Annotated in this window: 47 protein-coding genes and 3 pseudogenes (1 of these 50 cut by a window edge); 17 read left to right on the forward strand and 33 right to left on the reverse strand. The window is 32.3% G+C overall.

What is annotated here, in order from left to right:
- Both dnaN and ACUL40_RS05450 read left to right on the forward strand, forming a co-directional pair.
- Positions 1 to 290, forward strand: partial view of a DNA polymerase III subunit beta gene (dnaN, locus tag ACUL40_RS05445; protein WP_229175313.1) — the 3' end only. It extends 841 nt beyond the left edge of the window; only the last 290 of its 1,131 coding nucleotides appear in the window; its start codon lies beyond the left edge, outside the window; its stop codon occupies positions 288 to 290.
- A gap of 212 nt (positions 291 to 502) precedes the next feature.
- Positions 503 to 1,426 carry a hypothetical protein gene (locus ACUL40_RS05450; protein WP_130055546.1) on the forward strand — a complete coding sequence of 308 codons (924 nt, stop codon included), beginning with the start codon at positions 503 to 505 and terminating at the stop codon, positions 1,424 to 1,426.
- Between the two features lie 63 nt (positions 1,427 to 1,489).
- Here ACUL40_RS05450 and ACUL40_RS05455 read toward each other — a convergent pair whose 3' ends face one another.
- On the reverse strand, positions 1,490 to 2,452 hold the full coding sequence (locus ACUL40_RS05455; RefSeq protein WP_001037060.1) for an MBL fold metallo-hydrolase: 963 nt from the start codon (positions 2,450 to 2,452) through the stop codon (positions 1,490 to 1,492).
- 296 nt (positions 2,453 to 2,748) lie between these two features.
- Between ACUL40_RS05455 and ACUL40_RS05460 the strand changes: the two genes are divergently transcribed.
- Together ACUL40_RS05460 and ACUL40_RS05465 are read left to right on the forward strand one after the other, a co-directional pair.
- Complete coding sequence (locus ACUL40_RS05460; RefSeq protein WP_033696205.1) at positions 2,749 to 3,744, forward strand: LAGLIDADG family homing endonuclease; 996 nt, start codon at positions 2,749 to 2,751, stop codon at positions 3,742 to 3,744.
- Positions 3,745 to 3,866: 122 nt separating this feature from the next.
- Positions 3,867 to 4,232, forward strand: a complete 366-nt coding sequence (locus ACUL40_RS05465) for a RidA family protein (RefSeq protein WP_445422867.1) — start codon at positions 3,867 to 3,869, stop codon at positions 4,230 to 4,232.
- 723 nt (positions 4,233 to 4,955) lie between these two features.
- Here the strand turns inward: ACUL40_RS05465 and ACUL40_RS05470 are convergent.
- The 5 genes from ACUL40_RS05470 to ACUL40_RS05490 all read right to left on the reverse strand — a co-directional run bounded on the left by ACUL40_RS05470 (position 4,956) and on the right by ACUL40_RS05490 (position 9,447).
- On the reverse strand, positions 4,956 to 5,771 hold the full coding sequence (locus ACUL40_RS05470) for a YwqG family protein (protein ID WP_000799803.1): 816 nt from the start codon (positions 5,769 to 5,771) through the stop codon (positions 4,956 to 4,958).
- Positions 5,772 to 5,849: 78 nt separating this feature from the next.
- Positions 5,850 to 7,475: a DnaJ family domain-containing protein gene (locus ACUL40_RS05475; protein WP_427260139.1), complete on the reverse strand. Its 1,626-nt coding sequence runs from the start codon at positions 7,473 to 7,475 to the stop codon at positions 5,850 to 5,852.
- 89 nt (positions 7,476 to 7,564) lie between these two features.
- Complete coding sequence (locus ACUL40_RS05480; protein ID WP_000800305.1) at positions 7,565 to 7,930, reverse strand: hypothetical protein; 366 nt, start codon at positions 7,928 to 7,930, stop codon at positions 7,565 to 7,567.
- 281 nt (positions 7,931 to 8,211) lie between these two features.
- Positions 8,212 to 8,583 (reverse strand): YxiJ-like family protein, encoded by a 372-nt coding sequence (locus ACUL40_RS05485; protein WP_065212661.1) that lies wholly within the window; start codon positions 8,581 to 8,583, stop codon positions 8,212 to 8,214.
- A 12-nt stretch (positions 8,584 to 8,595) separates the two neighbouring features.
- A complete protein-coding gene (locus tag ACUL40_RS05490) occupies positions 8,596 to 9,447 on the reverse strand; it encodes a patatin-like phospholipase family protein (RefSeq protein WP_000789277.1) in 852 nt (283 codons plus the stop codon).
- 179 nt (positions 9,448 to 9,626) lie between these two features.
- Here ACUL40_RS05490 and ACUL40_RS05495 point away from each other — a divergent pair, with 179 nt between their 5' ends.
- The gene (locus ACUL40_RS05495) at positions 9,627 to 10,004 is read left to right on the forward strand and encodes a PH domain-containing protein (RefSeq protein WP_000522472.1); all 378 of its coding nucleotides are present in this window, start codon (positions 9,627 to 9,629) and stop codon (positions 10,002 to 10,004) included.
- 120 nt (positions 10,005 to 10,124) lie between these two features.
- Here the strand turns inward: ACUL40_RS05495 and ACUL40_RS05500 are convergent, their stop codons facing one another.
- From ACUL40_RS05500 to ACUL40_RS05520, 5 genes are all read right to left on the reverse strand, one after another.
- On the reverse strand, positions 10,125 to 10,598 hold the full coding sequence (locus ACUL40_RS05500) for a GNAT family N-acetyltransferase (RefSeq protein WP_000406647.1): 474 nt from the start codon (positions 10,596 to 10,598) through the stop codon (positions 10,125 to 10,127).
- A 1-nt stretch (position 10,599) separates the two neighbouring features.
- A complete protein-coding gene (locus ACUL40_RS05505; protein WP_000999070.1) occupies positions 10,600 to 11,121 on the reverse strand; it encodes a YfiT family bacillithiol transferase in 522 nt (173 codons plus the stop codon).
- A 16-nt stretch (positions 11,122 to 11,137) separates the two neighbouring features.
- Complete coding sequence (locus tag ACUL40_RS05510) at positions 11,138 to 11,665, reverse strand: GNAT family N-acetyltransferase (RefSeq protein WP_000409241.1); 528 nt, start codon at positions 11,663 to 11,665, stop codon at positions 11,138 to 11,140.
- Between the two features lie 66 nt (positions 11,666 to 11,731).
- Positions 11,732 to 13,051 (reverse strand): FAD-dependent monooxygenase, encoded by a 1,320-nt coding sequence (locus ACUL40_RS05515; RefSeq protein WP_320480590.1) that lies wholly within the window; start codon positions 13,049 to 13,051, stop codon positions 11,732 to 11,734.
- Between the two features lie 82 nt (positions 13,052 to 13,133).
- Positions 13,134 to 13,913, reverse strand: a complete 780-nt coding sequence (locus tag ACUL40_RS05520; protein ID WP_427260138.1) for an undecaprenyl-diphosphate phosphatase — start codon at positions 13,911 to 13,913, stop codon at positions 13,134 to 13,136.
- 132 nt (positions 13,914 to 14,045) lie between these two features.
- Here ACUL40_RS05520 and ACUL40_RS05525 point away from each other — a divergent pair.
- Positions 14,046 to 14,253: pseudogene (locus ACUL40_RS05525) on the forward strand (hypothetical protein).
- A 57-nt stretch (positions 14,254 to 14,310) separates the two neighbouring features.
- Here ACUL40_RS05525 and ACUL40_RS05530 read toward each other — a convergent pair.
- From ACUL40_RS05530 to ACUL40_RS05540, 3 genes and pseudogenes are all read right to left on the reverse strand, one after another.
- A complete protein-coding gene (locus ACUL40_RS05530; protein WP_001048941.1) occupies positions 14,311 to 14,691 on the reverse strand; it encodes a nucleotide excision repair endonuclease in 381 nt (126 codons plus the stop codon).
- 77 nt (positions 14,692 to 14,768) lie between these two features.
- A complete protein-coding gene (locus ACUL40_RS05535; protein WP_427260137.1) occupies positions 14,769 to 15,332 on the reverse strand; it encodes a GNAT family N-acetyltransferase in 564 nt (187 codons plus the stop codon).
- Positions 15,333 to 15,531: 199 nt separating this feature from the next.
- A pseudogene (locus tag ACUL40_RS05540) lies at positions 15,532 to 16,962 on the reverse strand (PQQ-dependent sugar dehydrogenase).
- Positions 16,963 to 17,097: 135 nt separating this feature from the next.
- On the opposite strand from ACUL40_RS05540, the gene ACUL40_RS05545 reads away from it, so the two are divergent.
- Together ACUL40_RS05545 and ACUL40_RS05550 are read left to right on the forward strand one after the other, a co-directional pair.
- Positions 17,098 to 17,355 (forward strand): hypothetical protein, encoded by a 258-nt coding sequence (locus tag ACUL40_RS05545; protein WP_000587698.1) that lies wholly within the window; start codon positions 17,098 to 17,100, stop codon positions 17,353 to 17,355.
- A gap of 91 nt (positions 17,356 to 17,446) precedes the next feature.
- On the forward strand, positions 17,447 to 17,629 hold the full coding sequence (locus ACUL40_RS05550; protein WP_427260136.1) for a hypothetical protein: 183 nt from the start codon (positions 17,447 to 17,449) through the stop codon (positions 17,627 to 17,629).
- Positions 17,630 to 17,815: 186 nt separating this feature from the next.
- Here the strand turns inward: ACUL40_RS05550 and ACUL40_RS05555 are convergent, their stop codons facing one another.
- The 4 genes from ACUL40_RS05555 to ACUL40_RS05570 all read right to left on the reverse strand — a co-directional run bounded on the left by ACUL40_RS05555 (position 17,816) and on the right by ACUL40_RS05570 (position 21,386).
- The gene (locus ACUL40_RS05555; RefSeq protein WP_002041240.1) at positions 17,816 to 18,484 is read right to left on the reverse strand and encodes a serine/threonine protein kinase; all 669 of its coding nucleotides are present in this window, start codon (positions 18,482 to 18,484) and stop codon (positions 17,816 to 17,818) included.
- A 349-nt stretch (positions 18,485 to 18,833) separates the two neighbouring features.
- Positions 18,834 to 19,274, reverse strand: a complete 441-nt coding sequence (locus ACUL40_RS05560; RefSeq protein WP_025709433.1) for an NUDIX hydrolase — start codon at positions 19,272 to 19,274, stop codon at positions 18,834 to 18,836.
- 216 nt (positions 19,275 to 19,490) lie between these two features.
- Positions 19,491 to 20,606 (reverse strand): NAD(P)/FAD-dependent oxidoreductase, encoded by a 1,116-nt coding sequence (locus ACUL40_RS05565; protein ID WP_000844380.1) that lies wholly within the window; start codon positions 20,604 to 20,606, stop codon positions 19,491 to 19,493.
- 126 nt (positions 20,607 to 20,732) lie between these two features.
- Positions 20,733 to 21,386 (reverse strand): YdeI/OmpD-associated family protein, encoded by a 654-nt coding sequence (locus ACUL40_RS05570; protein WP_000110844.1) that lies wholly within the window; start codon positions 21,384 to 21,386, stop codon positions 20,733 to 20,735.
- 143 nt (positions 21,387 to 21,529) lie between these two features.
- Between ACUL40_RS05570 and ACUL40_RS05575 the strand changes: the two genes are divergently transcribed.
- Positions 21,530 to 21,712, forward strand: coding sequence for a hypothetical protein (locus ACUL40_RS05575; RefSeq protein WP_001147158.1), 183 nt, complete (start codon positions 21,530 to 21,532; stop codon positions 21,710 to 21,712).
- A gap of 20 nt (positions 21,713 to 21,732) precedes the next feature.
- Here ACUL40_RS05575 and ACUL40_RS05580 read toward each other — a convergent pair whose 3' ends face one another.
- The 4 genes from ACUL40_RS05580 to ACUL40_RS05595 all read right to left on the reverse strand — a co-directional run bounded on the left by ACUL40_RS05580 (position 21,733) and on the right by ACUL40_RS05595 (position 24,536).
- Positions 21,733 to 22,500: an arylamine N-acetyltransferase family protein gene (locus ACUL40_RS05580; RefSeq protein WP_427260135.1), complete on the reverse strand. Its 768-nt coding sequence runs from the start codon at positions 22,498 to 22,500 to the stop codon at positions 21,733 to 21,735.
- Between the two features lie 177 nt (positions 22,501 to 22,677).
- A complete protein-coding gene (locus ACUL40_RS05585) occupies positions 22,678 to 23,181 on the reverse strand; it encodes a MepB family protein (RefSeq protein WP_001058863.1) in 504 nt (167 codons plus the stop codon).
- Between the two features lie 108 nt (positions 23,182 to 23,289).
- A complete protein-coding gene (locus ACUL40_RS05590; RefSeq protein WP_000403464.1) occupies positions 23,290 to 23,658 on the reverse strand; it encodes a DUF4180 domain-containing protein in 369 nt (122 codons plus the stop codon).
- A 185-nt stretch (positions 23,659 to 23,843) separates the two neighbouring features.
- Positions 23,844 to 24,536, reverse strand: coding sequence for an HAD family hydrolase (locus ACUL40_RS05595; RefSeq protein WP_000540709.1), 693 nt, complete (start codon positions 24,534 to 24,536; stop codon positions 23,844 to 23,846).
- A gap of 447 nt (positions 24,537 to 24,983) precedes the next feature.
- On the opposite strand from ACUL40_RS05595, the gene ACUL40_RS05600 reads away from it, so the two are divergent.
- From ACUL40_RS05600 to ACUL40_RS05615, 4 genes and pseudogenes are all read left to right on the forward strand, one after another.
- Positions 24,984 to 25,649, forward strand: a complete 666-nt coding sequence (locus tag ACUL40_RS05600) for a response regulator transcription factor (protein WP_000800727.1) — start codon at positions 24,984 to 24,986, stop codon at positions 25,647 to 25,649.
- Between the two features lie 13 nt (positions 25,650 to 25,662).
- Positions 25,663 to 27,114 (forward strand): sensor histidine kinase, encoded by a 1,452-nt coding sequence (locus ACUL40_RS05605; protein ID WP_053080921.1) that lies wholly within the window; start codon positions 25,663 to 25,665, stop codon positions 27,112 to 27,114.
- Between the two features lie 326 nt (positions 27,115 to 27,440).
- Positions 27,441 to 27,977 (forward strand): annotated as a pseudogene (locus ACUL40_RS05610) (DinB family protein).
- Between the two features lie 201 nt (positions 27,978 to 28,178).
- Positions 28,179 to 28,361, forward strand: a complete 183-nt coding sequence (locus ACUL40_RS05615; protein WP_000273232.1) for a hypothetical protein — start codon at positions 28,179 to 28,181, stop codon at positions 28,359 to 28,361.
- Positions 28,362 to 28,653: 292 nt separating this feature from the next.
- On the opposite strand, the gene ACUL40_RS05620 is transcribed toward ACUL40_RS05615, so the two are convergent.
- Both ACUL40_RS05620 and ACUL40_RS05625 read right to left on the reverse strand, forming a co-directional pair.
- Positions 28,654 to 29,331: an ABC transporter ATP-binding protein gene (locus tag ACUL40_RS05620; RefSeq protein ID WP_000447852.1), complete on the reverse strand. Its 678-nt coding sequence runs from the start codon at positions 29,329 to 29,331 to the stop codon at positions 28,654 to 28,656.
- A gap of 11 nt (positions 29,332 to 29,342) precedes the next feature.
- Positions 29,343 to 30,770 carry an ABC transporter permease gene (locus tag ACUL40_RS05625; RefSeq protein WP_427260134.1) on the reverse strand — a complete coding sequence of 476 codons (1,428 nt, stop codon included), beginning with the start codon at positions 30,768 to 30,770 and terminating at the stop codon, positions 29,343 to 29,345.
- 584 nt (positions 30,771 to 31,354) lie between these two features.
- Here ACUL40_RS05625 and ACUL40_RS05630 point away from each other — a divergent pair.
- Both ACUL40_RS05630 and ACUL40_RS05635 read left to right on the forward strand, forming a co-directional pair.
- Positions 31,355 to 32,356, forward strand: coding sequence for an alpha/beta hydrolase (locus tag ACUL40_RS05630; protein WP_427260133.1), 1,002 nt, complete (start codon positions 31,355 to 31,357; stop codon positions 32,354 to 32,356).
- Positions 32,357 to 32,987: 631 nt separating this feature from the next.
- Positions 32,988 to 33,944 carry an alpha/beta hydrolase gene (locus ACUL40_RS05635; protein WP_000857937.1) on the forward strand — a complete coding sequence of 319 codons (957 nt, stop codon included), beginning with the start codon at positions 32,988 to 32,990 and terminating at the stop codon, positions 33,942 to 33,944.
- 111 nt (positions 33,945 to 34,055) lie between these two features.
- On the opposite strand, the gene ACUL40_RS05640 is transcribed toward ACUL40_RS05635, so the two are convergent.
- The 8 genes from ACUL40_RS05640 to ACUL40_RS05675 form a co-directional block, all read right to left on the reverse strand.
- Positions 34,056 to 35,510, reverse strand: a complete 1,455-nt coding sequence (locus ACUL40_RS05640) for a pyridoxal phosphate-dependent decarboxylase family protein (RefSeq protein ID WP_000162820.1) — start codon at positions 35,508 to 35,510, stop codon at positions 34,056 to 34,058.
- Positions 35,511 to 35,565: 55 nt separating this feature from the next.
- Complete coding sequence (locus tag ACUL40_RS05645; protein ID WP_322369294.1) at positions 35,566 to 42,582, reverse strand: non-ribosomal peptide synthetase; 7,017 nt, start codon at positions 42,580 to 42,582, stop codon at positions 35,566 to 35,568.
- A gap of 32 nt (positions 42,583 to 42,614) precedes the next feature.
- Positions 42,615 to 43,592: a SagB/ThcOx family dehydrogenase gene (locus ACUL40_RS05650; protein ID WP_001290968.1), complete on the reverse strand. Its 978-nt coding sequence runs from the start codon at positions 43,590 to 43,592 to the stop codon at positions 42,615 to 42,617.
- 871 nt (positions 43,593 to 44,463) lie between these two features.
- Positions 44,464 to 47,022 carry a type I pullulanase gene (gene pulA, locus ACUL40_RS05655; protein ID WP_445422868.1) on the reverse strand — a complete coding sequence of 853 codons (2,559 nt, stop codon included), beginning with the start codon at positions 47,020 to 47,022 and terminating at the stop codon, positions 44,464 to 44,466.
- Positions 47,023 to 47,505: 483 nt separating this feature from the next.
- Complete coding sequence (locus ACUL40_RS05660; RefSeq protein WP_000791460.1) at positions 47,506 to 49,209, reverse strand: M4 family metallopeptidase; 1,704 nt, start codon at positions 49,207 to 49,209, stop codon at positions 47,506 to 47,508.
- A 340-nt stretch (positions 49,210 to 49,549) separates the two neighbouring features.
- The gene (locus ACUL40_RS05665) at positions 49,550 to 51,502 is read right to left on the reverse strand and encodes a bifunctional metallophosphatase/5'-nucleotidase (protein ID WP_001171089.1); all 1,953 of its coding nucleotides are present in this window, start codon (positions 51,500 to 51,502) and stop codon (positions 49,550 to 49,552) included.
- 538 nt (positions 51,503 to 52,040) lie between these two features.
- Entirely contained in the window at positions 52,041 to 52,556 is a 516-nt protein-coding gene (locus ACUL40_RS05670) for a DinB family protein (RefSeq protein WP_445422869.1), read from the reverse strand.
- 129 nt (positions 52,557 to 52,685) lie between these two features.
- Positions 52,686 to 53,162, reverse strand: a complete 477-nt coding sequence (locus ACUL40_RS05675) for an AraC family transcriptional regulator (RefSeq protein WP_000869612.1) — start codon at positions 53,160 to 53,162, stop codon at positions 52,686 to 52,688.
- 504 nt (positions 53,163 to 53,666) lie between these two features.
- Here ACUL40_RS05675 and secY point away from each other — a divergent pair.
- Positions 53,667 to 54,971, forward strand: a complete 1,305-nt coding sequence (gene secY / locus ACUL40_RS05680) for a preprotein translocase subunit SecY (RefSeq protein ID WP_000490135.1) — start codon at positions 53,667 to 53,669, stop codon at positions 54,969 to 54,971.
- 85 nt (positions 54,972 to 55,056) lie between these two features.
- On the opposite strand, the gene ACUL40_RS05685 is transcribed toward secY, so the two are convergent.
- On the reverse strand, positions 55,057 to 55,974 hold the full coding sequence (locus ACUL40_RS05685) for a DMT family transporter (RefSeq protein ID WP_000234340.1): 918 nt from the start codon (positions 55,972 to 55,974) through the stop codon (positions 55,057 to 55,059).
- A gap of 148 nt (positions 55,975 to 56,122) precedes the next feature.
- On the opposite strand from ACUL40_RS05685, the gene pdxR reads away from it, so the two are divergent.
- The gene (gene pdxR, locus ACUL40_RS05690) at positions 56,123 to 57,556 is read left to right on the forward strand and encodes a MocR-like pyridoxine biosynthesis transcription factor PdxR (protein WP_000706780.1); all 1,434 of its coding nucleotides are present in this window, start codon (positions 56,123 to 56,125) and stop codon (positions 57,554 to 57,556) included.
- The last annotated feature ends 115 nt before the right edge of the window (positions 57,557 to 57,671 follow it).

Below are 57,671 nucleotides of genomic sequence, written 5' to 3' on the forward strand. Positions count from 1 at the left end.
AATGGGCCAATAACAATGTTAACTTAGAAATCATAAACGAATCCACAATTAAAATTTCTTCAAACGCTTCTCAAATTGGGAAAATATCCGAAACGCAACAAATAGATGCGATTCAAGGTGAAAAACAATTAAATATATCTTTCGATGGGCATTTTATGGTTGATGCTTTACGAGCAATAAAAGAAGAAACGATTACTTTAAGCTTTGGCGGTTCTATGAGACCGATATTGATTGAAGCAGGAGAACAATCTGCAGCAGTACATCTTATATCACCAGTAAGAGCGTATTAGGGATAGAGGAAGGAATTACATTATGTACAAGCAGACTATTGATTTATGAAATCATAAATCAATACATTATAAGAATGATGTATTAGTAAAGCAAACAGTTTACTAAATCCTACATAATATAATTCAATCATAGACAAAGCAGCAATGGTAATCTGAAAATAATAATAACCTCAATATAAAAGCCATAGATTAATCGATATGGGGTGAGTATGATGAAGAAAATAATTGTTTTACTCATTGGTATAGTTTTAATTACTTTTGCTTTTTATCAATACAACAAAAAAGACTATGCAGCTAAAAGTACTAACTTGTATGTAGAAAACTTTAAAGGGGAAAATGATTCAATAAAAATACAATCTGCTATTAATAAAGCAGAATCTAGTAAAATTAAAACGGTATTACTTGATGATAAGAAGTATAAAATTACGTCACCAATCATTGTTAAAAAAGGTGTGAAATTATTATTTGGTTATGGATCCCAATTTGTAGTTGAGGGAAACTTTAGAGTTCTAGAACTGGAGAACAACGCATCCATTGAAGGAGCGTATATAGCTATTGACGATCCTAAATTTAGCTCTGAAGTTATTTATTTAGACGGTAAAAATAAATATTATAACACTTGGAACAAAACACAAATAAAAGATATAAATATTATCAATTGGACGGAAACGAATAAAGGTACCGGAATTTCTTTATACTCCGCTGGAAAAGAAAATGAAATTTCGTTTGTTAACTTCGAAAACATTAAAATTGTAGGAATGGAAACCGGACTAAAATTAGTAGCAAAAAAACCGAGCACCGGACAAGCTTGGATAAATGCCAATCGTTTTATGAACTTTTCTTTAGAAGACTGTGTGAATATGATTTATATGGATAGTCAAGTAACTACGCCAAATGAAATTAGTGGGAATCAATTTACAAATCTTCAAATACAGCCTTCAAATAAAACAAAAAGCATTATAAAAGTAAGTGGTCAGTATAATGAATTTCATGGGATGGTGTGGGATTTAAATAAAATAAAACATGAAAACGAACTCATTGAACTAACTGATAAAAGTATGAATACAGTGATTGAAATGTCCAGTGTACCAGCAAATAGAGTTTTAGATAGTGGGAAATCCAATATTGTGAAATAAGTTTAAATACAGAAAAAAGAGCGAATTCTTTATAAGAGGATTCGCTCTTTTTATATTTTAAAATTAAATTTCCTTCCACCAAGCGGATGAAGGATAATTTGTAGATTTTAACGTAATAGATTCACCAATTTGAGGCGTTGTAATTTTAACTCCTAAACGGTTAGCTTCTTTCGTAATACGTTCTATCGGGTCACTCCATTCGTGTAATGCTAACGTAAAGGCACCCCAATGAATCGGAAGAAGTAATTCTCCTTTAACATCAATATGAGCTTGTACCGTTTCTTCAGGCAACATATGAATAGCAGACCACCTCGGATCATATTGCCCGCATTCCATTAATGTAAGATCGAATGGACCGTATTTATCACCAATTTCCTTAAAGTGAGGGGCATAACCGCTATCACCACTAAAGAAAATTTTAGTCTCTTGACCAAGAATAAGCCATGAACACCATAATGAACGATCTCTATCTGTCATACCACGTCCCGAGAAATGCCTTGCAGGCGCACATACTAACTTAATATTATCAAACGTAATTTCGTCCCACCAATTATGTTCACTAATTTTACTAGGCGAAACACCCCATTTAATAAGATATTGTGCAACTCCAGTTGGAACATAAAAGTGCTTTGCGCGATCTTTTAACTGCATAATACTTTTGTAATTCAAATGATCATAGTGATTATGAGAAATGATAATCGCATCAATTTCTTGAAGGTCATCACGTTCTAAAGAAAAAGTACCACTATAGCGTTTACTATTAAACAAAGGAAATGGGGAAGAGGCATCTCCAAACATAGGGTCTAATAATAGTTTTTTACCTTCTATTTTCAAAAGAGAAGCAGAATGGCCAAACCATGTAACACTCTCTAACGATTCATTATCTTTATTTGATAAAACGATAGGCAAATCCTTTATAGGACGCAGCTTTGATTTTATTTTAAAGTAATCCGTCATTAAACTTATAATATCTTTCGGTTTAAAACTCATATCAGTATGAATTTGATTTGTATATTTCTTATTCATTCGTTCTCCTTTTTACGATTAACAATTTACGTATGTTGTTATTGTAGCTATTTGTAGTTTAAACTATATTATTTTACCTTTCATCTAAATTGCCTTGTATTTCATAAATTCGTCAAATTCATTATTTGTATCTATAAAGTACAAATTGCACAGTGGCAGCTAAAACAAATATTAAGTACATGTAAATTGTTTTTATTTAGTAAATTCCTTCTTATACGCAACAAAGAACATACGTTTCGTTGTATGTTATAGAAGAAAATATGTCTCTAATAAAAGAAAGGAAGGAGAGGACGTAAGTGCAAATAGAGAGAAAAAAGAACTCAAAATGTAAACTATCAAAATCGGAAATCATTCATTTGTATACTGAAGGGAAGAGCACCTCAGAAATCGCCATGCTTGCTAATGTGTCTGCAAGGTATATTCGTATGGTTTTATCAGACAATAACGTACCAAGACGCGCTATAGGGAGTTGGAAGAGAAAGTATGACATAACAGAAGATTATTTTAAAACGTGGTCAAACAATATGGCTTATATTTTAGGGTTTATAGCAGCAGATGGTGTTATACAGAAAGAAAATCAATGTGTCAGTATATCTCAAAAAGAAAGTTATATTTTAGAAGATATAAAAAAAGAACTAAAAACAAACCAGCCACTTTATCAAAACAAAAAAACAGGCGTATATATGCTAAACATTAATAGTAAAGTAATAAAAGACGATCTAATGAATATTCACGGAATCATGCCATGTAAATCTTTTAACATTGAATTTCCTTTAGTACCAGAAGAATATTTACATCATTTTGTTCGTGGATATTTTGATGGGGATGGTTACGTCAAGTATGAAACTTATACAGTTAATTTCGTAGGTGGATCATATAACTTTATGAATTCTTTACATCAAATTCTTCAAAATCGCAATTTACGAGCCGATTTACTAAATCAAAACAAACATTATCGTGTTATTTTATCTGGAAGAAAATCAATACAACTATTTTCAAATTGGATTTATAAAGACAAAGATATTTATTTGCATAGAAAATATGAAGTGTTTCAGAAAGAAAGTCTGAGTTTAGATCAATTACAAGATCGAAAATTAAAACAAACTCAAACTGCTGTTAAGCAAAGAAAACAAAGTTTCCTTGAAGAATATATGAAAAATAAATGTAATGCTATAACTTGTTCAAATTTAGAAATAAGCGAATCGGCTTTCAAACGTTGGCTAAAAAATGATAATCAATTTAAAAGAGATTATGAAAAGATTAATTTAACAATGTCCACTAGCGATAACTAAATATAAAATCCTAAAAAACCTTAGAATAGGTATGAAGATAGCTATTCTAAGGTTTTTTATTTTTAAATCATAAAGGATTCTTAATTTTATTGATTGAATATAGTAAATACATAGATTTTACAATGCCACCAACTTCTGGATATTCACATGTAGTGGAAGTTAGTAACGCTAAACGAACAATTTACATATCTGGACAAGTAGCGATTAACACTGATGGTCAAATAGTTGGCATTGGTGATTTAGCTACACAAACGCGACAAGTTTTCGAAAATATTAAAAGTGCATTAGAAACTTCGGAATTAAGATTTAATGATGTAGTAAAATTAACATTTTTCCTAACAGATATTTATCAAATGGCCACTGTTAGAGATATACGAGATCAATACATTGATATTAAAAATCCACCAGCAAGTTCAGCTGTAAAAGTTAGAAAGTTAATTAACGATAACTTTTTAATTGAAATCGAAGCAATTGCTGTAGCAAACTAATTTTAAAAACTTATTATGAATCATATCAATGCAATTCGTTTAATGTGTTCAGTTAAAACGAATTGCATTTTTTATTGTCTTAAATATAATTTATATCTGGAGACATTTTCATCAACAACTCATAAAACAAATAACTAAACAATCCATCACACAGAATGATTAAAAAGAACGAGGGGAGGCTAATCACAAAAACTAACTTACTTATAATAAGTTTATTATTTAAAGTTAGTTAACATAATATATATTATAGGCAGTTATAGAAACAAAGCAATACCAGGTATCAAAACCCAAGTAAACTATACTTAATGAGACAAAACGGAGATTTTTGGTGAGATTTACATTAAATCTTATCTAAACAAATTTCTTCAGTTTTTATCGTTTTTATTTGTTATAAATTCATCACAGCAAATCTTAATCAATAATCGCTTAAGATTTAACGAATTAAAAACATTTTTGATTGGCAAGAAATTTTTATACAGAAAAATTATTTCTATACAAAATATAAATTAGTAATTTTATTTTATGTTTTACTTAATGAATTAATTGCTATTTGCACATGTTTTACAACTTTACATTATTTGTTGTTATTTCTGTCATTTAGACTTGACTTTCATTACACTCATTGTTTTTTATTCTAGTTAACATAACGCTTATTTTTAACATAAAAAAATCCTCCTCACCTTCAGGAAGATTTTTTGTTTGCTATTATTTTATTTATATCTTCTAGTAACAATCCCAATTGTAAATGACATTGGAAAAATCTAGATTTAACAAATCTTCCTTACGTATAAAGAAATTAGCAACCCCAGAATCGCCCCACATAATATTTAATGAATCGTCTGTATCGATTTGCATCAATAATATGTCATGTTGCTGGTATTTTTCTTCCCATTCCCTTGGATCTGTCTGTGTGAAAAATGGATAACCACCAATTTTATGTCCTTGATCCTTACATAAATCATCATACAGTTCGCCTAATTCTGTATTATTTTCTTCATCAACAATTTCTTCCCAATCAATGTTATCATTAAAAATCATTTCAAATCGATAATCTCTTGGTGTTACTGGTTGATATGCCAACTCAAACTTTAGTTTTGCTGCTTTGGGTATGATAAAATTCTCTAAATCTAAAGTGTTTAAATAACTAAAATCAGTAATCACCTTAGTTAAATCCGCTGTGATTGTAGAATGATAAACAATTCGAAAGTCTTTTTGGCTTGTGGGATGATCAAAATCTGCTCCAAAAAGATCTTCTTCAGCACTTATGAAAAACTGTAACATTCCATGTTGAGGCATATGTTCAATGTTTGGTATTTCTTCAAGGTTTAACTGCGCAAGTAGCATCATAGGTTGTCCGTTTGAGTCTTTAGGATGCTCTTGATCTATAGGTAAATACGGATATCCACCAAACTTACTTTCAAAAAGCGTTGTCTCTGCTAATGTTCCAGACACTTTAACATACGGTTTCACACTTTCTTCTAAAATACTACGATACTGTTCTAGTTCTTTCGGAATTTGAAGTTGATACGTATTCTTCACTATATTTGCCTCCTTTTAGTAATGAATTGAAAATGCCTAACTTAATTATATAGTAAGCGATAGCTTAATTGAAAATCGTTAAAAATCCATTTTCACCCTCATTTTTTGCGCGCTTGGTGGACAAAGTAGATTATGTTCTAATACCTTTTTATTAATAGTTCGAATTAAATCCGCTGCTTCTGCAGTATTTGTATTTTCTTTTAGCTTTTCTTTTAAATCATCAATTTCTTTTGAAAGCTCAATCCACCTAGGTAAAACGTGATTATTTGCTAAAGTTCTATAAAGTTGCTTTTCAGGATTGTACGAAAGATCTTTATCAAGATTAAGAGGTTTCCCTTTACCAGGTAAATGATCAAAAGCTCCTTTCTGTTCTGCTTGTTTAACGATAGAACTAATATGATCCTCATACGTATAAGACCAAACTTTCTCATCTTTTACTAAAATCTCTTGTTTTTTTAGTTTTTTATCTAGTTCTTCTTGATTCATAGATTCTCTCTCCTTTTTATTTTCTAATGTCGTTTTTGTAAATTCTAATGCCCTTAATCCATCGAATAGCTTTTCTCGCCACCATACGCTATCATGTCCACCTTGAAACTCTTCGTAAGTGGTTTGGTATTTCTTTGCTTCTAAAGCTTTATATAGCCGTCTATTAGCCGTTAAAAGAGGTTCGTTTTCGAGTTCGCCTACTGCTATGTAAGAATGTAGATGAGTCGCATTAGAATTTATTGATGAAATTTGATTTTCAATCCAAGGAATTGTATTTTCATAATTATCCTTTTTCCAATGTACGGATCCAGACATTGACAACACATTTCCGAAAATATGTGGATTTTGAAGTGCTGCATAAAAAGCTGCTAAGCCACCAAGACTGAAACCAGCAATTGTTGTATGATTCTTTTCTTGATAAACGTGATACTTAGCTTGAATCCACGGAAGTAATTCCTTCGTTAAAAATGCATTCATTTTATCGTTATAAGTTAGCTCTTCTAATCGATCGACAGGATCTATAGCAACAGCAATGCAAGATGGGATTTCTTTTTCGTAAATTAAATAATTAAGTGTTTTTTCAATTGAAAGGCTCTGAATGAATGAATTCCCATCAAATACAATGAGAAGTTCTTGAAGATGTGGAGTGTGAGAATAATCATGAGGCGTATAAATATGAATTTTACGTGTGTTATTTAAAATCGAACTATGAAAAGAATATGTTTCAATTCTCCCAGATGGATAATGATTTGAAGGGAAACGACTGCTATACTGCATGTCCATACTTATTTTTAACACAGACGCTTTATTGGTACCTTCTCCAAATGTATTTTTATTAAATGGGTCTAATCGATACTGTTCACTACGCTTTATCCAATTATTTTCGAAAAAATCATTTACTGTAAAATAATAAGTTGAAATAAAACTCTTATTTGTTCTAAACGTAACATACCAAATATCTGTCTGTAACAATCGTTGTAATTGATTTACAGACAAATCCCAACCAGGAAAACTACCGAATACATAAACGTTTTCAGTGTTTTGATCCCCTAACCATATATACGTTATAAGCTTATACTGATTATCTGCAGGGCATTGTTCTATTAGTGGCGTGTGATTTGACTTTATTTCATGCAAAAAAGTATAAAGAGCTTTTTCGTTTCCATTCTTTAATTGATTTTTAAGCTTCTCTAACTTAGGACTGATTATTGTAGTCACCTCTCTTCTTCCTTTGTAGTATTCTATATGTAGTTTTTTTCATTAGAATCCCTATATAAAAGTAGTCGTAAGTTATTTGTTTAGCGAAGTTATTTATTAGAAAAATAATCAATTGCCTGAATAGAAAGTTCTAATGATTTTATTCTTCTTTCTAAAAGCGTTCTTTGAGGACTCCCAAGCTTTGACTTAACGTAAATCTTTTCAATTGATGGAAGCAAACCAATTAGAACATTACGAGCTTCTGCTAAATCTTCCTGAGTATAATGATGAGTTTCTTGCTTCCAAACACTTTCTAACATAGCTAAGCCGATACTAGCTGCTTTGAGTCTTTTTTTCACTAAAGTAGTATTTGATCCTTTTTGAGTCATCTGTGATAAGGCATTTTCAAGTTTACTAATTGTTGACTGTAAAGATTTTATTGATTCTACTTTATCTATATTTGATACGTTTTTCATGTTAATGTTATCCCTTCTACGTTGCTAACTTGTTTTGTTTAATGTTTAATGAAATCCTTAAAAGCTTGATTTCACTCGAAATATTTTAACATAAATAACTAACTGTATTCGAGTTGGACAATAACTTAAAGTAAAACAGCTATTCCTCTCTCCTCCCCTGTAGCATTCTATTATATGTACTTCTTTCTTCTCATTAGAATTCCTATATAAACTAGTTGTTAATATTGAATGTTTTATGAACAAAAAAACGTACAAGTAATGTAACCTGTACGTTTTCGCTTTTATTCAGTAAGGTAATAAAGTAATAGCTTCCTGGTCTTCTCATAACTTATGAAATCTCTATACAAAATAGGATAATTCACAATTTCTGTTTCTAGAAAACGATATTGCGGAAACCACTCGAAAAACGATTTTCTTAACCACTTTATTTGTTGAAACGTAATGTTCTGTTCGTTTCCATTTAGTACAGAATTTAAAGTAGCTGCTGTATGCATCCAATAATGATTAAAATCAGCGTTTATACAGTCATCTTCGGTAAACTCACTTTTTAAGTTTAGCTGCATTTTTGCTGTAGCACGATAAGGAAACGATTTGTGCAGTGGACTATGCATTCTCTGCAATTCATTAAAAATCACCTTTTTACCTAATAGCAACTTTCCACCCCTTTATTTCTCTATCCAATTTAATAAGTTTTCATAATGATATTGAGCATCGATATACCCAAGATTATATAGATTAACGAGCTTTTCCTTATTTCTTTCTATTCCGCTTATAGGAAGCTGTACACTTGGTTGAATTACATAAAAATTATCTTTTTGTTCTTCTCGATTCATATAAGATATCGTCTCATTATAAAAACGATAATGGTCTACTAAATTCTCTGCGATTTTCGGATATTTTCTATATAAAATTTTAGCCAGGCCTGAAAATTTATTTCGCTGCTTCTCATATCCTTCTGGCTTTGTCATAATGACAACGTTCTTTTCATAACCATCCTTTTGGGCTTTTAAAACTGGTATAGGGTCTATAATCCCTCCATCTAATAATTTTCGATTATTATATTCTACAGCAGGTGCTATAAACGGTACAGAGCTTGAGGCGCGAATGATTTTTAAAATATCATTTCCGTGTTCTGCTTTATTATAATAAATGGCTTGTCCTGATTCGCAATCAGTCGTCCCTATGACAAACTGTTCATTACATTTTAAGAAAGTTTGAAAATCAAATGGTACAATTTTATTAGGTACTTCATCAAATAAAAAATCCATTCCGAATAATTCACGTTTTCGAATTAAGTTTCGATAAGATATATACCTGTAATCTGATACTAGCTCTGTATTTACTTTCTTATTTCTACCTTTTTGACGTGACAAATAGGTTGCTCCCATACAGGCTCCAGCTGATACGCCGACTACATACGGAAAGAATAAGTTCTTTTCCATGAAATATTCGAGTACACCTGCAGTATATAAACCTTTCATTCCTCCACCCTCTAATACTAAACCAATATTCTTCATGCTATATCCCTCTGCTTCTTTTTTCTTAATTTCATATTAGCATAAGATTTTAAGATGAAGTTTTATAAACTAATTACAACAATAACCAGAAACTACTAAAGTAATGTCATAATATCTTTGTGAGTAACATGTTACAATATAAGTAATTCATTCCACATATATTAAAGGAGGAATTTAATATGGGTTTATTTAGCGGTATTTTAGGAAATGCATCAAATACGAGTTCTGAAAGTGTAGAACGTGATTTAGAGAAGATTATGCTAGACGATGAAAAAGTAGAGCATGCTTATAAATTAATTCGTGATCTAATCGTATTTACAAATCGTCGTCTTATTTTAGTAGATAAACAAGGAGTAACTGGCAAAAAAACAGAATACCATTCTATTCCTTATAAAAGTATTACACAATATAGCATCGAAACGGCTGGGCATTTTGATTTAGATGCAGAACTTAAAATTTGGGTGTCTAGTATGGAGGATCCAATTACGAAAGAATTTAAAGGTGACGATAGTATTTTAAGCATTCAAAAAGCGTTAGTAACCTTTACGACCAAGTAGTGATTTTTGTATTTTTATTCATTTTTAAAATTACTAACCCGAGTATTTCGGAAGAACATACATTATTTTTGTATATTTAATCTAAAATAACATAAAAAGGTAAAGCGTATTTTATATGCTTTACCTTTCTTTTTTGTAATAAATAAGTGTAGTTTTATCATTTAATTTCTTTATTACTTCTGTTCTTTTATACCCCATTTTCTCGTATAGAAAACAATTTCTTTCTTCTTCTAAAATCGTAGCAAGTTCAAAGCTTCGTGCTTCTGGAAACATCTCTTCAATTAAAATAAGTACCTTCTGAGCAATTCCTTTCCCTTGATAGACTGGATGAATAAACATTGGACTGATCCAAAATTTATAAGGTAGTTCTTTTTGGGATATACATATCGCCCCAACAAGTTTCGAATCTATTATCATCTTATAAAAATTACTGCTGGGATTATTTATTCTAAATATAGTTTTTTCAATAGGTTCATTTGCTGGGTTTGTTTCGTAATCTTTATATTTATGTAATAAAGGGTTAAATGAGTCTATTTGCATTTGAAATAAATCTGTTGCATCACTTTCTGTCGCCTTCTCTAATGTAATCTCCATGTTACCAATTTAGTCGCTTTCTTAATGAAGTTATATGAGCTGTATGATGCCGTCCGTGCCATGCGTATAGTCCTATTGCAACAGCAAGTTTTGTTTCACCAGTTTCAGGATGGTTAAATGTCTTTTCTAAATCTTCAATTTCTAGAGAATATAAAAGGTTAACCCATCTTTTATGTAATGAATCTAGCATTACTAGTGAAACATCTACCGGTAATTTTGAATCAGGTAACTCTGCCCACTTCTCTTCTTTATACGGCTTAATAGTTGGATTCTTTTCTGTCAGTGCTAATTTAAAGCGTATGTAGCTATTCATATGGCTATCAACAACGTGATGAACAACTTGACGGACAGTCCACCCTCCAACGCGATATGGTGTATCTAACTGCTTCTGATCTAAATCTTTAATTGCCTTCGTTAGTTCATTAGGTAAATCTTCAATTTCTTGAATCCATGTATCAATCATTTCTTCAGTTATAGGACGTTTGTATGTAAATTGGCCAATTGGATAACGTAAATCATTCATGAATAAGTCCTCCTTATTATAAGCGCGAAGTATTTCTCCAAATATAGTGTACAAACTTCACATGTTCTCCATGTAATTCTACAGATGTTATATCTGATTCGTTTTGGTAAGAAGAAAATCCGCTTTTTTCTAGTACAATTTGTGATGCGAGATTATTAGTCGTTGTTTTAGCATGAACTTCAGTAATTTCATTATTTTTCGCTACATCTAAAATTAATTTTACGGCTGCTGTTGCAACTCCTTTTTTAGTAAATTTTTCTCCGACCCGATACCCGAGCGAACTAATTCGAGTTTCCGTATCTATATCTACTAAATTAATTCGCCCTACAATTTCTTTTTCTTCATTACGAATTAAATAAAAATAAGAATCTCCATCTGCTTGTTCTATTAATAAATCGTCTAGTAGTTTTTGGAAATATTCAAATTCAAAATATTTTGAGCCACGATTTGGTACCATTGTTTCAAAAAAAGATTTATTCGTAAGTTCAAACGTAAATAAATCCTTAGCATCTTGTTTCTTTAGTTGCTCTATGTATATTTCCATCCCGTATTCTCCTTCTAGATTTACTAACTGTTATACATTCTTTTTTAATCAATTATATTCCTGCTATTACTTTCGATTAAGTAATACAGATAGTAGCACTTTCGGATGAAAAAGATGAAATGGACTACGAATTAAATTCATAACTCGTACTAACCGAATATAAACATCAGAATTACTTGCGGATAGTCGATATATTTGTTTCGTATACCATAGCTGAAATTTTTGTTTTGTAGTTAATTCTCTCTTTAGTTGCGGATGACGTGATATTTCCGTTGTTGTCATATCCCATGGGGTTTCTATTATAGTAGCTGCCTTTTTATAAAATTGTTGTGTAAATGTTTTATCAAGTTGTTTTCTACCTTGCAGAAGTAATTGCAACTGGTGAGCCTCCATAGCAGCAACTGATACGCCTTGGCCGAAAACGGGATCAAACCGACATTGCGCATCTCCAACAACTAATAAGCCTTCTGGTACATTATTCACTAAATCAAATCGCCGGCGTACTTGATAGGGAATTTTGTATGTCTTTATATCAGTAATTCCCTCAGCCTTGTTTAGGAAGTCTGTAACATTAGAAATTGATAGGTTTTCAGCAAAATCATAAAACTCATCATCTGTTTGTGGTGCTTTCTCGTTTGCGTATCCACTGAAAGTAACAAAATAACGATTATCTTCTATCGTTTGAATAAGGACGCCATAAGGGTTATCAGGGAAACTCGGAGACATTAACATATTACAACAGTCTAATTTCTCATTTTCTTTAAGTTTGAACATTTTCGTTGCGTAAAATAAATCAATACGAACTTTCTCTTCTTGTACTTCAATTTCGTATTCTCGTAACCACTCTATACTTTTTGAGCCAAATCCACTCGCATCAACTACAAGGTCTGCATGAACTTCTTCTTGTATGTCTGTCTCTAAATATTTAACTTTTACTCCACACACTTTGTTAAGCTTTTCATCTACCAATAACCCTTTAACCAATGTTTCATATTTAATAGTAATATTTGAAATTTGATGTATTCGTTTTTGAATATGCCATTCTAGTAAAGGACGACTTTGTTGAATCATATGTACTTCCCCTATGAACGGTTGTTTCCATAGACCGAATTGATGCCATTTCAAATCACGTGTAAAGTTGTTTATAATACTACCCGCTTCTATTAATTCATTCGTAATAGTAGGAAACAATTCTTCAATTGCTTTTTCTCCACCTTTTAATAACACGTGAGGATGATTACTTTGTGGAACTCTTTTTCTTGAAGCTTTTCCATCCCATTTTTCACCGACTTCTAAAATGATTACTTCTTTAAAAAAAGTTGATAATGCTTTTGCTGCAAACTTTCCTGCCATACTTCCACCAATAACGATAGCCTTATTAAACATATTTTCCCCCTTAATAAAAAGAGATCCTGCCTTGTATGAATGAAACAGGATCTTAAACTAATTAACTTCTTTATCATTATACTTAAAATACATCAGTAAATTGCAAAGTTAAAATTAAAATACCTAATCCCCATACGTAATACGCGAATACTTTTAAGGAGTGACGTTTTAAATATTGAATCATCCATGAAACGGCTATGTATCCAAAAAACGCTGCTGATAACGTTCCGACAATTAAAGATGTACTAGAAATAGATTCTGCTTTCCCTTGAAAAACGTCTACAAATTGCAAAATGATAGCTCCAACAATGGCTGGTGTCGAAAGTAAAAAAGAAAAGTAAGCAGCTGTTTCACGATCTAATTTTCTCCATAATGCAGCGACAATTGTCATTCCAGAACGAGAAATGGCTGGAAAAATAGCAGCAGCTTGAAATGAACCGATAATTAATGCGTCTTTATATGTTATGTCATCCATTTTTTTATGACCATTCTTTTGTTTATCTGCCATGTAGAGAAAGAATCCGGTCACTAAAAACTCCCAACCGATCGTGATTCCTGTTTTTGAAATATCTTCAAAGAAGTCTTTAAACAATAAACCAATAACAACTGCGGGTATTGTCCCAACGATAAGTAATAACATGAGCTTTGAAAATGGGTTTTTAATTAAATATATAAATTCTTTTTTGTAATAAATAAAAACCGCAAGTAAAGTCCCAATATGCAGCATCGTATCTAAAAATAAGCCAGCCTCATCTAATCGGAACAAATGCCTTCCTAAATAAAGATGTCCGGTACTACTGATTGGTAAAAATTCTGTTAAACCTTGAATTATACCTAGTATGAAAGCTTCTAACCAATTCATGATGGTCTCCTTTCTCTTTTGCTTGTACCAATATATGAGGGTTAAATTTTCGATATGAAAAAAACTATATTTCTCTATGAATTTACTTTTCATTTATGGATATATATGTAAAGAGGGTTAAGGAGGGTTATTATGTGGAAGCACACAAAATTCGGTAATGTATTACTTTGGGTGGGCCCTATCCTTGTATTTTTAGGACTATGTATGACAAATGTTATTTCAGATATTCCTTTCTTTGAGGGAAAACATAAAACGGTTGGTATTGTACTTATATTTATAGGTGTAATCTGTTTTGTTGCTGCTAATCATTTGAAAAAAAGGAGAAAGATATGAAGAATAAATCTAAATAAAAAACAATCCTGGCATATTAGCTAGGATTGCTTTTTATTAATGTTGATTATTTGTAAAATACTTTATCAACGTTATATTTCGCTTTGTATTCATTAATGATATATGTTTCGTAAATTTCTCTTTCTGTTGGATCTTCTACGATACATGCATCAATGCGGTATACTTCATCACGGTGATTTTTAATTGGTGAAACATTATCTTCAAAATGCTTCTTAATACGTTGTCTAATTTTACGAGCTTTACCTACGAAAAGAAGTTCGTCATTAATATTGTAAAACATAAAAATGCCGCCTTTATCTCTAGGGAACAAGTGGAAATCGATAAATCCATTAATTGGAGTAATGATTGGCTCGTCTCCTTTAATAACTTGTTTACGTTCAGTAATTGAAACATCAGCTTCAGGAATATTAATTTTAATCAAGTTCATTCACGTCCTCTTTTATTATAAAGATAAATAATAGCATACATAAGTAAGAAAAGCTATGTTCAGAGGCATATTTCATTTTATAATTCAAATATTATAGGTGTATCATGTAAACTTTTCTTCCAAATCATATGATCGCTGGATTCTCCCCAGTAATCTTTCAATACATAGCTAGGTTTTCCAAACTTTTTCGTCCATATACTTTGCGCATTTTTATATCCACTATCTAAACAATATTCTGTTATCCCTCTGCTAAGTAATGTAAGAAACATTGTATGTAGTAATAAACTCCCTATTCCCTTTCTCTGATACTCCGGAAGTATGAATACAGTTCCTATTTCATACAAATTTTTAAGTACACCACCTGTACAACTATTAATCAATGTACTTGCTGGACCGATTTCGATTGTTCCAATGATTTTATCGTTACTTGTAGCAATTGCTAATAAAAAGTAACGACCTTCTCCGTTACTATCAAAATCACTTTTCAAATACTGCTTTTTTGAGTTAATTTCATTTTCTATGTCATCCAATGATTGTGACAATCCTTCATTTTTGTATGTATTCGTAATAACGATACGGAAAAATAAATATAGTTCATCTACATCATTCAAATTCGGTCTTCTAACTGCAACGTTAGTCATGAATTCAATCTCCAATCCTCATTATGCCATTGTCAATACAACACTTTATATAATCTATTCATACACTAGTGGTTTATGAGCTGCTTTCTACTTGTTATGAATTACTATATAATAAAAGAAAAGGCTTTTAGGGGGATAAATTGTGCGTTTTGAAACAAAATAAATTCCTTGGATTATTAAACTACGAGTGTGTATCGTATCAGGGAATAATTTCAAAAATGGTACCTTTATTAAAATCAGTTACTTTCATAGAACCGTAAACTCCTAAATATAATTTAGTTTGATTCAAATTTGTTCCTAAACTCATATAATAAGCTGCTTGCGTACCAAAATCATAATTGGTTTCAATAGCATGAAAGTCAGCATGTTTACCGTCTGTACCTGCTCTAGTATAGGCTAAAACACCCTTAATTGGAGACTGAGATTCTCCTTTCTTGGCAAGGTCAGTAAAAACAACACTACCTGTTAAATTTGGAATTGCATTTCCCATATATGGCTGAACTCCTGTAAGTGAAGTTCCTCCAAACTTATCTGTTCTAGAATCTTTATGAAAATAACTAAGTAGAGGCAGAATACGCTTCACTGAAGTTTGTATTGTTTCATCATAATAAACTATTGTTCTCTCATCCAAAGTCTGATTCTCAGAACAATGTCGTATAAAAGAAGTAGGTAAATCCCCTTCCCATCCTCGCCACCCAAAATTGATAACCCCATCTTGATTGGGAGTTAACCTCATAAAATGCATTTGAACAAGTTCTGTAACCAATATAGGTTTATATTGAATAAATGAAAAAATAGACTCTACAATATCTTGTCCGACATTTCCGGCGTATTTGATATATTGATTATAAAACCTTTGAAATGAAATGCCGGTTATATTACGTACTCCTTTTGCAATTACTGTAAGTGTTTCTTGTATAGATAAAGGGAGTTCATTAAAGCGTGTAACTACAGGAGGGTTATTTATAAATGTATTTTTACTTACATCGATTTCAATTATTTTACCTGCTATTTCTAAATCATCTTGGCTTAAATTAAATGGATCATAACCTGATCCGCCATCTCCATTTGTAAAAACAAGTTTTCCAGTCTCAGGTGAAAAGTTTAAACTATTGACTCCGTTATGATTAAAAAATGGTCTTCTTACATTCAGTAATGTTCGTCGCTTTTGAGCTTGACCATTAGATTGTAAAGTCCATTCTTATACTGTATCAATGTGATCATATTGCGTATTTCTATTAACCCACTTTAAATTTAACGTTTTAGGGTCACAAGGATTCGGTTTAAATTGCTCAGAAAATGCACCTGGTCCTTGAGTTCCAGCTACTGAATAATGAAGATAAAATAACCCATTTTGATAAAATTGTGGATGGAACGCAAGTCCAAGCAATCCGCGTTCATCATAACCGCTACTAGAAACACCTTCTTCAAATGTACCTAATTTAATAATTAGGTGACGAATATCTAAAAATATCTTTATAACTCCATTCCCTATGTAAAAAATCTCTCCTAATTGGGTTGCGATAAATAGTCTTTCGGTCGATTCGCCTGGAAGTATTGTTGTTTTCAATACGGTTGGTAAATTTATATTATGAACAATGGGTCGTAAACTAACTTTAACTTTTGTCAATTAACTGTACACCCCTTTTTCTTCTTTTTATAGAAGAATATGATTAGAGTAGTTCTGTTAGTATCAAATAAGTCGCATTCCTTTTTATTACAATTTTGTATATAATATAATTATAAATAATATGGGGGACGAACTATGATAATCGTACTACAAATCATCTTACCACTAATTTTCGCAGTCTATTTATTTACCCTCTATCATAACGGGACGTATGGATCAGCTTCATTCATTTTAGCAGTCATGATAGGAATTTTCGGTTTAGAGAATATCTTTCAATATGCTAGTCTAACAAATCATGCTATTTATCCATATTGGGGCAGTTTGAAGGCTGTTGTTATCGTTTTATCAGTCGTATTTCTATTTAAAAAAGGTGGTTTAACAAGGAAATATTGATTTTTAATGCGTTACATATTTTCTTGTTAAATTGCTTTTATTTTATAAAAGCAGAAATATTTATGTAAAAACACGAAGGGATGTGTTACATATGTCTATAAATATTATTTCAATAGTATCTATCATAATATGGATTTTGTTAATTACAGAACTTATAAAACCTTCAAAAGAACAGAATGGACGAAAAATAGTAACTTTAGTAACTGCTGGTTCCGCATCAACACTTATTTTGACGGTTTCATTTATTCAAAATATCCCGTTTTGGAATCGATAGTGATATAACTAACAAAAATATGTATAAATAAAAAGATTAGGATTCACTCCTAATCTTTTTATTTTTTGAGGTAAAACCACATGCCCAGCAAGCTAAGGTCTTGGAGTAGCCCCTAAACAAAATTTGAAATTTTTCTAAAGTTATTTATGTGAATTTAACTCGTTTTCAGGAACATATGTGGTCCTTTTACAATTTGAATTTCTTTTTAAGCTTCTTATATTTTCTATACGAACGTCTAACAATGTTTAACATAAAATACGGTACTTTAATAGGGAAAGGCAATTTATATATGAAAGGAAAATAAAAGGTGAAATATGCCTTTTCTAGGTCTCTCCACTTACTATCTTCTTTTGTTTTTAAGAAATCAGATACATCGACTACATATCCCCTTCCTTTTTCCATCATCACATTTTTCCCGTGAACATCACAAGGAGTTAACCCTTGTTCCCTCGCATACTCTAAAGCCTCATTAATATCAAGTATTACTTGCTTAGGAATTTTAATCCCCTTATGAATAGCATCGTATAAGGTAATTTCTTTTAAACGTTTCAATACTATGAAATTTTCTCCTTTATATATAAGCTTTGAATAAGAAGGATGATTTCCAATTCTTCGGTATACTTCTGACTCTTTTTCAATTCCTTCTCCTTCTCGCACGTAAACTTTCACTACCCAATCTTTGTATTCTTTGTGCATGAATACTGCGGCATAATTACCTGTTCCTAAACACTTCCAAAGTCTAGGAATATCTTTAACTACTACAGGCTCGAATTCATCCTCACTTCTGATACTTACCTCTTTTAATAATTCGTCATTTATCAATCCCACAAAACTATTTATACTCATCATTCCCACTCCGGTTTTGCTAAAAGGGGGCCCACCCACATTTTAACGAAAATATACACTAAGCGAATTTTAGCATAAAACGAGTCATCTTTCTTCCTAAAATAAAAAGCTAACTCATTTTATTTAAACTGTTGAATACTTAATATTTATTCCGTTATTCATAGCCAAAAACCGTACGATATAAAAATATTTCTAACTATTTTCATTTTTTCAGAGGCAAGTGTATAGGGCTTTTCTTAGTGCAAGTTCTGTTCGTTCATTACCCATGCCAAATCTATAAAACATTGTTTAGAAGTGTAGCAAGGGTTTGTTAATGGTTCAATTCTTCTTCCACAACTATTTTTGTTAGCAAAAACTTTTATTGTTTTAATAGTCTTTTGTTTAATTCCCACAATGCTGTTTTGTTGCTATCCCATTTCAAAAACGTTACTGTTTCCTCAAAGCATAACCATTTATAATTGAAGTGTTCTTTAGATAATGATATGTTTTTTGTAGGGACTTTAACTCCAAAAGAAAATTCTTTTATTACATAAACCTCTTCTCCCCAAAGGAATCCTCCAACTACATCTTCTACTGATAGTGAAGACACAGAATCTAATTGTATATATGGACATTCTCTTGTAATACGAGCCTCTTCAAACGCTTCCCGTTTTGCTGATTCAATAGGAATCTCACCGTCTTCTCCGCCACCAGCTATTCCTTGCCAATAACCATAATCACTTCGGTTAAAAATGGCATATTGAATAGAATCGGCAGTTTTTATATAAGGAAATATCAATACTTGATATGGCGCTCTCATTACTTAACCTCCTCTCGAAAATAAGTTTTAAATCAATATGAATAAAGAGCCGCCATCACAATTCTACATTATTAATGCAGGTTTATAATGTCGGCCCTCTATTTTTAAATAATTTTATTTTTCATAAACAGGCTTACTCTTAACAGAGGAAAAACTACTTATTCTCTGTCGAATTTGTTTAGCATGGTTTTTCATAAATGTTAGCAGTACTCCATATTATTCAATTGCGCCAGCAACGTCATAATCATTTAAATCTAATTCAATCGGTTGTCCGAGCGCTAGTTTAGCAAGTTCCGCTCCTAAGTATGGACCAGCTGTTAAACCCGAAGCCCCTAATCCATTCGCAACGAGAATTCCTTCAAATTTAGGTAGTGGTCCGATAACAGGTAAGAATCCTGGTGTGAATGGTCTGAATCCAACTCTCGTTTCAAGCATTGTAGCATTTTCTAAGCCAGGTGCAACTGCTAATGCCTTATGGAATACTTCATGTAAACCACCTGCTGTTACACGATGATCGAAACCAGTATCATTCTCATGTGTTGCACCAATTACGACATGACCATTGTCAAACGTTAAAATATATTGATCGTTTGGTGGCATAACAACTGGCATATTTTCTGTTGCTGTATTTTCAATTTGCAGATGAACAATTTGTCCTTTTTGGAATGTAACTAAGAAATTAATTCCTAACGGTTTCAAGATTTCATTCGCCCATGCGCCTGCAGTTACAATAACCTTTTCCGCTAAAATTGTTTCATCGTTTACTGTAACTCCCGTAATATGATTTCCTTCACGGACTAATATAGCATCGCCTTTTATGAAAGTTGCACCATGTTTTTTCGCAGCACTTATTAATGCATTGCGTAATAATCTTCCATTTACTCGTGCAGCACCACTAATATGAACAGAACTATATTCGTCTGATAATGCTGGGAATAATTTTTTTGTTTCTTCAGCTGATAAGCGAGTTATTTCACCAATCTCCGGGGCATCTTCACGTCGTTTATAAGCTCGCTCTTCCATTTGATCTAACTTTTTCTCGTCAGTATGTAAACTAATTGCACCTACACGATTATATCCTGTGTCAGTTTCACCGTCTTCTTCTAATTGCTGAATTAACGAAGAATAGTAACGTGCACCGCCTTTAACGATTTTATACCATGCTTTATTACGGCGCTGTGATAGCCATGGACATACAATACCTGCTCCTGCATCGGTTGCTTGCCCTAATTGTTGGCGATCCACGATAGTAACATTCGCACCTGCCTTAGCAAGATGATAAGCAGTAGACGCTCCTAAAATTCCTGATCCAACTACAATATACGATTTCATTTCAAACACCTTTTCTCTTTTGCTAATTATATAAATATAAGAACATTCCTTAGTATAATGGAAGGAATGCTTTTTTCAATGTACTCATCACAATTAATTGTTGCAGCATTGTGACTTCTTTAATCATCATTTTTTCTTCTTACGGAATAATTCAATTGTTTTGTAGCCTTGTGAAAGGATTTCTATCATTTTCTCTAGACGTTTTTCACGTGTTTTTTCTTGTTTCACAGAAAAAAGATTACGTGCCCAATCTTTTTGGTATCCAGGCGTTAAACTTTGATAAAACTTAAGTTCATTCGGATGATTAGCTAATAATGCTTCAACATCTTTAATTCGATCTGCATAATCGGCAACACATTGACTCATAGCAGATGTTTTTGTTGTTTTTTTCTTTTCACGTTTTAAACCAACAACAGTAAAGACTTCATCCATACTTACCATTCGTGCAAATTTAATATCGCTTTCTCCCACATAACCATCTTCTCCAACGTTTAATGCCGGAAACATCTCATCACGGTGAATAAACGTACTATAACGAGCATTACCTTTTTTCGGATATGCGAAGAATACGTAACCTTTTTCAATTAGTAATTCTTCATTACTAATAATAAAATTCGTTTGTTTCACCATTTCATCAAGCGTTTCTACAAATATAAAGATAGCATCGTGTTCTTTTGAGAATGCAGTTTCTTTACCTGTAAAAATGTCATAATCACTTGGTTCGTTAATAACGACCATATTTGTATACTTATTAAGTTTCAATTTATCAATAACTGACATAATAATCTTCCTTTACATTCAAAATTCATTGTACATACTTGTTCGTACTGTTCTAGTGTATTATATGTATTAAGAAAATCAAACTTTAAATCGTATTATTCTGCTGCAAAAGAACATAATTCTTTACTAGATGGGGTGGTTTTATGCCATATGTAATCCGAGATGAAGGGCTAGTTTTACAAGGGGATGATGGAAAAGAACCAATTTTTCATACATATGAAGAAGCTGAGGAAACATTAAAAACATTAACTATACCGCAGTTTCCGAAACATATTAGAAGAAAACCATTTACACCAAAAATAATAAAGATAGCCGCTTCTGAATAAGAACCGGCTATCTTTATTATTCATAACTTAATAGCAAATAAAGTATATAAAAACTCTTTATATTGATCTTCTGTAATTTCACGCTTAGTTTTTTCCCCATGAATAATTTCGGTTAAACTTGTATTCGTTAATGAAATATGGCCAGAGTTCGTCAACTTTACTGCAATTGGTCCTTTATTAAAAATAGACTTCTCATCTTCTATCACTCTTCTTTGAACATCATTTACTACTATCTCATCAATAATATGTTTATAAAAAGCATGACAAACTTTCCATTCTCCAGTAGCATCTATTCTTTCTAAAACATAATTTCCTTTATTCGTATCTTTCCGTCTCACCCGGTACGAACCATTTTTTGAAGAAACCGACTCGCCAGTAAAAGGTACAGGAACAAGAGGTACTAACGAAGCTATACCTACATCAATTAAATACTGTACATTATCATAAGTTAAAATAATTGTTATATGGCCATCCTCAAGTGCCCATGCATTTATATCGTTTTTATAAACCGTACCTAATGCCAGTTGTACATCATAGCCACAGTCTCTTAAGAAATAGTAAAAAAGAGTATTTAATTCGTAGCAAAGTCCACCACGGGAACTAGTTAAAATTTTCTCTCGTAAGTTTTCCAGAGAGATTTGATTCGTATTTCGTGCTATAACATCTAAATTCTCAAATGGTATAGTATGCGCAAACGAAAAGAGTATGGTAGGTAATTCTTCAAACGTTACATCATTACGTTTTTTAAGATTTAATCTTGTGAAAAGCTGATCTTGTAAACTTGTCATATTTAGCACCCCTTAAAAATTTATAGGTTTAAATAATATATGCTGATTGTAAATTTTAAGGGGCACTGTAACAATGTACATTTCATTTAACTGTACCGGTACAAAAATTACGATTCACATAGGAGGTGTCATTACACATGTTTTTTGTAATCACTTCTTTTTGGGGCAAATCAAAAGCTACGAATATAAATTTAATAGTTTATCTATAGGCAAATTATTACTATCACTTAAATCAACAAAATATTGAAGTTGCCACGTTTGGCTCTTTTTAGCTTGATTACTAACAGTGGTATCCCAAACAGGATAAATTCTCATTGCCATTTTCCCTGTTTGACTTTGTGTTCTCAATATTTTTTCTTTAAGAAGAATCTCTTTAGGAAAAATAAATTGCCCTAGTTTATTATCAGCAATACAAGTGATTACTAATAAATCAGGAGCAGCTTCATAAGAGAAAGCTCTATTTCGCATATTTTCATCTTTCTCCCAAAAAGAAACAAATTGACCAATTTTATTAGGTGTAACTTTTGATTTTCTAAAACGAATGGTTTTGTTATTTAAGTGGAATAAACATCCGGCATATTCTGCGTTTTGCTTTTCTTCTTTTAGATTCGTAATCATTAAGTTGTTAGGTTTGTAAACTATATTATTTAAATTTTGGATTATATTATTAAAATTGTTCAAAAAAACTCCCCCTTTATTCATCTCTTAGTTTACCACAAACATCAGTTCTTCTATATCGTATATAATTATGAACTAAGTGAAATGGGGGAATTTAGCAGGATATAATTATTACTTTAATGTACTTAGTTTTTCAATTGCTTGTTGTTCAGTTGCTAAGTAAAAAATGTCATTTCCTTTATTACATTCATAAATAAAATCTTTTAAGCTTTTACTAGTATACATAGAGAAATCTCCAACAATAGCAATCTTTACCTTGTAGTTTATAAACTTTTGAAGGATATCGCCCGCAAGCCGTGTTTTTAGGTCAAAGAAATCTTCACTTATTAAAGATTTATGGATAATAATATGTTTCGCATCTACCTCATATTGAACTGTTGCCATAGTATCTAATGCAGACTGAACATCCGATATTAATACCTTATCGTTCCTAATGACCGCAATATTGATTCCATCGATTACTACTTTCTTTATTTCCATAGTCCTCCCCCTTTATAATTTACACAGTATGAGTAAAATTGTTTTACAAAACTTCGTATTAATCATAGTTTAAATTAGCCACAGCTATTAAAATGGCCTCTATTTTTTATTACTAATACGGTCAATGAAATTAATGATAGTTTCTCTTTTTTTGTATTTTTGAATATATATATATGGAATTACTTTTACTTGTTATAAAAATATTGTGGAGTAACATAACTTAACAAACTATCCAAAGTGTTAATCTCGGCATACGGTTGTATTTTGGTAGTATTCTTGATCTTCTGAGGGTTAAACCACACACCTTTTATATTTACATTTTGAGGACCAGCAATATCCTTTTCTAAGTCATCCCCAACAAATAAAGTATTTTCCGGTTGTAAATTTAACTTATTTAATGCTAGTTCGAATATACGTTTATCAGGTTTACTAAATCCCACTTCTTCAGAAATAATGATTGTTTCAAAATACCTATTTAAATTCGTGTTAAATATTTTAGCTTTTTGCCTCTGAGTTGAGCCATTTGTTATAATTCCAACTTTAAAGTGCTTCTTTATTTGATTTAAGAAATGAATAGTATTTTGGTCTATTGAAAAACATCTAGGGAAATTATTATTCCAAAAATCTTGGATGTAATTGCGTGGCAATCTATACTTCGGCGTGAATTCATCAAACAATGATTCTAAAACTGTCGTTTTATTACTTATGCCATATTCTCTTTTATCGTATTCTTTGAATTTCTGTAACATGTTGCTTTTAGCCGCACCATCTACATTTTCATAACACTTTTCTAAAACAATTAAAAATAATGCCTCTACTGCTTTATCCCTATCAAGTAATGTATCATCTAAATCAAACAGCATCGCTTTATAACCCATCAAATCATTTCACAACCTTTCTAGCATTATATAAATCTCTCCAAGTTTGTACCTTTAAACTTTTGGTTTAGCAAGAACATTGTTATGTAGTGATTAACGATTAAATAGAAACTAGATGAAAGAAATCCAAAGTTCTTGGCACACACTCTAGTATTACGGTAGCTTCTTCTATATTGAAATTCCTTTTCCTCTTTTGGTAAAGAAGCAAAAGTATATTTTCGCGAATTTTAAGAAACTACATACAATTCACGTTATTATACATTAGTTTTTCGTAAATATTAATCGTACATCAATTCATACGATAAGTTTTTTAAAACAATTATTTCTCCATAAAAAAGTAATATAGCTAATAATATTTTTTAGTAGTAAACGTCCTATGAAGTTTACTACTGTATCTCCACATAAACTCCAGATAGTACGGCTATAATGACTACCAGAGGTGATATTATGAAAAACTATCATATTCTCGTGGTAGAGGACGATCAAGAAATTCAGGAATTAATTAAACAATTTTTAATGACACAGCATTATACAGTGGTAGTCGCTTCAGATGGACTAGAGGGTATGACACAATTTAATAAGCAATCATTTGATTTAATTCTTCTAGATGTCATGATGCCCAATCTTAATGGGTTTGAAGTTTCTAAAATGATTCGAAGTCAGTCAAACGTACCAATTATTATGCTAACTGCGTTGGAAGAAGAGGAAGATCAAATGAAAGGATTCGACCTTGGGATCGATGATTATATAACAAAGCCCTTTTCATTTCATGTTTTGATTAGACGAGTCGAAGCTGTACTTAGAAGAAGTTATGATAAAAATGTAAATAATCATTTGATATTTAAAGAAGTGCGTATCGATGTGGATGCATATAGAGTATATGTAAATGACGTTGAAATTATATTAACGACAAAAGAGTTTGAAATTCTACAACTACTATTTCAAAATGAGAGAAAAGTACTTACAAGAGAAAATATCGTAGAGAAGGTTTGGGGGTACGATTATTTTGGAGAAACACGAATAATTGATACACATATTAAAAATCTACGTAAAAAATTAGCTATCCCTTATATTAAAACAATAAAGGGTATTGGTTATAAAATTGATGAATAGTATTGTGAAACTCATGAAGATGAAGCAAATTACTTACAAACTCTTTATGACTACATCTCTCATTTTGTTATCCTTTGCAGTATTGATTTATTTAACTTTATACTTCTTTCTCCCTACGTTTTATGAGCAATATAAAACAGATCAACTTCAAACAGGGATAAACGAAATCATTGATAAATCTAAAAATCTTACGTTTCAAGATGCGATACCACTTTTTGATGAATACGCAAAAAAAAATAATGCGATGCTTTATCTTCAAAATAAAGAAGGAGTAATTATTTACTCTCCTTCATTTTCTTTTATTCAAAGTGGTACGCAAAAAACAGTAGTTACTAAAGCAACACGATTCGAGAATGCAAGTACCCTTAGCAATTCATATAACGCTACGAAACCAATTCAATTTCAAGATGGTAGTTTAACGCTTGTAGTGTTTGCTACATTTCAACCGATTGATGAAGCTTCACAGGTTTTAGTACGCTTTCTCCCCTATATTAGTATCATTGTGCTCGTTATTGGTATAGGGAGTGCTTATTTTTATTCCAGGTTTATTACAAAGCCACTTATTTATATTAATGAAGGTGCACAAAAGATGGCAAATTTAGATTTCTCCGAAAAAATTGAGGTTCGTTCTACAGATGAGTTAGGAGAATTATCTAATAGTTTGAATGACATGTCTATTAACTTGCAACAAGCTATGTTTGATTTAAAAAAAGCAAATGAACAATTAAAAAATGATATTGAAAAAGAAAGAGAAATAGAAACAAAACGCAGAGAGTTTTTTGCGATTGTAGCACATGAATTAAAGTCCCCTCTTACTGTAATGAAAGGATACTTAGAAGGAATGATATACAATATTGGCCCTTATCAAAATCGCGATCAATATTTAAAGAAGAATCATCAAATTATTGAAAGTATGGAACAATTAGTTCGTGAAATTTTAAGCGTATCGAAATTAGAACAACACACCTTCAAACTAAAAGTAGAGAAAGTTAATCTTTCAAAATTAATAGGGACAATTACAAAAGATCTCGAATTTTTTGCTTCTCAAAAAAACATCGAAATAATAAAAGAAATTGATTTTGGCCTTGCTATTTATACAGATTGTGCCCTTTTAGAAAAAGCATGTAAAAATATTGTCCATAATGCGGTTATGTATTCACCACATAATGAAAAAGTCTATATAAAGTTAAGTGAGGATTCTAAACAAAGTCAAATCGAAATGCAAATTATAAATACAGGTGTCAATATTAAAGATGAAGATTTACAACAAATTTTCAAACCATTTTATCGAATTGAAAAATCAAGAAATCGAAATACTGGAGGAAGTGGTTTGGGGTTATATATTGTTAAACAAATTCTTGAAACGCTAGATATAAAGTATTCAATAAAAAATATGGAACATAGTGTGCAATTTCGCATGAGTATTCCATTATCTAAACACAAAAACAAACAAACTCTCCTTTAAATAGGACGAGTTTGTTTGTTTTTGTAGTAAATATAAACTTATTAACAGGTTTTTCACTTAATGGACAAATGCTGCTTCTTAAATGGCGATTATCATAAGTAGTGACAAACTGTATTCAATTTACATATTTATCTTCTACTATAACAGCAAAAACGAAATTCCGCTTAGCAGCAAATTAGATTCTCTTATTTGAGATGCATTTCATCTATGAAACTGAAAAGGAAGATGAAAAATGCATATTTCCCTCCATTTTTCAGATTAATTTAAAATTCTTTTATGGTAAGCTATATGTAAAGATTAAACATAAAACATAAAGGATGATTCGTATGCAAATAAGGCCACAAGTAAGTGAATATAACTCCTATTATGCAACGTATACCAACTTGGTATCAGACGGAAATATCATACATATTCTAGAACAACAAATGAAGGAAACGAATCTCTTATTAAAGGAAATTTCTAATAGTGAGGGACTTTTCCGGTATGCTCCTACTAAATGGAGTATAAAAGAAGTAATCGGTCATATAGCAGATACAGAACGGATTATGGCGTAGCGATTGCTATCAATCGCTCGAGGCGAGACAGCAGAACTTCCAGGCTATAATGATGATATGTATGTTCTTAGAGCTGCTTTTGATAAGCAATCAATGCAAGATCTTCTTGAGAATTTAATAGTTGTTCGCCAATCTACCCTGTATTTACTTAGAAGCTTAGATAAAGAAGCTTGGTCACAAAGAGGAAATGCGAATAATTCTGAAGTTACAGTTCGTGCATTAGCATACATCATTGCTGGTCATGAGCTTCATCATCTTCAAATTATAAAAGAACGTTACCTTGGTTCTGATTTATATCCAGCAACTTAACATTTGAAGAAAATAAGTCCTATTTATGTAGTGCTCTTTTTCGGTATTTATAACGGATTAGTGCTTAGAACTATGGCAATTAAATGCATTTATTTATAAAGTCCACCACATAATATATATGCTATCCCTTCTTATTCTGTACATAATTTTCTTTAGGCTGATATACTATAAACGCAATAGTTCTGGAAAGGTGATGATAGTATGTATGAACAACAAAATAATAGAGATAGAGATCAAAAAATGATGTTTTCTATGCAAGGAGTTCCCACAAATAAAATTAACATGCATCAATTACCTAAATGGATTAGAATTTTTGGCTACTGTGCGTTTGGTTGGATAATAGTATTTAGTTTAATTATGATTGTAGGTTTAATTCTGCAATAACTATACAGAGTAGGTAAACGGGACGATATTTAGGTCATACATCTAGGTAATGTCCCGTTTTTTATGTGTGATTATCCCATGATATAGGTAACCAATTATAATAAAAAGAACCTGTAGAATATCCTACAAGTTCTTTTTATTATATTATTAAAACGGGAACAACAAACTATTTTAACATTCAGTACAGGGAGACCATTTTGATTATGGCTTGATTTTATTATAAATCAAATATAAGCTTTTGAAAGGTCTGGATTTTGAAAATTATGTGAATTAAAAAGCTACGATGTTTATATTAGATTTCATTTACGACCAACTTCTTCTTACTTAAATACACTGCACGATCTGATTTTTTAGCAACCTCCTGTGAGTGCGTCACAACAATAATGCATTTATTCTCTTTATGTGCAAGTTCTTGAAATAGTTCTATTATATCCATTGCAGTTTCCTCGTCGAGGTTTCCTGTCGGCTCATCTGCAATTAGTAAATCAACATTACACGATAGTGCTCGAGCAATTGCTACACGCTGTTGTTGTCCACCGCTTAGTTGCAGGACGTTTCGTTTCGCTTCAGCTTCTGAGAGTCCTACCCTCTCTAATAATTCTAATGCTCTTGCTGTTTTATTTTGCACTTTAACACCTGTAATTTCCATTGCTGTTAAGACGTTTTGAAGAGCGGTCATATAGGTAATTAAGTTATAAGATTGGAAAATTACAGATACATTTTGATTACGGTATCGATCCAAACCAATTTTTCTAATATCTTTGCCATTATACAGTACATAACCATTTTTAGGGACATCCAGTCCACAACCTAAACTTAGAGTTGTGGTTTTACCAGATCCAGATGGTCCTAAAATCGTGTAGAAATGTCCTTTTTGAAAAGAAAAGTTAACATTATCTAGTATCGCTACATTTTTTCCATTACTTTCATAATAATAATCCAAATTTTTAAACTGTAAAATCGTCTCCATATCGATCCTCCTCATTCATCTTTTAAAAGAATTTGTTTTGGGTTTAAACGTAGAATAGATAATGCTGGAAGAAGCGTTGCTATTATAGCAATACCTAGTCCAATCCCCCCCATTTTCCCTACATCTTCTCCTGTTACACTTACATCAATTTTATCAATTGGATCTTCTTTTTGATTTTGTAGAGTACCACCAGGTCCAGCCATCATTACAGTACCATGTTGCGAGGTATCTATTTCTTCGCTCGCAGTAGCAATTTCATTCGAAAGTAAGTTATCCCCGATATATTGAGAAACTTTAGCTCCTGTTGTTATGGATAATCCAAATGCTAAAATAGCGACACACACTACTTCTACTACGAATTGCGCCATCAGTTTCCACTTTTTCTCTCCAATAGACAATAGAATTCCCATTTCTTTACGACGCCCTTTAATTGATAGCATAATGATTAATCCTAAAATGATCGCACCTGCAATCGATACAATATAAATGATCATTTGAGAAGTCGAAGAGATATTTTCAATAGGACCAATCATTTGCTTGTACAATGAATCATGCGCATCTAATTTATAATAATTAAAATCAATATTAGATTTTTTTGCTTCTTTTTTAAATGCATCAATATATTGTGGATCATTCAAGAAATACACGACTTGAACACTACTTATACCTTGGTCTACTTCTAATTTTTTCATAGTTGAATGCGGCATATATAGTTTATTAGCCGGATCCATAATAGGAGGAGCCTGTTGACCCATTGCTTGCTCATTTGTTTCGTAAATACCAATAATTTCAACCTCAAGGGTTTCCTTCTTATCCCCTGATTGCACTTTAACTTTGTCTCCTACTTTCAAATTGTTTAATTCCGCTAATCGTTTTTCCATTAAAGCTACATTCTGATTCTTCATTTGCTCTGTAATTGGTTTTCCATCAATGATTTTACTTTTTCCGTTTTTAAAGCTTTCTTGTAATGCAGTCTTGCGGACTCCCTCAATCATAAAAGAAGCATTCATATCTATTTCTGTACCAGAGCTTGAACCGCCTCGCACAGCCGCTATTCCCGCTTTACCTTTACCTTCTTCTCCTTCTGAAGCTCCTACTAGTTTAAGTCCATCAGAAATACCGAAAGTGTTAGCTATGTAATTATAGTCTTTTACATACTTGGACTTCGCTAATTGTTCTGTTTCTTTTGTATCGAGCTGCGGCGGACTTGGCATTTCTCCAGTTTCCTTAGCTTTTTGACCTAATTTGTCGAAATCAAGACCTAAAGTAACATCTGCACCAAGTTTTTTTCTCGCAGCATCCGCTGCTTTTTTTGACGCATTTTGGATTGTAAAACCTGAAAGAACCAAATTTGTAACAATCAGAAAAACTGCCATCAAAATTAATGATGTTCCTATCCTTTTTTTCATACTGAGAATTGCTCGTTTCATAAAATTCATTTTTTCTTACCTCCTTGATATCTTGTATTCTATATAGGTTATCTAGAGTTTATATGGAGCTAATCGGTAGTTTAACTAGAGATATAAGGAGTTTATGTGTAGTTATTTACCTGTTTCAGAAAAGCTAGAACACAAATTCAAAAACGCAGCCGTTTTTGAATATTGGTAAGGAGTTATTCCGTTTAATAAATTTATATAAAAGAAAAGGTTAAGATTAATTTAATGTATGTAGCACAAAAAATATTTACTGTGTAATTTCTATACAATAAATATAGAGAAACCTATTTGGATATCTATAATAGGGATTTAATATAGTTACTGTATCTCATACAAATCACGTCACTTTAAAAGGTGCATCTTTTAATACGAAAATAAGCAATTTAATATTCTCTTATATGAATAAGAATATTAAATTGCTTTTTAGATTTTAGTATAATTTATTTATAGTTTTATTTTATTGCAAGCTTTATAATATGATATGCAAATTTATCACCTACTATTAGGAAAAGAGAATATTTTATAATTAATTTACACCATAAATTTTGTCCATGTTTTAAACAATATGTATTTTGGAGGAGGTTAATTTGATTTTTTCAAAACTCATTGATCGGTACGCCTTATATGATTTACACAAAAAAAGAAGTGTAGCGTTTCAGTATACTTCCCTTTCTAACACTTCATTAAATATAAAGGACATAGAATCTTTTTATAAAGTAAAACCATCACATATTCATTTTGACATTAAGCATTCAAAACAGGAAAAGGAATACATGGCTGGGCAATTCAAATATAAAAGCTCAGTTCAATCCGGTGATTCACGCAACGACTCTGTAACTGGGGAATTATTCTTACATAAAAATGAAAATGCACCTCATATTATCTTTGTTCACGGTTGGAGAATGGATTCTAACGAACGTGTAAAAAAAATATTCCACGACCATATGACCAACCTGAAGTGGAATATGTATTATTTCACTCTACCCTATCATTTTGAAAGAAAACCCGATCAATCCTTATTCAGTGGAGAGTATATGGTAAGTGCAAATATTGAACGAACAGTACAAGCAACTAGACAAGCGGTAGCTGATTTACGAGCTTTGATTAAATGGATTAAAGCAAATAAAAATGGTCCCCTGATTCTAATAGGAATTAGTTTAGGTGGATTTATTACTAACTTAACCTCTCTTGTTGAAGAAGAAATTGATGTGTTAGCATCCATTTTCTATGCAAATCGACTTTCTTATTCTATTTGGAATACAATTCCGGGTAAATTTATTAGAGAAGACTTGGAACATCATGGTGTTACGTATGATGATTTAATAGATTATTGGAAAATCACTGAACCGAGTCAAGCATTGCCAAAAGTAAAAAAAGAAAATATTTTATTAATTTCAGGTAAGCATGATCTATATGTGCATTCTGAGGATACAGACTACTTGTGGGAATCTTGGGAAAGACCTACACGATATATTTATACATGTGGGCATGCTGGGATAGTTCTTAAACGTAAAAAAATTGCAGCTGATACTATTGATTTTATTCAAAATCGATTGAACTCCCCGCACTTATCTAATGTCGTGCCTTAAATCGCGAGATTACTAAGCACATAATTTTATACTTGTATTGTTATATTTTTTACTAGTCACCTTTGTAAATCTTAGCCCCAAGCCTTACACGATTGAAAATAAAATAAAATAAATAACTAAGGAACTAATTTACCATATGGAAAAACATTGCTCAGCATTTTCACCAGTGGTCCCTGTATATGAAATATTACATACAAAAATCTTTATGTATTACGTTATTAATTTAAAAATAAATTATTCATCCATTAATCTATACCATCCATATTTACAGTTATGGATACCCTAATTACATATGAAAAAGAGAGAAGAACATTGGTTAGTTCTTCTCTCTTTGTTTATTTTTAAGATAACCATCTATAAAATTTTGCTTTTCATAATTCTTCATGAGTCTAGAAAAGAAATTTTTCTAATGTACATAATTACAACGACATTAAACCTCTTTGCTCTTAAATCCACTACTTGTATTATTGATTGCATGAAACTCCTTCTTGAGAAAGGTTTTAATTTCCGAATATTCTGTTGACCGTTATAACATATCCAATTTACAATTTAATTGTGGTGTTCTTTCACAATTAAACTACTTAGAATACACTTCATTTATTTGAAAACAATTACAAATAGAGGTGCTAAAATGAAAACTAGAGTAAATCCAGAATTATTACAAGGGTTAGAAATGTTTCCGGATCTCGATTTACGCCCAGAAAATTTGCAATCAATCAGAGAAGGAATAGCTCAAATGAGACCACCTACCGTTGTTGATGACTCTCTTTCTTTAACAGATAAAGTCATTGTTGGGCCTGATGATAATCTGTTACCATTACGAATTTATCGTCCAAAATCAAATCATGAATCTTTACCTGTCTTATTATGGATACATGGTGGAGGTTATATCTTAGGGTCTATAGATGATAACGATGATACTTGTATGAGGTTTGCAAAAGAAGCTAGCTGTGTGGTCGTGTCTGTAGACTACCGCTTAGCACCTGAACACCCTTACCCAGCACCAATTGAGGATTGTTATTCAGCTTTAAAATGGATTGCTGATAATGCAAAGTCATTAAACATTGATTCGAATCGAATTGGGGTTGCAGGAGTAAGCGCTGGCGGTGGACTAACAGCAGCATTATCATTATTAGCACGAGATCGAAAATATCCTTCAATTTGTTTACAAATGCCACTATATCCAATGATTGATGACAGAAATGATACACCTTCAGCGAATGAAATTAAAGAGGGATTTGTTTGGAACCAAAAGGCAAATGAAGCTGGCTGGAAAATGTATTTAGGAGAAATGTATGGAACGGATCAAATCCCTGCCTATGCAGCACCTTCTCGAGCTGAGGATTATAGTGACTTACCGTATACTTACACATTTGTTGGTCAATTAGATCCATTCCGCAGCGAAACATTAACCTATGTAAGCAAACTAGCACAAGCTGGTGTTGATGTGGAGTTTCATTTATATCCAAATGCCTATCACTGGTTTGAAGGGTTAAATCCAAATGCCGATGTATCTATTTATGCTGTGAACGAAATAGTACAAGCAATAAAGACTGGTTTCAAACGAGTATCCAAGGTTGAGGCTTAATCCCATTACAAGAGAAACACTTATAAATAGTATATATGTATTTATCATTTAAATATAATAGCCGATTCTAAATAAGAATCGGCTATTAATATGTAAAATCCGCCTAATATATCAAGGTTGAGAAACAGATATAAGATGTTTAGGCGATGTGTTTATTTCCTCTGCTAATGCTTTTATGTTCATCATGATTTGAAGTATTTCTTCTTTTGTTGTTCTTGGGTTGATAGAGCAAAGTCGAATTACTACTTTTTCTTTTAATTTAGTCGTACTTAGCATAGCAAATCCTCTTTGATTAATTTCTTCCACCAATTTTTTGTTTATTTCATGAATTGTATCTGTAGATGTTAGCTCACATGGAATATAACGAAAAGTAACAATTCCTAATTGGGCAGGTGTTACTACTTCCCAATCTTTTTCTTTCCTTAAAAACTCTTCAACTTGTTCAGCTAGCATAATGCCATGATCAATTGCCTCACGAAAAGCTGTAACTCCGAATGCTTTAAAAGAAAGCCATACCTTTAATGCTCTAAATCTACGAGAAAGTTCAATTCCACGCTCCCCAAAATTCACTTTTTCTTCTATATTAGTTTCTGTATCCTTAATATACTCTGGGATCATACGGAATGTTTCACTTAAATATTGGCTATTTCGAATAAGTACACAACCAACATCATAAGGCTGAAAAAGCCATTTATGCGGGTCTAACGTTAAAGAATCGGCACGATGAATTCCACTTAATAACTCCCTTCCTTTTTCACTGAGAATTGCTGCAGCCCCATAAGCCCCATCCACGTGTAGCCATATATCTTCATCACCACATACATCAGCCAATTCATCGAGGGAGTCCACCGCTCCGCAATTCGTTGTCCCTGCATTAGCAATAACACAGAATGGTTTTTTCCCTTTTAATCGATCTTCTTTTATTTGTTTTCTTAAAGTACTAACTGAAATTTTTAAGTCTTCATCTGTCTCAATTCGGCAAATTTGATGCTGTTTAAAACCTAATACTTTAAGTGCTCGATCTACAGAAAAATGAGTTTGGTTAGAAAAATAAACAATCGCATTTTCTATGTCATTATTCAGCTTGACCTGTCTCGCTACAGTAAGTGCAGTCAAATTAGCCATGGAACCACCACTGACAAATAATCCTTCAGCTGAATCAGGGAATCCTAGCATTGATTTTAACCAGTTAATTGTCGTTAATTCAATTTGTTCGGCACCTGCACCTACTATCCAAGCTGTAGGAAATACATTAAACCCACTTGCTAAAAAATCTGCTAATACACCAACATAATTATTAGGACCTGGCACAAAAGCCATAAAATGAGGATGATCCACATGAGTAATTTGATTAAACACATTGTTATTAAGAAAATGAAGTAATTCTTTTGGATTAGATCCGTTTTCCGGAATCGTTTCAATTAGCTTGTCTCTAAAAATATTACTATCAATCGTTTCTGAAACTGGTTTACTTTTTAAATGATTCATATGATCAACAATTAAGTCAACCGCTTGATATCCTAACTGACGCATTTCTTCGGCTGATAACTGTAATTTTTTTGTCATTTGATTTACTCCTATTCTATTTAAAAAGGCGAGTTCTTGCTCGCCTTTTCATTTTTTATAATTTGTAATCACAAATTGTTTGTATTGGATTTTGAAGAATCGTGTTGATTAACCCCTGGATGTGATTTAATATTTCCTGTATTTTCTCTGTTTCATATACCGTTTGATCATATCCAAACTTTATTGTAAGTCTTTCTTCAGGGAAGCACATAATTCCATACTTTACATGTGGCTCATCAACAACTTCGTAATCCGTGATAGCAAAATGTCTGTTTTCATTTGAAGAAAAGATTGCTGGATTAGTTGGATAGTTTTCAAAAACCCAAAGATGGTCAGTCAACTCAGTTTTTAATTCACTTTGCTTTTGTATATCAACAAATGAATAGTATGCATACTCATTACATTTCAATGTCTCTAGTTGTACCTTTTGCAGGAAGTCCACAAAAGATTGCGTTTCTGTCCATGCTAATCGGATAGGCAAAACATTTGTGAACAGACCGAACATATTTTCAATTCCTTCTACTTCGGGAGGTCTGACTGATACTAGGTTAGGCAATACTACTTCTCTCGTTCCGTTGAATTTGCCAAGCAATATTCCCCATACAGCTAGTAATGCCGTATTCATAGTTATATTATTTTTAGTTACAAATGTTTGTAACTGATCAGTCAAATCCTTGTCTAATGTTAAATCCATAAAAGTGAAGTTTAACCCTTCACTTTTAGATGGGACTTTCTTTTTAGGAATACTAATTTTCTGATTGTATCCTGATAAATAATCTCGCCAAAAATGACGTGCTTTCTCATGATCTTGTGCCAAAGTCCAATCTATAAATGTTTCAAAAGGTTTTACCATGGGTAACCCCGCCGTAGTTCCGGCATTTGTAGTTTCGTAGAGCTGGAATAATTCGTCTATCAAAATGCTGACGCTCCAACCATCACATAATAGATGATGGGAACTCCAAATTACTTTATGCTCGTTATTACCTAGTTGGAATATACAGAGACGTGTCATAAGTTCATCATTTTTAAATCCTCGACTTAAATTTTCATTCATCCACTGTTTTAGGAATTCTTGCTGTTCTTGTTTCGTCATCTCAATCAAGTTTTTTATTTCTGAATTTATTTGAACATCATATAGAACAGCTTGCCAAGGTTTTGCTTGTTCATCTTGCACAATTATTGTTCTTAAAGAATCATGACGATCAACTAATTGTTGGAAACACTGAATAAAGAGTTTAATATCCAGCTCCCCCTCAAGTGCCCAAATTGTTTGTTCAAAATATGCATTTGTATCAGGTTCATTCGTAGCATGCTCATAAATAACTTCCTGGAAAGGTGCTAACGGGTAAATACGTTCTATTTTTATATCCGGCATTTTTTCTTGTATTTTGTTAAGTGTATGTTGATTAAGTTGTTTATCTTTAACATTTAGTAATGTAGCTTTATTATCGTTCATTATGTTTACATCATTTGTTTGTGAACTTGAAAACTGGTCTAGCTTTTTAACAAATTGAACCATGTCCCTTAATATAGGAAATGAAAATATATTTTTTGGTTCAAGCTCGAATCCTTGTCGATACAGTCTGACGGACACTTGAATCGCTTTTATCGAATCTCCACCTAAGGCGAAGAAATGATCATTTACTCCAACTTGATCTATTTTGAGTACTTCTTGCCAAATACTAGTTAATATTTTTTCCATTTCAGTTTTTGGGGCAATAAATACTTCATTTTTTTGTTTCTCCGGAGTAGGGAGCGCTTTTCTATCTAATTTCCCGTTTGGAGTCAGGGGTAATTGGTCCAAATAAACAAAATAAGAAGGAATCATATAATCTGGCAAGTGATCTTGCAAATGCTTTCGTAGTTCTGTTGTACTAATATTTTGCTCAGTTACCACATATGCAACTAAAAATTTTATTCCGTTCTCATCTGTTTGATCAATTACGACAGCATGTTCGACTTGTTTATAAGTTAGAAGACAATGAGAGATTTCTTCTAACTCTACTCGATATCCCTGAATTTTCACTTGGTAATCTTGGCGGCCTAAAAATTCAATATATCCCTCAGAATGCATTTTTCCACAATCCCCTGTTTTATATATAAGACCAAAATCAGGATGTGACACAAACGCTTCATTTGTTTTCTTTTCATCATTTAAATATCCTTTAGCAAGGCCCACTCCCCCGATATATAAATCTCCAATTACACCAACAGGGCACATTTTCTTTTCATAGTTCAACACATAATACGTTTGGTTTGCCAAGGGCATCCCGTATGGAATACTATTCCAATGTGATTCCACCTGTTTGACCGGATAATAAATTGACCAAATCGATGCTTCTGTTGCCCCTCCTAGTGAGACTACTTCTGCAATCGGAAAATGTCGTTTTATTTTTTCTGGTAAAGAAAGCGGAATCCAATCTCCACTATGTAAAACTAAACGTAAAGAAGGATATTCAAAATGAGAACCTACTTGCTCCAATGCCAAATCCATGATTGCAGGCACTGTATTCCAAATTGTAATCCCTCTACGTTCGACAGTGCGGATTAATTCTTGCATGTCTCTCGGATCACGAATCATTACTAACATTGCACCTGTGCTTAAAGCTCCGAAAATATCGTATACAGATAGGTCAAAACACATGGAAGAGATACCAATAATACGATCATCTTCATTCACCTCATATTTTTGATTTATGTCTTGAATAGTATTTGTAACCGCTTGGTGAGTAATAATTACTCCTTTTGGTTTTCCTGTACTTCCTGAAGTGTATATAATATAGGCAATATCTTCTGGACCAGCAATAGCGGGCATATCTTCTGTTGTATAAAATGACAAATGATTTTCTTCATAAAGACTAGGTTCTAATAAAAGCTTGCATGAGCTATTTTTTAAAATATATGTTTGGCGATCTAAAGGATGATCGGGATCAATCGGAACATAAGCGGCACCTGATTTTAAAACACCTAACATATTAACAATTGTGTCAACTCGCCTTTTTGCTAAAAGACCCACTTTGTCACCTAGACCAATACCTTGCTCTTTTAAGAAGTGGGCAATTTGATTAGAACGTTTATGAAGTTCCGAGTATGTTAACCATTCTTGTTCAAATACCACTGCTACTTCATCCGGTGTACGTTTTACTTGGTCTGTAAATAATTGATACAGAGTAGTTGAAGGTATTTTTTCTGTTGTTTCATTGTATTGCTTAATTAAAGTTTGATCCGATTCTTTCATCTGCAAAGATGTTATATCGCTTTGTTTCACCAATTGTTCCAATAAGTCAACAAATTGGGAAAACATTGCTTCTATTACATCAACATCAAACAACTCTTCAACATAGTTCCAGCTAATTAATAACTCTCCATTTTTTTCAATTACTACATTATCCAAATACACTTGTGGAGTCCGAGCATGAATATAGCGAAGAGAACCAAGTTGTTCCCAAGAGAAAGCACCTGCACCTGCTAACATCGAGGTGAAAACGATTGGCATAACTGCTTTTGGCGTCATTTGATGATATCGAGTAAAATCTCGAATAAAGTTAACTCCATCGTAATGACGATGTTCAAGGCCATCTAATAAAGTAGCTTGCGTTTCTTTTACTCTAGTAAAGAAAGTTTGCTCTGGTTTTACATCAACATCCAATAAAATAAGTGATGTGAAATCTCCAACAATCTGTTCTACTTCATCATGAACAGGATAACGGTTAAATACAGTCAAGTTAATTGCTAATCGACGTTGATTACTCCAATGTGCCAACACATCACCATATATTGTACAAAGTAGAGCGGAAGGCGTTACCTCTTTCTCTTGTGCTAACTTTCGTAGCTTTGTCCATTTTTTATTATCCAGGATTTTTGTAAGTGATTGGAATTTAGGAGTAGCAATCTCTGCTGGATCCTTTTTTAACAGCAAAGATGGTGCAAACGGAAAGTCAGGAAGCTTACTTGTCCAATAATCTTTTGCTGTTTTATATTCTTCGCTTTGTTCCATTTCATCATAGATAAACATATAATCTTGAAAATCAAAAGATAAAGATTCTAATTTTTGATTTGGTTTATAATAATAATGCAACAAATCCTGTCCAACAATGTTCATGCTTGCTCCGTCCATTAATAAAGCATCGTATCGAAAACATAATAAATACGTGTCTTCTTTTAAAAGAAAAGCTTTCAATTCAAACAAAGGCCATTGCCCCAAAGGGAATACATGGTTAGTCATTCGAGAACGCTCTTCTTGTAAGCGAGCATGTTGATTCCTATCATCTAAATCTATGAGACTCACTATTTCAATCTCGTAATCAGGAACGCTTTGTAATATTTGCTGTTTTCCCTCTGGTAAAATTACAGCTCGCAACATTGGATGACGATGAATTACCTTTTGAAAACTTTTTGAAAGACGATTGATATCCAAAGCTGTTTCATATTCAAAATATGTTTGAGGGGAAATACCACTTAATTCAAACTGTGAATTCCGTCCTATCATATACGCTGTCTGAACTTCTGTTAAGGAAAATGGCTTAGACAAATCTTTAACATGAGTTGGTCTACTTTCAAAGTTTTCCTCTTTATGCTCTAGCTTTACACAAGAACTCAGTTGAGCGATTGTGGGGTGCTTAAAAAAATCTGTTGTACTTATTTTTAAGCCGTCTTTTCTTAATAAATTAATTACCTGAAGTGCTTTAATAGATTCTCCTTTTAATGCAAAAAAATTATCATGAATACCGATTCCCTCGATCTCCATAACTTTTTCCCATGCACGCACTAATTTTTGTTCAATTTCATTGCGCGGAGCAAGGTATGGAATTGATACATAATCCGTTTGTGTTATATCCAACAATCTTTTTCTATCCACTTTTCCATTTGGATTCAATGGAATCTCTTCTACCTGAATCATTTTTTCAGGAATCATAAACTCAGGTAATTTATCACTTAAATATTTTCTGATTTCATCAAAAGACACCTTGTTATCCGATACATAGTAGGCAGCTAATAATTTCCTATTTCCATACACTTGATCAACAACGATAGCCTGGTTTATTTCTGGATATTCCCTTAATTGAGTTTCGATTTCTCTTAATTCAATCCGATACCCCCGAATTTTCACTTGATGATCCATTCTACCTAAATATTCAAGTTCTCCATTAGGCAACCAACGAACGAGATCACCTGTATGATACATCATTTCCCCTGCCGCAAAAGGACTCGGTACAAACTTTTCATCTGTCAGTTTATTTTTACCAAGATACCCTCGTGCTACCGCTACGCCAGCAATGCAGAGTTCACCGGGAATTCCAAATGGTTTTAATTGGCCATACTTATTCAATATATAGGAATGATAATTCGGGTTAGGTTTGCCAATCGTAACTTCTTTGGAAGTGCTCAAGTCTTTTACTGTTGCGCAAATGGTTGTTTCTGTGGGACCATAAATATTTAAAATTGTTGCTTCACTGATACAACGAATTTTTTCAACCAAATCAATGGAAAATGATTCTCCTGCTAATAAAATAGATTTTAAATCTTTTAGAAAAATCGCCCCTTCTGGATCACTCAAAATCACTTCCATTCGCGATGGCGTTGATTCCCATAAATCCACCTTATGTTTTTTGACCAAATGAGCCAATTCTTTTGTTGCAAACTGGTCCTCTGTAGCAATTACTACTTTTGAACCTTGCGTTAAAGGAAGACATATTTCTAACAAGGAAATATCAAAAGATACACTAGCAAGAAACAAGAATGATTGATTAGCTTTTACTTTTTCTCTCATTACATTTAAAAAATGAACTAGCGATTTTTGTTCTATCATTACCCCTTTTGGATTTCCTGTCGATCCTGATGTGTAAATAACATAAGCTAAATCATTAGGATTATGTTCTCGTACTAAATTACTTTCTTCACCTTGAAAAAGATATTCTTTATCAAGATACAGTACTTCACCTGCAAATTGTGGCAATACTTCCTCTGTTCGCTTACTAAGTAAATATTTTGCTTGACTATCTTGTAACATATATTCAATTCGTTCAGTTGGGTAGTTAGGGTCGATTGGTAAATACGCTGCTCCTGCTTTTAAAATCCCCATCATACCAATAATCATTTCTAATGACCGATCTACCATAACGCCAATAATACTTTCTTTTGAAACACCTTTACTTTGAAGAATCGAAGCCAATTGATTCGCTTTCTTATTCAATTCTCTATATGTCAAAGATTGATCATTACAAACAACAGCAATTTGATCTGGAGTTTTTAATACTTGCGCTTCAAACAAATCTTGAAATGATTGAAACAAGTCTATGCCCGTTTGAAAAGTATTCAATCCTTCTAACAACTCTTTTTCTTCTTCTGCAATAATACAAATATCTTTCAATGCCAAATTCGGATTTTGTGAAACTTGCTTTAAAACATAACAATACGAATTGGCAAACTGTTGCAAAGAAGAGAATGAACGGGACTTGCAAGAAATTTGAAATTCAAATTCATTATGTATTTCATTCCATTTTCTTCGTATCCATAGGGCTAAATTATTCTCTGCGTATTCTTCTAGCGAATTTTCATTATGTAATCCTTCCATCCCGATTACAATTTGAAAAGGAGTTAAATTGTGTTTAACTAATAATTCAGAGAGCGGATACTCCTGATTTTCATACCCGAATAAAGTCGTTTGTTCAATCTCATTTACTAATTGTTTAAAGGTGTGATGCGGCTGGATTTCACTTCCTAAAGGAATCAACTTATTAAGATTCTCACTTTGTTCAAGATTCTTTTCAATTATAGGAATACCAATAGTAATTCTTTCTTGATCTGTATAATGTGCCAAACAAACCCTTAAAGCGGCTTGAAACCAGCTAAATAATAATAAATCTTGAGACTTACTTATTTTTTGTATACTTTTACTAAATTCTACATTCACTATGACTTGAACGTATTCACAAGGTGTTTCTTTATTTAGTCGGTAATCGCTATTAAATTTAAATACAGAAAAATCGAGAATCTCGGAAGATAATTGCTCCTTCCAAAACGCTTCTACTTCTTTATTTTCATGAATCGAACTTCGATCTTTAATTTGCATTTTTATCTTTATCCCCCTAATATTCATTTCTTCTACTCGTTAATTTTCAAGCCAACTTCAAGCCCATGGAGAAACACTTGATGATTATCCAAACATAAAAATTGCTGAATCTCTTCAAATTTCATATGACCGACTGAACAAACCCCTAAATTTAATGTCTCAGCAACCATATTTAAGGTAGCAGTGATAATGCCTGACTCAATACAAGCAAATAAATATCCATCTGAACCGTATTTCGGGATGGAAGCGTTCGCATTATAAACCAAATAAACTGAGAAGGCAGATTGAGTAAATAAATCCTGATTAATTAACTCATGATCACTTTTGATTACTTGATCAATGTTGTTTACAATCACAAGACTATTTTTTGATGGGTTATAATAATAAAATCCAGCTTTCATATCCTCTATACGTTTTGGTTTTACATAAACAAAGATATCAATGGGATAGAGCCCGCCTGCACTTGCGTAATGATAGTATATTTTTTCTTCCCTAACCTGTTTTAGAGTTGATAAGAATCGGGAAAATTCCGAAAAACTAATATGTTTTTCCATATCAAATTGACGACAAGACCTACGTTCCTTGATTATAGTAGGTAGCTCATTTGTTGTTTCAAGTTGAATTTCGGTCGACCGTGCAGCAACGTGCGTGCGATTTAATTGTTTACTCATATACTTATCTAACTTTTCTTTAGAAAAGCGAATCTGGTTGCTATATGGATTTGAAAAAATCTTTTCTTGTGAAGAAAATACTTCTCTTGGGTGTAATATATTACTTACTAACACACGATTTTTTATCATGAGCTCTATGTTTTTTTGTGTCTCTTCTACATTTCCTAACGAAAAGCGCTCTACTAGTTCACTAATTTTCACACCTTTTTGAGCCATAAAATAAAAATCTGGAAACCACTCAGACAGAATACCTGTAAATCTCATTTCCCCTATCAAAACTTCATTATGCAACTTCTCCCAATGCTTAATCGGAGACCAGTAATAAATTTTCTCGCTCATATAACCCTCCATAAACGTTTAACTTATTTTTGAAATGCAATTTTCTAATTTACAAAAATTTTTTCGGATTCTGCTCCTTGTCTCATAGTGATTATAAATACATGCACTTTAACGAAAATTGAAAATAATGAAATAACTTTTTCTTCATTAAAATTTTTTATTTCATCATAAAAAATGATTTCTTTTTGGATATTTCACATCCTTTCCCATAGTAATCCTATAAGGTATAAACCATTTATAACATTGAGAATATTCATGTATTTCCAATGTGAAATTATTGTAATGGATTGGAGAGCGGTTGAATATAGTTATTAAATCAAATAATGTTGAGAAAGTTTTATTTATTATATCGATAAAATTTTATGATGTAATTTATTACAAATAGATTAAGAAAAGAGTTTTAAATTTTTCTTAATCAGTTAGTGTGAAAATATCACATACTATTACATACAATCGAGTTACTTACATTTCATATTCAAAATAGAGAAAAGACACCTTGAATGGTGTCTTTTCTCTATTTTAATTCCATATACTTTTTACGCCTTTGTTATTTTTAAACGATTTGTAGGAGTTAATACAACTCGAACATCTAGTTCGTTATATGTTCGAATATATAATAAACATTATATGAATTACGAATGTATTTCAGGTAATTTTATAAATAAACTCAAAGATATCTTCTCCTCCTACTGTCATAAAAGAAATAATCTATTGCTTATTTCTTTTATTAAATTGTAATATAATTACAGTATGTGAAATTATATTACAATTAACTTTAAAAGCGAAGTGAGAATAATCTTCACTTCGCTTTTTCATTTGCAATCCTTATTAACTTTGCTCAATTCAGTATTTATTTCCACACTCTTCGCTTTTATTTAATTGGTTTTTCTGATTTTAAAACAATGGAACTTAATGCAGGAACTTTAATTTTATTGTCATGGACAACATAAAGTGGTTTACTTCCCGCCTGCTTGCCATCTACTAGTAATTTCCAAGGCCCTTTCGATGGAAGTGTTATTTCAACAGCTTCTCTATTTGCATTGTGAGCCACTGTAAAGTATTCATGTTTATTCCCCTCTATTATATAAGCTACAGTATTTTTGGGAGCATCAATAAATGATACGTGTGTTTTTATTTGCTCTGCAGATGTCATTCGAAAAGCTGAGTACTTTTTGCGTAATTCTATTAAACCCTTCATATAATCTACTTCATTATTAAACGTTGCACGGCGCAGCCAATCCATCTGGTTAATTGAGTCTGGAGATTTGTAACTATTATGATCACCGTATTTCGTCCGCATAAACTCTTGCCCTGCATGTAAAAATGGAATTCCTTGTGATGTTAATAAAATCGAAGAAGACAATTTGTGCATTTGTGTTCGCACTTCATCGCTGTCACCTGGATTAGTTAACTCAAGTTTATCCCATAATGTATGATTGTCATGTGCTTCCACATAAGTTAGCACCTGCTCTGGATCTTGATAGGTAGACGAATTTGTATCGTAGTCAATACCTGCCGTAATACCTTTTCTAATACGATCTTCCATGTTTTCCTTTCCATTTATAAAACCATTTTCTTTTTCCTCAAATACACTACCTTTTAACCCATCACGTATATTATCGTTAAAATGAGCAATCCCTTTCATTTTCTCTGCATTTTTTTGATTTGCTTTTAGCTCAGCTGCAAGAGGTGTATTTAAATCCCATCCTTCTCCGTGTAGTATAATAGAAGGGTCAATTTGATTAACAGCTTTACGTATTTCATTCATCGTTTCATAATCATGAATACCCATTAAATCAAAACGGAATCCATCTAAATTGTATTCTTTTGCCCAATATGTGACGGAATCTATCATAAATTTCCTCATCATTTTTCTTTCTGAAGCAGTATCATTTCCTACTCCAGTTCCATTTGCAAATGTTCCATCTTCATTGTAACGATAATAATAACCTGGAACTAACTTATGGAAATTAGATTCAGCAGCGTTATACATATGGTTATATACTACATCCATCACCACTCGAAGATTATTATCATGTAGTGTTTGAACCATTTGCTTTAATTCAGTTATTCGCACAGTCGGCTCATAAGGATTTGTAGAATAGGAGCCTTCTGGAACATTGAAATTTTTAGGATCATATCCCCAGTTATATTGCGGTTCATTTAAAGTCTCTTCATTTACAGAAGCATAATCAAATATCGGTAAAAACTGAACGTGAGTAACACCAAGATCCTTTATATGATCAAGTCCTGTTTTTACACCTTCTGGCCCTTTTGTTCCTTTTTCTGTTACACCTAAATACTTCCCTTTCTGTTTAATACCACTTTCAGGTTGAATGGAAAGATCGCGTACATGTAACTCATAAATAATAGCATCTTCCGGATTTTTAAATTTTGGCTTTTTGTTTGCTTTCCATTTTTTCGGATTTGTTTCTTCTAAATTAACGACTGCACCTTTATCCCCATTTACAGAAGCAGCACGCACATATGGATCAACCGCTTCAGTCCACTTATCACCAATTTTGACCTTATACGTATAAAAGAGCCCTTTTTGGTTCCCCTTTAGTTCTGCTGTCCAAGTTCCCTTTTCACCTTGTTGCATGTTTATTTCAGCACCTATTTTATCGTTCCAGTTTTTATATGTAACTAACTTTGCTTCGCTTGCAGTAGGAGCCCATAAACGAAACTTTGTATGTTGCGGAGTATATGTATTTCCTAAATCGTTACCACCATAATAAAATAAATTATCAAATTCTTCGCTACGAATGACTTTACCAATTTCAGTATTCGTATCAGCTAAGTTTTCTATTTTAACTTTGTATGTTTGTTTTAAATCAATTTTCTGTTCCGTAATTATTTTGACCTTATTAGTAATATCGCCACTGTTTATATCATAAGGAGTAATATTCTTAATTTTAATGCCTTCAATTTCAATTTTCTTTTCCTTAATATGAAACGGGACATTAGTCGTTACAGTAATTTCATGGAAACTATCAATAGTTGCTTTTTGAATTGAGAGATCCGATGATGGCTTAGAATTATATACTTTTTCATCACCCGAAAGAATCCATACTTCAGCACGACCGTCCTTTATATTTTCAATCCAACGATCCCCACCATCTTTTTCCCATTCATTTGTTCGAACTATAAATCCTACACGATTATAGTCACCGTCTATTTTTATCTTAGCGTATTTTCCAAATTCATCTTCACCAGTAAATTCATAAGATGTACCATTTGCATTTTCTCCCCATAACCAAAGATTCCAGTCTTTTGTATTTCCAAGCTTTTCTTTGTAATGAATGATAATTTCAGTTGTTTTCGAATTTGAAACTGCCTTCACACTCTGAAAGGAGAAAACAGATGATAACATAACGATTAAAGTAAGTAATAAAACTGTTTTGTTAATTAATCTTTTTATAATTTGCATCACATACACCCTTTCTTCAAATATTACTAACGATTTATTATGCTTACACTGAATAACACTGCTTAAATTAATCTAGAAATCTCTTTTACTTCACCTCCATATCGGCTATTTTCACGTATGTATTTCAATGACCTTTTAATACGAAAACGTTTGCATTAATACTTAAAAAAATAGATTTGTTTATGCCTTCATATATTTGTAAATACTAAAAAATCAGGGAAAACATTTTAAAGCAATCGTTTGTTATCGCTTTCATTTTATAGACTTTCTATCAAGAGGTCAATATATTATTAATTTTCTGTTTTTATATATTTTAAACCTTATTTATTTGTCACAACTTCTTACAGGTAAAGTGCCTCATTATTGCTTAGTCAGTTTATTTTCAATAATACATTGCTACGTAAAAAACAGCTAATATCCTTAAAATGACATTAGCTGTTTTTCATAATGTATTAATATATGAATGATAACTATATTTCTAAATTACTTAATTTTTGCTGCATCAAATGCTTTTTGAACTGCTTGAACTTCAGCTGTATTCGCACCATATTTATTAGTTGCCACTCGAATACATGCTGATCTCAATTCTTTGAAATTAGAAGTCATGTTTAACTCATCTGTATTTGCATAATAGAAAATATCAAACATTTTATCTTCACCAATTCCTTTAACTGTTACTCCGTTATGAGTTCCGCCTTTTGCAATCAGATACGCAACTTTATTAATAATACTTGAATTAAAATGAACACCGCCTTGATCCCATCCATTAAAATCGTTAAATTCACTGTAATCATCTGGATAAGGCACTCCAAGTGAAGATGGCACAGAAGCTGGGTTTTCCATATCACGGAAAACAGATCCCGTTTGTTCTCCCATTGTCCAGTTAAAGTTTCCATTATTTACGTATTTCTCAATAGATGTTCCCATAATATCAGATAGCGCCTCATTAATCGCACCGGATTCCCCGTAATATTCAAGATTAGATTCGCTAGAAGTAACAGCATGTGTAAATTCATGTCCAGCTACGTCATATGCTTTAACAATAGGATCGCCATATACAAGCATACTTCCATTATTAGCACTTAATGCATTCTGCCAATTTTTCGGATCATTCGTCTCTTCAGAATCCCAAGCGTGTACAACTGAAACTACCTTTTGTCCCTTATTATCAAAGCTATTACGCTTGTATTTATCTTTATAAAAATCAAATACTTTTGTTGCTAAGTAATGAGCACTTACTGCTTTTGGATCGTTAAATGTTGCCGAAGTACTTGTCGCTAATGTACCAGGATAATAGCTTTCTTCTTTAGTAATATCTCTGTAATTCACATCATATGTTTCAATGCCTTGCCCTCTTGTATAATCAGCAAGAGCATATTTGCCATTACTTTGTTTAGAGATACCAAATGAACGATTAATACCTAAATCATCTTTTCCTGTTCCGGTTAATGATGTAAGACTGCTTTGTTTACTTTTCTTTAAAGCTCCAACTAGTTTGTCACTGGCCTTTAAGTTAGATTCTTGTACCATATTTTTTAACATATCACCATTTTGTGCATTTACTAAATAAGTACCAGAAACATAGTTTGGTGTTGCAGCTTCGAAGGTAACTTGGTATGCATTGCTAGCTTGTCCATTATTTTCATCAACAAAAATAACCTCTTTAACTTCTGGCTCAGAAATAAACTTGATATCGTTCCCGTATTTCGTATAAATATATTGTTTTGCTTCATCTTTTGATAGATTAATAGGTTTTTTCAATTCTTCTTGTTTTAAATTTTGCGCGCTATCACCTGAAACACTTTTAATAACACCCTTATTATCTACGTGTGCAGTTAATTGATGTCCATATACTTCTTTTCCTTCGTATGTTTGCTGCATACGCACAAGTGTAGTTCCATCATACGAACCACGTTTTTGAAGGACTTTATAATCTACTCCTGCTTCTCCATTGACTTGTTTTTGGGAGAGAGCTTGCTCTGTTTTCTCCTTAAGTGCATCCTTTACTACATTTTCTGGTGTCTTTTGTGACGGTTGTGTAAGTTCACCCGAACGGAACGATTCCTCCTGAATTTGAACTTGTAGTTGATCTGTTTCCTCTGCATGACCTACCCCATATGGTGCCACAGCTGTTAAAGCTAATCCTGTTGTTAATGCTACCTTAGTTAATGTCTTTTTGTTTTTCATTATTTCACCTCGTATAATTTTTGAAATAGAAAGCTTGTACAAAGTATACTGTCTATTAATGTCTAAAAAAAGAGAAAATACACAATTTATGTAACATTATGCAAAATTACATAAATTGTGGTCAATATTATAAATAATGAACGGAACACATATGTACATTAATTTGAATAAAAGAGAGTCCTTATAGGTGCTCACCCAATTGGTTAGTTATTAATTATCTATATTCATTGTAATAAAAGTATACTTACCTCTAAATAACAACATAAAAACCCACTCTTTACTATTGTAAGAGTGGGTTTAATGTTATTAAAATAACAATTACTATAAGAAATTTTATAATTTATATTTTTTTAGTAATCCTACTAAGTTTTTTGTAAAATTCACCTTTTGTCTTTACATGATTAAACTGATTTGGATTAATATTTGCTTTTTGTGAGAGTAATATAATCTCTTCTTTTGAAATTGAGTCTTTCGTATTTATAGATGCTATATTTGTGTATTTTCCGTCTTCTGTTTTTGGAATTTCTAAAATCCCTTTATTCACAAGATCAACTACCGCCTTATGCTCTGAAGAATGTAAATCTACACCAGTAATTTTCCAATTATGCATAACTTTTGGTGTGTATACACCGTTCTTTACCTCTTTTAAATATGTAATAGCAAGGTTACGAATGGTTCCGCCTGTTTCTCCAAATGCATTCTCTTGTTTAGATGACCAAATTTGTTCAAACTTACGCCCCTCTAAAGCTCCACCTTTTGCCTGAAGAGCCTCCATTCTATATGCATTCATTCCCAACGTCATAACATCGCTCATTTTGATTGGTTTGTTTGTACGAATAGAGCGTAAATTTGTAATTCTGCTTCCATATGGTTTTGTTAAGTCAATTTCGTATTTTACGCCTCCAAAGAAATCGTTCGTACTGTATTTAGATGCACGGCGGGTTTTATCAAAGCTAACGGTTACATCTCCGGCACGAGATGAGTTAAAATATCCTGCTGCCCATTCCATATAGTCTTTTAAATCTTTTCCAGAAATCTTATATACTGTAATTTCTCCCAAGGCATATTGGTAATTGTACGCAATATCTTTTTTCTTAATAGGGCCTGTATCTAAACGGGCATAATCATTATCAATTTGATGGGCTACTACATCTGCTTTACTGTAGTAGAGCATAACTTCATGAAAGAAATCTGATAAAGGTGTTTCTTGAATCTGAACACTTGGAATACCCTTTATTTCATTTTCAGGAACAAGATTTCTACCCTTTAATTGAGCGACTACAACATTTGCATCTCCTCTCGCATATTCGTGAAAAGGTGTTAATGTTTCTTCAAGTGTAGGATCGGATAATATCGTTGTCCCATCAGCATTTTTTACAGGTATAGCGGTAGCAGTTTTATTTTTTAAAGCCAACTTCCCATCTTGCTTTGTAAAAGTAAGGTCAATACGTGAAATATGTGTTCCATATTTATCTGGTTCTGTAATAATTACGCCATTTACAACTTCTTTTTTTACAAGTTTATGCATATGAGCCGCAAAAATAGCACTTAGTTCCGGACAAGCATTTGCAATATCTTGAACACCAGTACCAGGGATACCATTCTCATTTTCTAATCCCATATGCATAACTCCTACCATTACATCTACTTTACCTTCTAATTCCTTAATTGCCTTTTTCGTCTCTTCTACTGGATTTTTCACCACTAAACCATTTAAGTGATCTGTCCCTTTTTCAAAATCACTAATCATTGGTGTATTCATACCAATAATCCCAACTTTAATTCCACCTTTTTCTACAATTGTATATGCAGGAAGAAAGCGCTCTCCATTTTCCTTATAAATATTTCCTGCTAACGTTTTTCCCTTATATTGCTCACTAACTTTTTTCAATGTATCTAATCCAAAGTTGAATTCATGATTTCCAAATGCCCAGGCATCATATCCCATTGTATTCATCGCTACCATCATTGGCGATTGTGGCTTATCGTTGAATAATTCTACTGAGTTTCCTTGAATTGTATCCCCGGCATCTACTAATATGGTATTTGGATTTTCTTGACGGACCTTCTTTATAACCGTATAAAGCTGCGTCAAACTTCCACTCATATTTGCTCCATCAAGCGCATAATCCCAAGGCATAAATCTACCATGAATATCTGCAGTACCTAACAATGTAATATTAACTTCAGATTCCTCAGCCTTAGAGATAGATGGTTTGACTATTACTGCCGTTCCAAGCAGTAATAAAATTACAAAGTAACATACATAGTTCTTCCATTTCATTTTTTGCATAATAATAATATTTCTCCCCTTTTTGTACTTTCATAAAGTTGCTTGAACTTTAAAAATGTAACTTATTATTCAGGAAACTTCAACTACAAAAGATAATTTTGAAGGTGGTTCTGTTGCAAAAATAAAGAGAATAAATTGCATACATCCTCTGACAGAATTGTATTTTATCATTTCCTGACAGAATACCCCTTCCTTAAGAGTGTGAAGTGTACTTTCAAAATAAGGACATATCATTTATCATCATAAAAATCATCATTTCAATTTATTAAAACGGGCATATACAATATGTTATGATGATTAATTTTTTGAGTTTCGTTGCTGATTTATCTCCTTCTAAATAAAAACATTTTCAAAAAAATAACCCCGCTCTTCATTTAAGACGGGGTTACACTTATACAGAAAATCGGATAGTTTCATATTTTCTTAAGCTTATTGGTCACTTTCAACTAATTTCATTCTATTTTTGTTTTCTTCTGAATCAATATGAATCAACCGTTTCCCCTGTTTATAATACGTATCAATAAATAGGGAATAATTTTTACTTTTCAATTTCACAAAGCAATTTTATCTCTTTTATTTGTGAAATATGACGCTGTTCATGTAAATAGATCAATTCTATCCACTGATCAAGGGATAATTCTCCAAGAGCTGGATGCATCACTGATTTTTTCGCTAATATAGACTCATCTTCTATTGTACTCAGGAAACGCATCAATTCTTTTCTTGATTCGTTTAGCATATTGAGCATTTGCTCCACTTCAAATGGTTCTATACTTGGTTCAATCATTTCTGGAGCTATAAACTTTTTCGTTCTATCTAATAAAATAGTGTGAATTTCTTTACGCTCATTTTGGGTACTATCTAACTTTTTTAATCCTGACGAAATAACTGTTATCACTCTCTCATCTAATAAAACTAAATGATGACAAATTTGTGCAATACTCCATTTACCCTTATCTGGTTTCCTATTAAATTGAGCATTACTCAACAAAGTAATTTCCTCAACTAATTGATTTCTCGTTTCATAAAACTTGTCATTTACAATTGTATCCATGTGGATTCTCCTTTCATTGCAACCTACATACTTAAATTTCTACGCTAGAGATATTATCTTCAAAAAAAGTTTTTCTTTCACTACTATTCCAATTTTATTTTAAAGCCACAAATGAACTTATTTGTTTTTTTATATCTTTTTAATTGGCACAAATAAATCAACCTTTAACTTTCCGTCTAGATCTTCAGCAACATTATTTAAGCAAAACTCTAAATTATCTCTATCATAATCTGCATCATACTCACTATTTGGTAGCCACTCTACATACATGTATTGATACGCTTCACTTAATTTATGAGGTTCATCATAGAACTGGTATAGACCATATGTACCTCCATCTAATTTTTTAAATTGCACATCATGATACTTTTCTTTATCGAAGTTTTCAGGAATCGTAACACATGCATCATGCCGGCACTTATGACTTGCAACAAGTTCAGGATTATCCAATGATATTCCGATAAATGATTGCTCTGGTGGATACAGTTTATTTTCAATTGACCAATTCAGTAACTTTCCCCAGTGATCTTGCGGTTCAAAGTAGCTACCAGTTCGTCTTATATACGCTACTTCTAATGGTGGTAATTTTTTTATAACAACTTTCATTTATATCTTCTCCCCTATAAATATGTACACAGTTTAATTAGCTTTCTTTAACATTTATTCCTTCTTAAATAAAAAGAATTCTCTAATCATATAAAGTGAAACTTTAATCAGCGATGGTTTTGTTCATCCCCACTGATTATTAGTTGAACCAATCGGGCTACCAGTTAATGCGGGATAAACTTTAATTGATAACATGTATAACAATCTTGAATAATAATGTCCTATCAATTTATCATTAAATAAATGTAAAAAATGACCCTATTTATTCATTTTTAATGCGTATGTATGTACATTTGTTAATTTATTCGATATATTATGGGTATTGAATGATTACGTGAAGTGTATAGGTCGCTTATATAACACCTTATATTTTTATATCCGTGAAAACTACAAAGTGTATGAAAATCCATTTGTCAAATGAATTTAGTGCGGAAGGAGGTTTGTGGTTACTTCATAGGGTATAATAATCAGTTTTTTACTGATAAAAATATAGGAGGCGACATAATGTTTCGTACGATTTCAAATTTCATGAGAGTAGCTGAGATAAGAAGGAAAATCCTTTTTACACTAGCGATGTTAATCGTTTTTCGAATTGGCACGTTTATTCCAGTTCCTCATACTAACGCAGAGGTATTAAAAGTACAAGATCAAGCTAACGTTCTAGGTATGTTAAACGTATTTGGCGGAGGAGCATTGCAACACTTCTCAATCTTTGCTGTAGGTATTACACCATATATTACAGCTTCCATCATAGTACAGTTACTACAAATGGATGTTATACCTAAATTTTCGGAATGGGCAAAGCAAGGAGAAATGGGCCGTAAGAAATCAGCTCAATTCACTCGATACTTTACAATCATTCTCGCATTCATACAGGCCATCGGAATGTCTTATGGCTTTAATAATATAGCAGGTGGACAATTAATAACAGATCAAAGCTGGACTACATACTTATTTATTGCGACAGTTTTAACTGCAGGTACTGCATTTTTACTTTGGTTAGGCGAACAAATTACCGCTAACGGAGTTGGTAATGGTATTTCGATGATTATCTTCGCAGGTCTCGTTGCCGCGATTCCAAATGTTGCAAATCAAATTTATTTACAACAATTCCAAAATGCTGGCGATCAGCTATTTATGCACATAATAAAAATTGTTTTAATTGGACTCGTAATTTTAGCGATAGTTGTTGGTGTTATTTACATTCAACAAGCTGTACGTAAAATACCGATCCAATATGCAAAAGCTGTTTCAGGAAACAATCAATATCAAGGAGCAAAAAACACTCATTTACCGCTTAAAGTAAATAGTGCTGGTGTTATACCAGTTATCTTTGCTTCTGCATTTTTAATGACGCCGCGTACAATTGCGCAGCTCTTCCCTGATTCAAGCGTATCAAAATGGTTAGTTGCAAATCTTGATTTCGCACATCCAATTGGAATGACACTTTATGTCGGTCTTATCGTTGCTTTCACATACTTCTACGCATTTATTCAAGTAAATCCTGAACAAATGGCTGAGAATTTGAAAAAGCAAAATGGATATGTTCCTGGTATTCGTCCTGGTAAAGCAACTGAACAATATGTAACTAAAATTTTATACCGTTTAACATTTATCGGTGCAATTTTCTTAGGTGCAATTTCTATATTACCGCTCGTATTCACGAAAATTGCTACGTTACCACCTTCTGCTCAAATTGGTGGTACAAGCTTACTTATCATTGTCGGTGTAGCACTAGAAACTATGAAGACGTTAGAAAGCCAGCTTGTAAAACGTCATTATAAAGGCTTTATTAAAAAAGTGAATTAATTATCAAAAACACAGTTGGTTATTTTTCCAACTGTGTTTTTGATTTTATCAGTCCTGTAATATACAGGGCTGTTGCTTTATTAAACTACATCTCCTTCTCTAATAACCGCCCTTTTTTGAAATAAGTCCGTAGTGTTGAACGATTGGCCAAAAATACACCAATCAATATAAGACAAGCCCCCATTCCCATTGTAGGATTTAAAGGCTCTCCTAAAATGATATATCCCACAATTATTGCAATTAATGGTGATACATATAACCACGTCGATGGAAATACTGGATTTGTTTTTGATAAGAGCCAGTAATATAATCCGTGTCCACCAATCGATCCGATAAATATGAGATATAAAATAGGCCATTGCACACTCCATGAAGTTAATACGGTTACATTTGGTTGTTCTACAATAATAGATGCGATGAGTAGTAAAATCCCTCCATAAAACATTTGAATACCGTTAATAAGAAATGGTGATACATTTGATAAATCTGACAGTATTTCTTTCGAACGAATAGAGCCTATTCCGTAAAATAGCTCCCCTATAACTAAAACAATACAAGCAATACTCCATATGAAACTTACTTGTTGATGCATTCCTGGTAAAGAAACAAATATAACACCTATTAGTGCAATAACTAAAGCAACGAGTTGTTCCTTTTGTAATTTCTCCCTATTCCTCTTTGCTTGTATTAATAAAATCATCATTGGTCCCGTAGCAGAAAGAACAGCAGCTAATCCCGAAGAAATATATTGTTCTGACCAATATAAACTTGCGAATGTCATAAATGTTAAACAAAATCCAGCATACATAATACGTTTTGAAAATATATGTGGCATAATTTCTTTTCGCTTTAATTTAAAAAGAATCATAAGGATTATACCCGCTAAAAAGAAACGAATTCCTGCTGAAAACAACGGTGGCGCTCCTGCTTCAATTCCAATTTTAATCGTTAAAAATGTTGTCCCGAAAATAATACATACTAAAATGTAATTAAAAATGACCATTTTACTTCCTCCTTTTTACTCTTAAAATGAGTATAGAGGCTATGGTGTATAACAGTGTATCGGTACATATAACAGTTACTTCAAGTTGTAGTTGATTCCCTATATATTTTTCGCTTTAATTAAATTAAAAAGAAAAATAGGTGAACCTATGAAGATTGTATTGCGTAAAGAATCAAACATACCGTATTACAAGCAAATATATATGCAAATTGTTGAAAGAGTACAAAGTGGTATGCTTTCACATGGTGAATCCCTTCCTTCTTTACGTTGTATGGCCACAGATTTACAAATCAATGTATTAACTGTTCGTAAAGCTTATAAACAGTTAGAAACGAAAGGGTATATACGCATCGAACAAGGAAAAGGTGCTTACATATATAAACGTGTAAAGAAAGATTTCAAACCGATACCGTATAAATGGCAACAATCAAGATCTATTAATGTTATGCGTTCTCAATATGCAATGAATAAACACCGTAAATATTATGATTTTTCACAAGCAATTCTGTATCCCCGTCTGTTACCAAATCCATTTTTGGCAGACGAAATGCATAAATTGCTGGATAAAAATCCGATGTTGTTAGCAACTTATGGGCCAGTTCAAGGCGATTATGAATTGCGAGTTGAAATAGCAAATTACTTAAATGAACACCAGAAATTAGTGACGGACCCATCTCAATTATTAATTACAAGCGGAGCACAACAAGGAATTGATTTAATTGCTCAAACATTATTAAAACCTGGAGATACTGTATTAGTAGAAAGTCCGTGTTACAGTGCCGCGCTTGATGTTTTCATCAATAAAGGTGTTCAAATCATTCCTGTTTCTCTTGATAATCATGGAGTTCGCTCCGACTTAATTGATGATATTTGTCAAAGTAAAAATCCCGTTTTATTGTATACGAATCCGACCTTCCAAAACCCGACAGGTACAGTAATGAGTAAAGAACGAAGAATGGAACTTATAGAACTAGCGGGGCTATATCAATTTTTTATCATTGAAGATGATTCTTTCGGAGAAATATATTTTGAAGATGCTATAATCCCGCCCCCAATCAAAAGTTTTGATAAGGATGGCCACGTAATATATATAAAAGGATTTAGTAAAACGTTAGCACCAGGACTGCGTATCGCGGCGCTTATTGCCGATGGTCCTATTTTTGAATGGCTATATGCAGTAAAAGGTTCAATGGATATCGGTAGTCCTTTATTAACACAAAAGGCACTTCTACCGTTTTTACGTGCAGAACGTATGAAAAACCATTTAGAAAAATTACGTACAGCTTTACAAATGAGACGTGATTTAACAATTGATATATTATCGCCATTAAAAGAACTACACTTTGAAATACCAAATGGAGGTTTTAATTTATGGGTGACACTACCTGATTCGATAGATCCCTTTACCTTATTACAAAAAGCAAATGAAGTAGATGTCTCTTTTTTACCAGGAACAGCTTGTCTATTAAACTACGAAACAAATGATAACCAATTAAGAATTAGCTATTCAATGTTAAACGAGAAAGATATGGAAATTGGATTAGAGAAATTACATGATACAATACGAAAAAGTATTTGTTAGAAGCAATATCACATTAGCCAACAATAAATAATGCCCGCAAATGAAAATGTATAGTATGGGATATTATCTATTGTTGAGCTTTTTCGTTATTCAAATCTAGTTACTCTATAAGCTG

It is taken from the genome of Bacillus sp. KNSH39, assembly GCF_052656585.1.

Coding starts and splice junctions, on each gene's coding strand:
- ACUL40_RS05450 (WP_130055546.1), top strand. CDS start 503: ATGAAGAAAATAATTGTTTTACTCATTGGTATAGTTTTAATTACTTTT.
- ACUL40_RS05455 (WP_001037060.1), bottom strand. CDS start 2,452: ATGAATAAGAAATATACAAATCAAATTCATACTGATATGAGTTTTAAA.
- ACUL40_RS05465 (WP_445422867.1), top strand. CDS start 3,867: ATGCCACCAACTTCTGGATATTCACATGTAGTGGAAGTTAGTAACGCT.
- ACUL40_RS05480 (WP_000800305.1), bottom strand. CDS start 7,930: ATGAAAAACGTATCAAATATAGATAAAGTAGAATCAATAAAATCTTTA.
- ACUL40_RS05490 (WP_000789277.1), bottom strand. CDS start 9,447: ATGAAGAATATTGGTTTAGTATTAGAGGGTGGAGGAATGAAAGGTTTA.
- ACUL40_RS05495 (WP_000522472.1), top strand. CDS start 9,627: ATGGGTTTATTTAGCGGTATTTTAGGAAATGCATCAAATACGAGTTCT.
- ACUL40_RS05500 (WP_000406647.1), bottom strand. CDS start 10,598: ATGGAGATTACATTAGAGAAGGCGACAGAAAGTGATGCAACAGATTTA.
- ACUL40_RS05505 (WP_000999070.1), bottom strand. CDS start 11,121: ATGAATGATTTACGTTATCCAATTGGCCAATTTACATACAAACGTCCT.
- ACUL40_RS05510 (WP_000409241.1), bottom strand. CDS start 11,665: ATGGAAATATACATAGAGCAACTAAAGAAACAAGATGCTAAGGATTTA.
- ACUL40_RS05515 (WP_320480590.1), bottom strand. CDS start 13,051: ATGTTTAATAAGGCTATCGTTATTGGTGGAAGTATGGCAGGAAAGTTT.
- ACUL40_RS05520 (WP_427260138.1), bottom strand. CDS start 13,913: ATGAATTGGTTAGAAGCTTTCATACTAGGTATAATTCAAGGTTTAACA.
- ACUL40_RS05530 (WP_001048941.1), bottom strand. CDS start 14,691: ATGAACTTGATTAAAATTAATATTCCTGAAGCTGATGTTTCAATTACT.
- ACUL40_RS05535 (WP_427260137.1), bottom strand. CDS start 15,332: ATGACTAACGTTGCAGTTAGAAGACCGAATTTGAATGATGTAGATGAA.
- ACUL40_RS05545 (WP_000587698.1), top strand. CDS start 17,098: ATGATAATCGTACTACAAATCATCTTACCACTAATTTTCGCAGTCTAT.
- ACUL40_RS05550 (WP_427260136.1), top strand. CDS start 17,447: ATGTCTATAAATATTATTTCAATAGTATCTATCATAATATGGATTTTG.
- ACUL40_RS05560 (WP_025709433.1), bottom strand. CDS start 19,274: ATGAGAGCGCCATATCAAGTATTGATATTTCCTTATATAAAAACTGCC.
- ACUL40_RS05565 (WP_000844380.1), bottom strand. CDS start 20,606: ATGAAATCGTATATTGTAGTTGGATCAGGAATTTTAGGAGCGTCTACT.
- ACUL40_RS05570 (WP_000110844.1), bottom strand. CDS start 21,386: ATGTCAGTTATTGATAAATTGAAACTTAATAAGTATACAAATATGGTC.
- ACUL40_RS05575 (WP_001147158.1), top strand. CDS start 21,530: ATGCCATATGTAATCCGAGATGAAGGGCTAGTTTTACAAGGGGATGAT.
- ACUL40_RS05580 (WP_427260135.1), bottom strand. CDS start 22,500: ATGACAAGTTTACAAGATCAGCTTTTCACAAGATTAAATCTTAAAAAA.
- ACUL40_RS05590 (WP_000403464.1), bottom strand. CDS start 23,658: ATGGAAATAAAGAAAGTAGTAATCGATGGAATCAATATTGCGGTCATT.
- ACUL40_RS05595 (WP_000540709.1), bottom strand. CDS start 24,536: ATGGGTTATAAAGCGATGCTGTTTGATTTAGATGATACATTACTTGAT.
- ACUL40_RS05600 (WP_000800727.1), top strand. CDS start 24,984: ATGAAAAACTATCATATTCTCGTGGTAGAGGACGATCAAGAAATTCAG.
- ACUL40_RS05605 (WP_053080921.1), top strand. CDS start 25,663: ATGAAGATGAAGCAAATTACTTACAAACTCTTTATGACTACATCTCTC.
- ACUL40_RS05615 (WP_000273232.1), top strand. CDS start 28,179: ATGTATGAACAACAAAATAATAGAGATAGAGATCAAAAAATGATGTTT.
- ACUL40_RS05620 (WP_000447852.1), bottom strand. CDS start 29,331: ATGGAGACGATTTTACAGTTTAAAAATTTGGATTATTATTATGAAAGT.
- ACUL40_RS05625 (WP_427260134.1), bottom strand. CDS start 30,770: ATGAATTTTATGAAACGAGCAATTCTCAGTATGAAAAAAAGGATAGGA.
- ACUL40_RS05635 (WP_000857937.1), top strand. CDS start 32,988: ATGAAAACTAGAGTAAATCCAGAATTATTACAAGGGTTAGAAATGTTT.
- ACUL40_RS05640 (WP_000162820.1), bottom strand. CDS start 35,510: ATGACAAAAAAATTACAGTTATCAGCCGAAGAAATGCGTCAGTTAGGA.
- ACUL40_RS05645 (WP_322369294.1), bottom strand. CDS start 42,582: ATGCAAATTAAAGATCGAAGTTCGATTCATGAAAATAAAGAAGTAGAA.
- ACUL40_RS05650 (WP_001290968.1), bottom strand. CDS start 43,592: ATGAGCGAGAAAATTTATTACTGGTCTCCGATTAAGCATTGGGAGAAG.
- pulA (WP_445422868.1), bottom strand. CDS start 47,022: ATGCAAATTATAAAAAGATTAATTAACAAAACAGTTTTATTACTTACT.
- ACUL40_RS05660 (WP_000791460.1), bottom strand. CDS start 49,209: ATGAAAAACAAAAAGACATTAACTAAGGTAGCATTAACAACAGGATTA.
- ACUL40_RS05665 (WP_001171089.1), bottom strand. CDS start 51,502: ATGCAAAAAATGAAATGGAAGAACTATGTATGTTACTTTGTAATTTTA.
- ACUL40_RS05670 (WP_445422869.1), bottom strand. CDS start 52,556: ATGGATACAATTGTAAATGACAAGTTTTATGAAACGAGAAATCAATTA.
- ACUL40_RS05675 (WP_000869612.1), bottom strand. CDS start 53,162: ATGAAAGTTGTTATAAAAAAATTACCACCATTAGAAGTAGCGTATATA.
- secY (WP_000490135.1), top strand. CDS start 53,667: ATGTTTCGTACGATTTCAAATTTCATGAGAGTAGCTGAGATAAGAAGG.
- ACUL40_RS05685 (WP_000234340.1), bottom strand. CDS start 55,974: ATGGTCATTTTTAATTACATTTTAGTATGTATTATTTTCGGGACAACA.
- pdxR (WP_000706780.1), top strand. CDS start 56,123: ATGAAGATTGTATTGCGTAAAGAATCAAACATACCGTATTACAAGCAA.